Here is a 56972-nt window from a genome sequence, read left to right on the forward strand (position 1 = left end):
CCTCGACCGGCCCCAGCCGTCCCGAGGATCCCGTGGCAGATGATGTTGCCGGCTACCTTACTTTCTTTATCGGGATGATGACGAGCGCGCCCAGCAACCCGGCCGCGCCGGCGACCCACAGCACCAGAGTGAAGTTCGGGTAGGCGCCCACGTAGGCCAGGATGCCGGTGAGCACCGGCGCGAGGGTCTGCGGCAGCGCGTTCGCGATGTTGAACACGCCCAGGTCCTTGCCCGAATCGTCGGGGTTGGGGAGGACGTCGACGACGAGCGCGAGGTCGACACCGACGTAGATGCCGTATGCGATTCCCAGGAATGCCTCCAGGACGAAGAACGCACCCACCGAATCGACATAGCTCAGCAGCACCGTGCCCACCGCGAACATCAGCGTCGACCCCCACACGAACACCTTCCGGCGACCGAGCTTGTCCGACAACCAGCCCGCGACGTATCCGCTGAGCACGAGCGCGGCGGTGTAGATCAGCACGCTCGTCGAGATGATCGCCGCCACCTGATCCGTCGGGATCTCGAGATGGAGGTTGACGTAGAAGAACCGCAGCGTCGTGAACATGAAGCTCGCCAGTGTGATGAGGAACCGCGACCACCACGCCAGCGCGTAGTCCGGGAACTTCACCGGGCTCACCCAGAATGTCTCCCACCAGTCCCGGAAATCCATCCGCTCCGGCTTCGTCGGCAGCACCTGGTCGGGCAGCACGAACGCGAACACCACCATCGCCCCGATCGCGAGGATCGACGGGCCCACGAACATGACGACCGGCGCGCCCTGGAACCACTGCGCCACATACACGCCGCCGAGGATGCCGAGGTTCTGCGCAATGCCGAGGGAAGCGGTGATCTTGCCGCGCTGGAACTTCGGCACCTGGTCGGCGACCGTCGCGATGAACGGCGCCAGCGTCATGTTCGCACCGAGCTGCGCGAGCGCCCAGCCCACCGTCGCCCACAGCAGGCTCGGAGCCAGCGCCATGATCACGAACGCGAACGTCATGATCACCGTGCCCAGCACGATCCAGATCCGCCTGCGACCCCACTTGGACGTGGTGCGGTCCGACAAGCGCCCGAACACGACATTCGCGACCGTGGCGAACAGCGCACCGACACCGCCGAGGACCGCAGCCGCTCCGATCGCGCCGTTCTCCGGCAGCGCCCCGTCGTCCACGAGCTGCGTGATCTTCAAGCCGATGCCGACGATCGCCGGCCCCAGCAGTGCCACGAAGAACACGAACTGGGCGATGAGCAGCCACGCCACATAGCTCTTCTTCGCAGGCTCTGTCGGTTCCTTGAACCAGTGATGCTCGTGATGACCGACCGTCTGGCTTGCCGAGGTCATACCCGACGGCATACCGGCTGCGGAACCACTGACTGACGACATACCTGCCTCCTTTGGCGAGGACCTATCGAGGTGGAGGCGACGTCGGCGTCAGCCGAGGAGGTTCACCACCCTTGTCGATGAAAACTTTGCCGGATAAAGTTTCCAGACACAAGATCCTGCGCCACTTCGATCGAACGACGCAGGCCATCGGTCCGACAGAGGAGTCGCCGCCATGACCGAAGGTGTTCCCGCAGACGCGAGCGTCGCGGATCTCTCGCTCGAAGAGAAGGCGTCGCTCACCAGCGGCGCCGACTTCTGGACGACCAAGCCCATCGACCGTCTCGGCATCCCGTCGATCATGATGACGGATGGCCCGCACGGGCTGCGCAAGCAGGGAGGAGACACCGATCACCTCGGCCTCGCCGGCAGCGTGCCGGCCACGTGCTTCCCTCCCGCCGTGGGCCTGAGCGCCTCCTTCGACCCCGAGCTCGCGGAGCGCGTCGGGGTGGCACTCGGCGTCGAGTCGGCGATCGAGGACGTGGCCGTCATTCTCGGACCCGGCATCAACATCAAGCGTTCGCCGCTGTGCGGACGCAACTTCGAGTACATGTCGGAAGACCCGATCGTGTCGGGCGCGCTCGGGGCCGGCCTGGTGCGCGGCATCGAGTCGCAAGGCGTGGGCTCGTCGCTGAAGCACTTCGCCGCGAACAACCAGGAGACCGATCGCCTCCGAGTATCCGCCGATGTCGACCCCCGGCCGTTGCGCGAGATCTACCTCCGGGGCTTCCAGCGTGTCGTCGAAGACACCCAGCCGTGGACCGTCATGTGCTCCTACAACCGGCTGAACGGCATCCACACCTCAGAAGACCCGTGGCTTCTGACGAAGGTGCTCCGCGACGAGTGGGGGTTTCAGGGGATCGTGGTCTCCGACTGGGGAGCGGTGAACAACCGGGTCGCCGGGATCGCCGCCGGCCTGGATCTGGAGATGCCTTCAAGCAGCGGACGCACGGATGCCGAAGTCGTCGCGGCCGTGCGCGAGGGACGCCTCGAGGAGGGCGCACTCGATGTCGTCGTCGAGCGCCTGCTCGCACTCATCCGGAAGGCCGGCGCGCGGCCGGCGGCCATCGGACCGCTCGACGTCGACGCGCACCACGAGCTCGCGCGCGAAGTCGCCGGTCGGTCGATCGTTCTTCTGAAGAACGACGACGCGACACTGCCGCTTGCAAGCGCGCAGTCTGTCGCGGTCATCGGTGCCTTCGCGCAGGAGCCTCGTTTCCAGGGAGCCGGCTCGTCGCAGATCAACCCGACGCGGCTCGACAACGCGCTCGATCAGATCGTCGGGCACGGCGGACAGGACAACGTCTTCTTCGCCCAGGGCTTCACCGTCGATGCGTCCGGTGAGGCCGACGCCCTCCGCGCCGCCGCGGTCGCGCTCGCCGCCTCCACGGACGTCGCGCTTCTCTTCCTCGGCGTGCCCGCTGCCGAGGAGTCCGAGGGTTTCGATCGGGAGCACATCGATCTGCCGGCAGTGCAGCTGGAACTGCTCGACGCGGTGCTCGCCGTGAATCCGAACGTCGTCGTCGTGCTCTCCAACGGCGGGGTGGTCGCCCTCCCGTTCACGGACCGTGTTCCGGCGATCCTCGAGACATGGCTGCTCGGCCAAGCGGGCGGAAGCGCGGTGGCCGACGTGCTCTACGGCGCTGTCAACCCCTCGGGCAAGCTCGCAGAGACCATTCCGCTCCGTCTGGAGGACACCCCGGCGTTCGGCAACTTCCCCGGCGAGTTCGGACACGTCCGCTACGGCGAGGGCCTGCTGGTCGGATACCGCTGGTACGATGCGAAAGGCCTCGACGTGCGCTACCCGTTCGGCCACGGGCTCTCATACACGACGTTCGAGATCGGGGATGCCGCGGCATCCGTGGATTCGGGCGGCGATGTCATCGTGACGGTGCCCGTGACCAACACGGGAGGCGTCGCGGGACGTGAGGTCGTGCAGGTGTACACGTCGCTGCCTGGATCGACCGTGCAGCGGCCGCCACGTGAGTTGAAGGCGTTCGAGAGCGTTCTGCTGGAACCCGGACAGACGACGGACGTGTCGCTGACCGTCCGTCGAAGGGATCTGGCGTACTGGGATGTGCGCGTGGACGGTTGGGTGGTCGAAGGCGGGAGCTATCTTGTGGAGGTCGGCGCATCCAGCCGGGATATTCGGTCGTCGACGACCGTCGACGTCGATGGCGACGCGGTATCGCTGCCGATCTCGATGGACTCGTCGTTCGAAGAGGTGCTGGCCGACCCGACAGTGGGCCCAGAACTCCAGGCAGCCATCGCCGCTCAGTTCGGTGACCAGGACGATCTCGTCAAGATGCTCGCGAACTTCCCCGTAGGCCGATTGGACGGGTTCCCCCTTCCTCGTGCCGAGATCATCGCATTGGTGGAAAAGGCCGGCGCGGCGCAGAGGAGACCCTAGACGGGCAGCGGATCTGCCGCGCAGATGGGCTCTGCGCCGTCTCCTTGGCTCGGATCAGCCAAGCACTCGCTCTCGTCTGCCCCGCCGGCCGTGATGGTCAGTCGTCGATCGGGGTCGAGCTTGCCCAAAATCGCGTAGGTCAAGGTTGCGAGCTGGTCGATGCCGCTTTCATCCAGACCGTCGAGGATCATTCGCTGAACGGCCTCCGCGTATAGTCCAGCGCTGCCGAGGAAGACCTGCTCCCCCGCATCGGTGAGCACGGCGTTGGTCGCCCGCCCGTCTTCTTCGCACGGTGCACGCAGCACCAACTCCTTGCGCTCCAGACTCGTGACCACTCGCGACAGGCGCGCCAGGGTCGCGTTCGTGCGCGCCGCCAACGCGCTCAATCGCAGCCGATGACCGCCTGCTTCATGAAGCGCTTCCAGCAGCGTGAACTCGAATGATGTGATGCCGGCGGGCGCCAACTCCTTGTCCAGCGCGGTCGGCAGCAGTTCGAGCAGCGCATGGAGTCGCGCGACGGCGACGCGTTCGTCATAGGTCAAGGTCGGCGTGCTCATGACTCATGATACCGATTATTTGTACCTACAACAAAGATCTGTTACTGTTTTACTTGTAGGTACAACTAATAGGGAGACATCTCATGACTCAGGTCACCATCATCGGCACCGGCAACATGGCGAACGCGATCGGCGGCCTTCTCGCCGACGGCGGCACTGACGTTGCCTACATCTCTCAGGCAGACACCGGGACCGCAGCGCTCGAGGGTGAGATCGTCGTCCTCGCCGTGCCGTACCCGGCCGTGGACAGCATCCTCGCCGCCTATGGCGACCAGTTGGACGGCAAGATCGTCGTCGACATCACCAACCCCCTGAACTTCGAGACGTTCGACTCCCTGACGGTACCCGCGGGCAGCTCGGCCGCCGCTGAAATCCAGTCGAAGCTGCCCAAAGCGCGCGTGCTGAAGGCGTTCAACACGACCTTCGCGGGCACCCTCGTGAGCAAGAGGATCGGCGACACGGCGACCACCGTGCTCATCGCAGGCGACGACGCGACCGCGAAGAAGTCTCTTGCCGCCGCCGTCGAGGCCGGCGGGGTGTCGGCGATCGACGCCGGATCGCTTTCGCGGGCGCACGAGCTCGAGGCGTTCGGGTTCCTGCAGCTGACCCTCGCCGCCGCGGAGAAGATCACCTGGACCGGCGGCTTCGCCGTCATCAACTGACCGTTCACCTCTCAGATCCGGAGCTCGTCATGGACTCGATGAATCCCGCTGCATCAATGGATGCCGTGACCCTCCGGGTCGGTGACCTCGAGGGGATGTCCTCCTACTACGCCGGGGCGCTCGCGCTTTCGCCGCTCGAAGAGCGTGTGCACGGCCGCGAGGTGCATCGCGTGCTCGGGCGGGGGGCCACCCCGATGGTGCGCCTGGTCCACACCCCGGATCTGCCGGGGGTGGACCCGCGACAGGCTGGGCTCTACCACACGGCGTTCCTGTTCGATGATCCGGCAAGTCTGGCCGCGACCGTCTACCGCTCCGCACAGAACCCGCGCAGTCGGTTCGTCGGCTCGAGCGACCACCTGGTCAGCGAGGCGTTCTACTTCACCGACCCCGAAGGCAACGGCATCGAGCTGTACACCGACCGACCCCGTGCCGAATGGGGGTACGTGAACGGGGAGATCCAGATGGCGACGAAGTACCTCGACGCGAACGCCTACCTTCAGCGTCACCTGACGCAGGAGGTGCTGGATGCCGGCCCGGACCTTTCCGGTCGAGTCGGCCACGTCCACCTTCAGGTGGGAGACGTTCAGGTCGCGCGAGCTTTCTATGTGGATGCCTTGGGGTTCGAATCCACTGCCACCGGCTACCCCGGAGCTCTGTTCGCCTCTGCCGGGGGGTACCACCATCACATCGCGATGAACGTGTGGCATTCCGCCGGCGCCGGCCCCCGGGCCGCGAGCCTCGGGCTGGGTGACGTGGCAGTCTCGGTGCCCGCTCGTGAAGACCTCGACGCTCTCATCGCGCGGCTGAGCACCCACCACCTGCCGTTCGCGGATGACGGGCGAGCCGTGCGCGTCGACGATCCGTGGGGCACCCAGGTGACGGTCGCTGTTGCCGGCACCACGGTCGATGAACTGCTCGCATGAGCGGGTTGCAGGCGGTGAGCGAAGCCGTCGAGGCACGCGGCAACGGAACTCACGTGTCTGCGAGGGCTCCCGTTCCACCGCGGATGGTCACGAAGCCGGAGTGCTTGGGATCTCGACCATCGCCCGCTGTGCGACCTCCGAGCCGGCGAACCGCCCACGGCAGCGCGTGGTCGCGCAGCCACTCGGCTCTCGAGAGCCGAGTCGGGACGTCCTCGAGTTCATCCACGTGGAGCGCCTGCTCGAGACGTCCGAGCGCGCCGGCATCGGGCACGCCCAGACGTTCCGCGGCCTCGTAGGCCAGGAACCGGTGCCCGCGGGAATTCAGATGGACGGCATCGTTCGCCCACAATGACAGATCGGCGATGGCCGGCGCAGCCTCGAGGTCGAGCAGCAGCGCACCGCTTTCGCGCGCGAGAGAGCGCAGCTCGGAGTTGAACGTCGCGAACCGCCTGGCGAGCACGGCGGAGGCTCTTCGTCGCGGCAGGAACGGCGTCACCAGAAGCACCTCCGACTCGGACTCGCGCAGCAGACGCACACCCTCGCCCAATCGCACGGCGAGCGCGCGCGGATCCGCTCCCAGCCTCGCCAGATCGTTGCCGCCCACCAATATCGAGACAAGGTCCGCCCGGAGCTCGATCGCGCGCGGGATCTGATCGGAGACGACATCTTCGATCAGTCGGCTTCGGACGGCGAGATTGGCGTACCGCAATCCGGGTCGGACCGGCTGAGCGTGGGCGATGAGCTGCGCGAGCCGGTCGGCCCAGCCACGATATTCGCCGGCCGGCATCCGTGAACCGTCACTCAGGCCCTCGGTCACGGAATCGCCTACCGCGACGTACCGACGGCGGGTGCTACGGGGTGCGCGGGTCGAAAGATCCGGTCGTTCGCCCACCCGACTCATGCGTCGTCCGTCGATCCGCTCGAGCGCTACGGCTTCGGAATAGTGCTCGACGAGCTGCTCGCCGACGGCAGCCCAGGAACGGCGCTGGACTCCGACGCGCCCAGCGGCTCCGAACGCGCGCGCTTTCGCGGGATCCCCGACGAGGTCTGCGACCGCGGCACGCATCCCGCGAAGGTCGCCGGGCTCATACAGCCACCCGTTGATGCTGTTGTGCACCAAGTCCAGCGGTCCGCCTCGGCCCGTCGCGACCACGGGGACGCCGCTGGCGAGAGCTTCCTGCACGCCCTGGCAGAACGTCTCGCTCTCACCGGGATGCACGAACACGTCCAGACCGGCGAGCGCCTCGGCAAGCTCCGTACCACCCAAGAACCCCGTGAACACGGCGTCCGGCAGCACCTGTTCGAGCCGTACACGGGCCGGACCTTCTCCGATGACCAGCACCTGCACGCCCGGCATGTCGCACAGGGCCTTGAGGTCTTCGACCTGCTTCTCCGCCGCGAGCCGGCCGACGTATCCGACCAGAGTTCTGCCGGGCGCGATCCGCGCTCGCCACGATTCGTCGCGCCGGATCGGGTCGAATCGTTCGAGGTCTACTCCCCTGCCCCAGACCCGGACCCGATCGACACCCAGGTCGCGAAGCTGCGTCGCCGCGGGTGTCGACGGTGCGAGCGTCAGGGTCGCGCGCCGGTGCAGACGACGGATATGGGATGCGACGAGGGGCGCGGCACCAGGAACGCCATACTTCGCGGCATAGGCGATGACGTTCGTCTGGTAGACCGCCACCGAGGGGATCCGCGCAAGGTTCGCCGCCACCACACCGTGCCATCCGAGCAGCATCGGCGACGCGAGATGCACCACGTCGGGAGCGAACCCGGCGAGCAGCCGACTCACCTGTGGGGTGCTCGCGAGCGTCACTCGCACCTGCGGATACGACGGCAGTGGCAGCGACAGCAGCCGCTCCGTCCTCCCGCCCGACTCCTCGCCGGCACCCTGGGGCGAACCGGGTGCGATGACGAGAGCCTCATGGCCCTTGCGCTCCAGATGCATGAGCACCTGCAGCACGGAGTTCGTGACTCCGTTCATGTGGGGAAGGAAGGATTCGGCCAGCAGCGCGACTCTCACACTCCTAGAGTGGCGGGCGGACAGCCTCGCGACAGGACCCTGACGCCGCCTGGACGAAGAGTTCATCGGCCGCTCCGACAGCCGTAACCGCCCAGCGCCGTTTGGCAACCATTCACCCTCGGCTGGTACTCAGAAGCAGTGATCGACGATCTGCTCGCCGAACTCGCCACGGGGATTTGGGCGCTGCCGCTGTTGTTCGCGCTGGTGTTCGGCGACGCCTTCCTGATCGTCGTTCCCGGCGAGGCTGCCGTCACGGCGTTTGCGGCGCTGTCGGTCGTCCACGGCGAGCCGCCCATCGTCGCGGTCGTCGCGGTTGCGGGCGTGGCCGCGTTCGCCGGCGACGCCGCGTGCTACGCGATCGGTCGCACGATCGGCGTGGACCGCTGGCGCTGGTCGCGGCAGCCACGACTTGTCGCGCTACGGGGATGGGCGCGGCGGCGGCTGACGCGCAGCACCGCCGCAATCGTGTTCACGGCCCGATTCATACCGTTCGCAAGAATCGCGGTGAACCTCACCGCCGGAGCCGAACGAGTGCCCGCGCCGCGCTATCTGGGGCTGTGTGCACTCGCCGCCTTCGCGTGGGCGATCTACCAATCGTTCATCGGTGCGGCGATCGCGCATTTCCTCCCCGACGCGCCTGTTGCAGCCGTCGCCCTATCCATCGCGGTCGCTCTGCTGGTGGGCTGGGGACTGGATGTGGCGCTCAGTCGACGGGTGGGCCCGGATGCCTAGTGCCCATACGCCACCTGTACGGCAGTGCCGAACGCGGCAGTGCGTTGGTACAGCGGTCAGGCGGACCTGAGCCGGAGGCGGTAGTAAGGGCGGAGCACGATGCGGAGCGGTACGCCGACCGCTATTGCCGCCGCGCCGGCGAGGGAGCGATCCTTCCGGCCCATGGCGAGCCTTCGCTCCCACACATCGCGGAAACGCCCACCGCGACGCACGCGCGCCGGCTTCGCAGCCAGCGCCCCCGCCCGCCGGAGCGTGACGAGTTCGTTCGTCTGCGAGATCCAGTCATCCTTGTCGGCGTCATGGAAGTAATTGCGTGTCAGCCAATCCCTGGGGGGAAGGCGGAAGTCTCGCTGGATGACATTCTCCTCCGGACCGAGGACGCCGCTGCCGATGAAGACGGGATTGATGAGCTTGTCGTCGACTCCGAAGGAGTCCAGTGCGATGACGGGTATTCCGCGAGCAATGGCTTCGATCGCCGCGGTCGAGCTGACGGTGACGAGTCCTTCCGCGGTGTCCAGAGCATGCGACATCGACTCGGTGGACACGACCAGGTTCGATGGCAGCGGTGCGAGCTTGGCGAGCAGATCCGGGTAGCTGTGACGCTGCGCATGGGTCTGATGTTCGCCTTCCGCGGCGCGCTCCTTCACGACCACGCGCTTGTCGGGGTCTGCGAGTGCGGCCATGACGAGGAGCTGGGCGACCTGCATCCGCTCGGCGCGCTCGCGCGGAACGATCGCTTGAGACGCGAACACCAGATCGGTGCCACTGCCGGCTCCGCAGGAGATCTCGGACGATCTCGCGGCGAACGGCAGCCGTGCGAGCGCGAATCGCTGCACGAGATCGCGTCGTCGTGCCAGCGCGTCGAAAGCGTTGACCTCGCGCGTGGAATGCAGCACGAACAGGTCGCTCTGCATCCGGTTCACGATGGCCGCGGTGGTGGCGGGTATGGAGATGCCCGGCAGCCCGGACACGATCACCGGCCGCGGCTCGAGGTCGGCCACGAGCCGGATGAGTACCCGCACGACCGGTCCGCGTGCGGCGACGAGCACGGCATCGGGTGCCAATTCGGCGAGCACCCGCGACACATCCGCGAATGCAACCCGTTCCACCCGCGACGAGTCGAGCCCGCTGCGGGCGAGAGCCGCCCGTTGCTGCGCAGGACTCACTGCCACCGCGGTCTCGACGATCAGGAGCTGTGGATCGGAGCCTTCCGGCAGGGTGCCGAGCAGTGCTGCCGCCCACTTGACGTACGAGTCCGTGTCGGCGAGAGCGACGACCCGCAGGGCGGTCTCGGTCATGTGAGCACACGACGGAGTTTGGCCATCGGCGCCCGCTCGCCGGGAAACACCCGCTTCACGCCGTCGCCGAGAGCCTCCTCGACGATCCGGATGTCGCGAATGAGGTGCTGCAGTCCCGTCGGTTCGAGCGAGGCCGCGTGGTCGGACCCCCACATCGTGCGATCGAGCGTGATGTGGCGTTCCACGGCGACGGCGCCGAGCGCGACAGCGGCCAGAGAGATCTGCAGACCGCGCTCGTGTCCGGAGTATCCGACCGGAACACCGGGAAAGCGGTCGCGGAGCGCCGGAATCATCCGCAGGTTCGCTTCGCCGGGTTCCATCGGATAGGTCGAGGTGGCGTGCATCAGAACGAGTCGGTCCGTGCCGAGCACCTCGATCGCCGCGTCGATCTGTTCCATGGTCGACATGCCCGTGGACAGGATGACCGGCTTGCCGGTGTCGCGGACCGCCTCCAACAGCGGGATGTCGGTGAGGCAGGCGGATGCGATCTTGTGCGCGACCACGTTCAGCGTCTCCAGGAAGGCCACGCTTGGGGCGTCCCATGGCGAGGCGAACCACTCCAACCCCCGCAGCAGGGCATGGTCGGAGACCTCGATGTACTGGTCCCGATCGAACTCGACCCGGTGGCGATAGTCGAGGTACGTCATCGTCCCCCAGGGCGTCTCCCGCAGCGTGTCGCGCATGCTCACGGGGGTGGAGATGTCAGGGGTGCGCTTCTGGAACTTCACGGCGTCGGCGCCGGCATCCGCCGCCACATCGATCAGCTCCTTGGCGAGGTCGACGTCGCCGTTGTGGTTCAAGCCGATCTCGGCGATCAGGTAGGCGGGTCGACCGCCGCCGATCACTCGCGATCCGATGGTTACCGTCATGAGCCGTGCCTTTCGGTGCGCGAGGGGATGTCATGCCGTGCGGTTGTCGGGTCGGGGTCACGGATGCTGCGAAGCACAAGGTCGGCGAGTTCTCGGACCGCACCGCGTCCGCCAGGCCGGCTGAGGGTGACGCGCGCCGCGGCGAGAACGAGCGGGTCCGAGCCGGGGACCGCGATGGGCCAGCCCACCAGCTCGAGACATCCGAGGTCGTTGATGTCGTTGCCGACGTATGCGATCCGGGTGAGGGCGATGGCGTGATCAGCGGCCCACTCGCGGAGCGCGGTCGCCTTGTCGTCCACCCCTTGCCGCACGTCCACCCGCAGCTTCCGAGCCCGTGCGGTGACGACCGGGTTGGTCTCGGTGGACAGGATGAGCACGGGTATCCCCGCATCACGAAGCCTCGCGATTCCCATGCCGTCTGATCGGCTCACCCGGACGAGTTCCCGCCCATCGGCCCCCAGCAATGCGGTGTCATCGGTGTGGACGCCATCGAAGTCCGTGACAACCGCAGCGGCGTCGACCGATTCCGCGCTGTGGTCGCGCTGCACGGCGATCGCCTGCGCCATCGCCAGCTGCTCTTCGGAGTCGATCTCGATCGCCGTGTGCTCGGCGACTTCGACGAGCCCGACGCGGCCGAAGAACCGGTGGCGTGCGGAGCGGAACCGGTGGGCGTCCATCACGTAGAACGCGCCGGTTTCAAGGTAATGGGGCTCGCGATCCTGGCGCCTCGGCCGAACGCTGGAGTCGTGGTTGACTCCGCGAGCTGTACCGACATCGTCGACCGCCCAGAGGAAACCGTACGACTCGACCGCGGAGAACACGCAATCATGGGCACCGCGCGTGACCAGGTCGATCGCCGCGTCCAGGTCTCGGCTGTCGATGAAGGGCGATGTCGGCTGCAGGAAGACCAGGATCCCCGCATCGACCCCCACCCCATCCAGGACTTCGAGCGCATGCAGCACGGCGCTCTCGCTGCTGGCCGTGTCGCCGGCGAGCGCAGCGGGCCGCGTCACGACGTCCGCGCCCCACTCCTTCGCGATCGCCGCGATCTGTTCGTCATCGGTGGAGACGACGACCAGGTCGATCGATGCTGACGACTGCGCGGCGGCGATCGCCCGGGCCACGAGAGGGATGCCGCCGACCCGACGCACGTTCTTGCGCGGGACCCCTTTCGAACCGCCTCGGGCGGGAATGACGGCGACCACCTCAGTCATTTCGCGAGGCGCCCTTCGTCGGCCGGCGACGCTGTGCGGCCGTGGCGGACGATACTGCCGGTTCCTTCCAGGACCAGCGGGATCGTTGTCGTCGTCGACGATGGGAGCGTGAGGATCTCGAGCGGCTCTGTCGTGCCGGCCAGTAACAGCTCGGCGGGAATCGCCGCACTCGAAACAGCAACGCCTGGCAGCGAGGCGACGGCGGCCAGGTGGGCGGCAGGTTCTCGCCGGTGCGGCAGATAGGTGACCGGGCCGATGGTCGATTCGGCTCGAACCCACTCGAGGTAGTCCGCGAACGGCATCCGCCCGTCGCCCGGTATTGCGCTTCCGAGCATCACTCGGCCACGCGTCGCGGTGGAGAAGGCACGCGCTGTGCTGCGGGTCCAGCTGAATCGATGATGCCGGATCCGCACGCCGAGCCGACTGAGGGCCTGCACGCGGCCCTCGCCGAGCTCGAAGGCGGTGAACAGCTCGACCGCGCCGTCCCGCGCCCGGCCGAGAATGTGCCCGAGGGCGAACGGCACGACCGCGGTCGTCAGCCCACGCTCGGTCACACCAGGACGGGCGTATGGCCGGTTGCCGATCAACGTGTCAGCGTATGGGACCGTGTTCGCTCCATCGTCGAGGAAGGTGATTCGCCGCGGCCGCAGGATCGAAGCGGCAAGTCGGAACTGTCCCGAGAACCCATCCCCGATGAGCCAATGCGGATGCTGGGACAGGAGCCGCCACGGAATTCCCAGGTACGGCTCCGTCACGCCGAACAGCGCACCGCGACGGATGAGTTCATCCGCGGTCTCGGACATCTGAGCGGTCAGCCTGCCCGCGACCGGGACGGGGCGACGATGGCGGGCGGCCCACTCGGCGGCGCCGATGAGCTGGAGAGGCGACTCGACCCAGGCGACGACGGGCACTCCGGTCGAGTTCACGGTGCCTCCCGGTCAGATATCGGCTGAGATCCTCACGCTGATCCCTCCCCGTGAATAGCCGCTCCCTCGTGGGTGACGTCCGCACATCCGTCACGTGAACGGTGGATGACCCGGGTCGAGCGGGTCCCGGATGCGATCCGCACGAAGTGAAGCGGCTCTCGGACCGGAAGCGTCACGGGCGGTTCTCCCACCGGCCACCTCGCGTGCGTACCTTGGAGAGACCATTGCAACGACGCATCGAAGGAGCACCCATGCCATCGCCACATCGACTTTCGAAGCTTGCCACGACCACCGTGATCGGAGTCCTGGCTGCGGGTGCCCTGGCCGCTTCTCCGGCATCCGCCGCGACGCACGCAGACCTGGGCGACGTGCTCTTCCAGCCGCAGCCGTTGCGCGTCGCGACCTATAACCTCTCTCTGAACCGCGGGGCCGCGGGGCAGCTCGTGACCGACCTCTCGACCGGCGGCAACGCTCAAGCCCAGACCGTCGCCGAGGTCATTCAGCGGACCGACCCCGACGTCATCCTCCTGAACGAGTTCGACTATGTCGCCGACGGTCGGGCGGTAGACCTGTTCCGATCGAATTATCTGCAGGTGTCACAGCATGGGGCGACGCCGGTGACCTACCCGTACGCGTTCGTTGCTCCGTCCAACACCGGCGTTCCGAGCGGTTTCGACCTCAACAATGACGGCACCGTCGGCGGCGGCGATGATGCGCTCGGATTCGGACTGTTCGAAGGCCAGTACGGAATGGTGGTGCTCTCCAAGTATCCGATCCGGACCGACCACGTTCGCACGTTCCAGAAGTTCCTGTGGAAGAACATGCCGGGCGCCCTGCTCCCCGATGACCCGAGTACGGCGGCACCCGCCGACTGGTTCACGCCTGCCGAGCTCGACGTCGTGCGCCTGTCGAGCAAGTCCCACTGGGACGTCCCGATCCGTGTAGGCAAGCACACCATTCACGTTCTCGCGGCACATCCGACACCTCCCACGTTCGATGGGCCGGAAGATCGCAACGGGCGGCGGAATCACGATGAGATCCGGTTCTGGGCTGATTACATCGCCCCGTCGAAGTCGCGCTACATCGTCGACGATGCCGGTAGGCGCGGGGGACTGAGGCTCACCGATTCGTTCGTGATCCTCGGCGATCAGAACGCGGACCCGGTGGACGGCGATTCGGTGGACGCGGCGATCGATCAGCTGCTCGACAGCCGTCGCCTGCAGGACCCGCGTCCCACGTCGGCCGGTGCGCCGGAGGCTGCTGGGCTGCAGGGCGGGGCGAATGCAACGCACCTCGGCAACCCGAAATACGACACGGCAGACTTCGCCGACACAGCCCCAGGCAATCTTCGAGCCGACTATGTGCTGCCCTCGCTCGCGCTTCGCGTGGTGCGGTCGGGCGTGTTCTGGCCGACTCAGTCCGACCCGTTGTCTCGATTGACCGGAGTGTTCCCGTTCCCGAGCAGCGATCACCGGCTCGTCTGGGTCGACGTTCGCGTACCCCGATTCGGGCAGTAGCGCGAGTCTCACCTCTCGACGCGGCTGTTCGTCGGCGCACTACACCGAGGTGTTCAGCCATTCTCGAAGCATCGACTCTCGCGCGACGCCGTCGAGGCCCGGGAACAGCTCGTCGTGCGAGATTCGCATCTCCTGGAGGTCGCGCAGTGCCACCGTCACCTCGCGAACGGGCAAGTCGAACCGATAGAGCGGCGTACGGGTGAGCTCGTCGGCGAAGCGATCGCCGAAGCTCTGAATGTACCCTTCGATATCGGTGAAGTTGGTCCGGTTCACAGTGAACAAGCCCCGCTGTCGTCGAACCCGCTCGTTTTGGGTCCCACTCGCCCGCACGACGGTGAGGCTCTCCTTGCTCATGACCGGACTCTGCAGATCCAAGGCGAATACCGATACACAGTGATCGCGGGGAGCGCCCTCGGCCTCGAGGCTGGAGACATACCGGCTCGTGAGCGCCGCATAGGCGAAGAAGGCGGCAACGTATCTGCTCTCGCTCCAGTCGAGCATCCGTGTCGCGAGGCCATGATGCTGGCCAAGCATCACCGCTCCATCCCGCCTCGACTTCCCGATGCGAAGGTCGAGCTCCGCTCGATCAGCGAGGTCGAGAAACGACTTGGAAAGCATCTCTACGACCGCCTTTCGACGGGCCGGAGAAAGGTTGGGATATCGACGGTCGAGTGAGGCCGTCAGTTGCCACGTAGAGTCACCCTGGCCACGGAACACAAAGTCACCAGAGTGAATCTCACCGATCTTCGAGTTGATCGCCCGAGCGAACTTCCGCCAGGAGTCGACGTGCACTACTTCGAATCCCGGGACGCGGACCGGCGGGTCTGTCTCGGTGAAATCAGTCATCGAGTGCGCCGCCCGGAAAGACCGGCACGCTGCTGTTCAGCGGCACCGCGGGAAGAGCGTCGAGAAACAGCGAGTGGAGAACGTAGAAATCAGCTGTGGGAACAGCGACTTCATCCGTCAACGCTCCACCATAGAATCTCGCCGCCCCGTGATCGGATACGCCCATGATTCGGTTCTGCCACAAGACGTCGATGAAGTGGCACCGCGCCCCGAAACGGGATTCAGCTTCAGCCTCGAGCGCGAGTCTTTGATCGTGGGTGATCCGCTCGCCCGGCAGCGTGAGCAGTACACTGCTGACTTCTCGCACCATGGCATCCGCCGTGTATTCGTCGGTCCCGAGGTAGTAATCCGAGAAGCTGTGGCGGGAGGCATTCCACGGCATGACATTCGCAAGAACCTGGTTGCCCGCCTGGGCGAGTGCGGCTCGTGCGAAAGTCTTCGAGGCGGCGGCGACTTCATTCCGGATGTCGGCCTGGTCCAGTTCCCAGAGCGGCTTCCCCTTCTGCTTGGCCATCACCACAAGAGCGTTCCCGAGGGAGATTATGTCCCGGGGCGATTGACGAGTGTGCCGGAGAAGATACTGCTCCACGGACTCCTCCATTCCCCTGGTCTCATTGAGAATAGTGGCTGTGCCAAGGAACGCCGCCAGCGTCTTCTCATTCGATTGACGGAAGTGCGACGGATCCAGATGCGTCAGTTTTTGCGCGAAGAACTCTTTGCATGCGGACCAACTCCACGTCAGGGCGATGATCGAGTCGTTGTTGAAATACCGCGGCGCATGCTCGCTTTGTGCCACGGAGGAAAGAGTGAGGTCACGAATCGAGATGACGACGTGAAGCTTGCTCGCCTCGACTTCCGTCCGCTGGGTGTCCATTACCGCATGGAACAAACCTCGCTGGCATTGTTGCCAATACGTGGGGGCATATCGATAGTTGTCGTCTATCGCATCGACGAAAAGGTACAGTTCCCGCGAGTGGCGAAGCGCACGACGGACCGCATCCGCGAGATCGGTCCACGATTCGTTGAAGATCCGCTTCTCGAAATCCTCGGGTGAACTGATGCTCCTCACCAACTGTCCGGCGACCGATATCGGGTCATGAGGTGACTTGACTTTGCGAAACCCGCTACCGAGGAGTTCCTCGAGCTCGTCGCGAAGATCGGGATCGACGTCGCCGAAATGCTCAGCATCGTGAAGCAGATGCGTCGTCGCCGACGCGTGAATCGCGCGATCCCAGAGCAGAGTCCACTTCTCGGCGTTCGTGGTCCTGGGGAAGAGCTGCGAGAACTTGACGACGGAATCGGTATCGAGCTCTCGTCCCTTGAAGGTTGCGACCGAGTAGACCGATGGTTGATTGCGATAGTGCTCGTTGAGTCTTCTCAGCAGAAGTGTCTTGCCGGCGCCCTGCGCGCCTGCGATGACCCGTGTGCGCGAACTCTCCACTGCGGGGCGTGCAGCCGCACCATACTTCCGATCGAGCAAGACGAAGTCGGCATCATGCTCGAACGGGCCGACAACGCCGTCCGGGTTGCCGAAGGGTGATACGTCGGAGGGTTCCACATCGCGACAATAGCGCTCTTTGGCCGCATTATAGTTGGAGTTCAGTGGACCTCGCGCACTTTCCGCGGATCTGGACCTCTCGAGATGTCACCGGCCGTCCCACCCGCAGGTGGAAGGCGTCGGGGGGCAAGAGCGACGATGCAGTCGTCTTTGCATAGTCAGTACCCCAACTAAATCCAGGTCACCCACCCGTCGCTGGCGGATCATGGAGAGCTCGATCCGGCGTGCGCGGCTGGAGCAGGGTCTTCGAGGAGAGCGCTGGCGAGCGTAGCCCCGAGCCATTCGCGGTACTGGCGGTGTGTCCAGCCGCGCGCGGTGACGAGCGATTCGAAGGTCGATTGAGCGCACAGTGTCCAGATCACGTCAGCGGCACGATCGATGGTGAGGTCCGAGCGGAGGGCCCCCCGCTCGGCAAGGAGAGATGCGAACCGCCGCAGACCGGTGTAGCGCTGCTCGGCGTGGGCGAGTCTGAGGTTTGCGAGTTCTTCGTCTCCCGCGGCCGCCTCGTCGAGAACGCGCAGCAGGGGACCCACTCGCGACCAGACGCCGGGCTGCGTGGCCGCGTACGCGAGGAGTTGACGGCGTGGGTCGTCTTGATCGATCACTCGTCGGATGCCTTCCCTCTCCTCGACGGGAACCGCCGCCCGTTCAGGGCCGCCGGCCAGCGCGGACTGCACGGCGGCCGCGAGCAGACCAGCCTTGCCGTTTGCGGCCCGATAGACGGTCTCGACCGCGACGCCGGCGCGCTCTGCGATCGCGGGGACAGTGGATCCGGTGTACCCCCGCTCGAGGAAGAGCTCGGCGGCCGCAGCGATGATGCGCGCGTGGTTCTCCGCGGCTCGTGTGCGTCGGCCCGACGCGTCGTACCGACGCCGGGGTCTTGCGCTATCAGACATTAGAGAGAATGATACTGGCATCAATATGAATGGGCGACCGCGACACGGCCGTTCCCCCGACAACGAGAGACGATCATGACCACCACCATCGACACCACCGAGGTCAAGCGCGCTGCACGCCGGGTATTGGAGGACATCTTTCCGACCGACGACGAGGCCGCCCTGATCGAAGCCTGCACGGCCGACTTCGTCAATCACGAGTCACCGGCAGGAACGCCTCCCGGCCCCGGGGGCGCCATCTTCTACATGCACGCCCTCGCCCGGGCGTTCTCAGATCAGCGCTGGACGATCCACCAGGTGGTCGCCGAACGCGACACCGCGGTGGTGTACTGCACGCACAGCGGCAGGCACACCGGAGACTTCTTCGGGCTGCCCGCGACGGGGCGGCACTTCGCGTATAGGCAGATGCACATCATCCGCATCGTCGACGGCAAGGGCGCCGAGCACTGGGCGGTCCGAGACGACGCAGCGCTGATGCAGCAGCTCACCGGCGCGACGTCGCCGCAGCGGGACTGACCCCAAGGAACGTGAGGATGTGAGCAGCACGAGCATGCTCCGAGAGCATCGCGTGGGGACAGTCGGAGTCGGCGCGGCCGCGTGCGTCGCACTTCTCGTCGGCTGCGCTCCGAGCGCTGAGCGTGCGGGTTCCGAGCCGTCGACATCCGCGTCTCCCACCTCCTCAGCTGTCATCGAGATTCCCACTCCCGGTGCTGATTGGCAGACCATCGTGTATGAGCCGTTCGATGATCCGGTCGCGGCAGCGCCGTGGATCTTCAAGGGCCCGCCCGACCCGGTGATCGAGGACGGGGCGATGAGCTATCCGGGTGTCGCAGGCTGGGCGGGGTACACCGACATCCCCCGCAGTCTTGGGCTCGGTGACCTCGAGTCGGTGCGCATCACAGTTAACGTCACGCTGGTGGGGATGTCAGGATACGGGGCCAGCTGCCACGACCGGTTCGACCACGGTGCCTATCGGTCTCCGGACCTGTACCGCCTCGCGGCGACGACGTCGGGCTCGACCATCGAGAAGATCACGGATGACGAGTCGCCCGTCGAACTCGCACACGGCGTCGGCAGCATCCCGGATCCGTTCACGGGCGAGATCAGACTGACCTGCCTCGCCACCGACGAGGGCTACTACCTGGAGGTGGCAGTCGACGGCAAGACGACCGTTCAGGCGATCGACACTGAACTGCCCGCAATCGGGACCCACGCGCGCCTTTATGAGGCGACCACCGCGGACCGCAAGGCCGATCACGGCGTGGCGATCCTCGACGTGCGCGTCGAGTCGCCGGCGCCCTGATCATCGCGATCGGCTCGTCGTTTCCGGCGGACCCGGAGCCTATTCACGTGCTGCTGCCTGTGCGGTGGGAAGGCGGACGATGAAGCGGGCTCCCACGGAGCAGTTCTCGTCGAGCATCAACGAGCCGCCGTGCATTTCGACGAGCTCGTGGACGATCGCGAGACCGAGACCGGCGCCCCCGGTATCCGTCGCTCGCGCATCATCCGCCCGGGCGAAGCGTTCGAACATGTGCTCGCGGAAGTCCGCGGGCACCCCGGCACCGTCGTCGCAGACAGTCAGTACGGCTTCGCCGGACGACTCTTCGAGTTCGATGTCGATGCGCGTCGAGCCGTACCGTGCGGCGTTGTCGAGCAGATTTCGCACCACCCTGGTCAGCTGAGTGTCGTCGCCCAGCACCTGCGCCGCCGACACGCGCGACACGTCGAGCGTCAGCCCGGTCTCACCCAACCTGCGCACTTCACTGAGGACGATGTCATCGAGATCGACGGGCGTTCGGCGACCGGCAGCGGCGGGTTCATCGCTGCGGGCCAGCACGAGGAGGTCGTCGATGAGCCCCTCCAAGTGCCGAGCGTCGCGCAGCACACTCCGATGAGTTGCTGTCGGGTCTGCGGTCTGGGGGTGCGCGAGGTCGACTTCGAGCGCGGTGCGGATGCGGGTCAGCGGACTGCGGAGTTCATGGGAGGCGTCCGATACGAACCGGCGCTGGCGGTCGGCGGTCAGCTCGAGTCGCGCGAGCATCGAGTTCATGGTGCGCGCCAGCCGAGCGATCTCATCATTCGTGCGCGGCTCCGGCACCCGCTCATCGAGATTGGATGCCCCGATCCGGGCCACCCGAACTCGGATCCGCTCCACCGGACTCAGCACCCGGCCCACCAGAATCCAAGTGGCCACGGCGAGCAGCGCGGTCGCGATCGGTACGGCGATGAAGAGGCTGCGAGTGAGGGCGGCCACACTTTCATCGACGTCGTCCAGCGGCGTCCCGACGATGACCGTCGACCCGTCGTGGGTCTGCGTCCGCACACGGAATCGGCCGCCATCCGAAGGGCTGTCGATCGTGTGGTTGGAGGCACCGGTAGAGGCCGTCGAGACATCGACGCTCGGGGCTCCGGCTGTCGCCGCGATGATGTCTCCTGACGAATCGATGACGATCGCGAACGACTCCTCATCACCGCGTCCCGGGATGACGGCGCTCAACGTTCCGGCATCGAGTGCATCGGTGATCGTTCCCGCCGTGCGCTGCAGACTCTCGTCGACGCTGTCCGTCAGGACCGCGCGCTGAGTGCTCACGAGCGCAAACCCCGCGAGTGTCAGCACGAGCAGCACGATGAGCGATGCCATCGCCGAGACGCTCGCGCGGACGCTCATCAGCTCAGACGGTATCCGGCGCCGCGGATCGTGCCGATCACCGCGGTCGGCGTCAGCGCCGCGATCTTGCGGCGCAGCCTCGCGACGTAGACCTCGACGATGTTCGGCTCGCCCTCGAAGTCGTCCTGCCACACACCGGCCAGGATCTCGGACTTGGACAGCACCTGACCCGCACGATGAAGAAAGAAGGCGAGCACATCGAACTCGCGCGCGGTGAGCGCGAGTTCGGCGTCGTCGACCCATGCCCGCCGGGCGCGGAAGTCGACCCGCAGCGGTCCGGCGGCCATAGGGGGTGGCGCGCCGAGTGCTGCCCGCCTGATCAGCGCGTGCAGTCGTGCGACAAGCACCGGAAAGCTGAACGGCTTGACGAGATAGTCGTCAGCGCCGGTATCCAGACCCTCAGCCTCGTCGAGTTCGCCATCCTTCGCCGTCAGCATGAGCACCGGCGTCCAGTTCTCGGCGGCACGGAGGCCGGCGCAGACTCGGTAACCGCTGATTCCGGGCAGCATGATGTCGAGGACGATCGCGTCGTAACTGCCCTCGCGGGCTTTCCACAGTCCATCGACCCCGTTGTGCGCGACCTCGACCGTGAAACCCTCGGCGCCCAGTCCGCGCTCGATGTCCGCAGTCAGCCGTGCGTCGTCGTCCACCACGAGAACCTTCACGGCACCCCCTCGGGATCTCTGCGCAGGCAAACGGCCCGCGGGTTCCGACGGATCCGCCGCTGCCAGCGTACGACGGTGTCGGGCCCCGTGGGCGCGCTCGGGAGCGGAGCTATTCGTCGTTCTCTGTGTCGGCTTTCGAGCCGACGACGGCGAAGCTCTCGTCGAGTTGCACATCGACCTGCGTGCCATCGCCCCGAGTGACCTCGACTTCGTAGAGGCTCTCCTCGTCACCGACCTCGGTGCCCGTGACTTCGCCCTCTCCGACGAAGTCGAGGGCCACTGCGCTGGCGCGATCGAGGGCGGCTCCGGTGATCGACTGCTCTGACGATTGGTCGTCAGCCGTGGTAGCCATCGCGGCCCCGACACCGCCTCCGACGAGGGCGACGGATGCCGCGGCGGCGGCCGCTGACACCGCGATACGTGACTTGCGTTCCATGGTGATCCTCCTTGACATCTGCACCGTACTCGTCGGGTGCTGACCCCTGCCTGAACGGCCGAAGTCCGGTTCAGGTGCGCGTCAGCGCTGCAGAGGCACGATGGCGGCGATCCGGCAGAAGCGCCGGGAGACGAGGAGCGCATGATCATGTGGAATCCACGCACGGGATTGCTTACCATCGGCGGATTGGTGGCGTGTGCGGCTGCCGTCGCGGGCTGTGCTGCGACATCCGATCCATCGACCGCGAGCGCGGCACACCGTTCGACGGACCTGCCGGTGGGCAACGACCCCGTCGAGTTGGCTGCGGCGGAGTTCACCACCACGATCGACAACCCTTACTGGCCGATGGAGCCGGGCACCCGATGGACCTACCGCGAGGTCGAGGGCGGCGACGAGCTGAAGGTGGTTGTCGTCGTGACATCGGCAACGCGAGAGATCGCGAACGGGATCACCGCGCGGGTGGTGCGCGATACGGTCTTCCGCGGTGACGAGATCATCGAGGACACTTTCGACTGGTACGCCCAGGATGCCGCGGGCGCCATCTGGTATCTCGGGGAAGAGACCGCCGAATTCGAGAACGGCAAGGTCACCTCGCGCGCCGGATCATTCGAAGCCGGCGTCGATGGTGCATTGCCCGGCATCGCGGTCCCGGGAGATCCCGAGGCGGGAATGCAGTACCGCCAGGAGTATCTCGCCGGCGAAGCCGAAGACAACGGAGAGGTCTTCAGCACCCACGCAATGGCCGATACCCCACTCGGGCACTACACCGACGTCCTGTTGACCTGGGACACGATCTCGCTGGAACCCGACGTCGCAGAGCTGAAGTTCTACGCACCGGGGGTGGGACCGGTCCTCGCCCTCGGGGTGGCGGGAGGCCCGGGTGCTCGCGAGGAGCTCATCGCCATCGACACCGTGCCCGCCGGGACGGGCACCCAGCCACTCGGCCAGCCTGGCTGAGGTAATGAGGCCGACCGGGCGCGAGCCGAGCGGGCGATCTCGGGATGGCGGCCCGCCGTGGACATCGAGGACGGACCGCCCGGCGTCATCCCGAGTCCCGCACGCCACGGGAGAGGCCGCTCCGGGCGCGAGCGCGAGCACGACGACTTAGCCACACGGCGGTGAGGCCGATGAGCGGCAGCTGCGTCGCGGCGTACAGGCCATGGAATGCATAGTGCTCGACCGTCTGTTCGGGATCGAATGGCAGGAACGGCAACGGCAGCACGCTGATCGCGCCCCCGACCAGATTGATCACGGCCCATGCGAGCAGCATCCAGGCCCCTGCCGTGCGCGTCGTGGGAACGAGCCACAGAGCCAGTGCTGCCATCCAGACCAAGGTCGGAAACAGCGAATCGGGAGTCGGGATCGTCTGTCCGGGGAACTCCGCCATGTTGTGGACGAAGAACCCACACCACGCCAGTGCAGTGGCGGCGACCACCGCCACGACCGGCACCGCATTGCGCTTGGTCACGTGATGCTCCGCCAGAAGTCTTCGACGAGCTCCACGGTTCGCCCTGGCTGCTCGAGCGGGATGAGGTACGCGGCATCGGCGACGACCTCGACCCGCCCATCCCGAACCTGGCTGATCGCCGCGCGAGCCTCGTCGGGCGTGAAGCCCGCGTGATCGGAGCCGGTCACGAAGAGCGTAGGAATGTCGATACCTGGGAGACGAGATTCGAGATCTTCTCGGCCGAGCGAGATGGATCGGATGGCGTTGTACAGCCGTCGCCGGTCGGCGGTTCGCAGGAAGTCCGTCGTGAGCGCGACTGCCTCATGGTCGTGCTCGCGAGTGGCGGCTGAAAGCTGCACCTCCGCGACGCCGTCGGTGAGAAACTTCGCGGGCCCCAGGACGCGGTATGCCAGCGAGAGGAGCCGGACCCGGCGCCGTTCGGCCGAGCGATACGCACGCACCGGCGTCCCGAGGGCGATGAGACTGCGCAGCCGGCCGGGCTGATTCGTCGCGGCGACGATTCCGACATGGCCGCCCCACGCGTTTCCCACCCAGTCCACCTTGTCCGTCACGGCGAGCGCGTCGAGCACCTCGAACGCGGCCGCCGCGCAATCGCCCATGTTGTAGCGATGGCCGGGATCGCCGCTCTGTCCGTGGCCGGGTCCGTCGATCAGAATGAGCCGGCGATGTTCGGCGAGCTCAGGCTCCACTCGCTGCCAGCTGGTGCTGTCGATGAACAGGCTGTGCCACAGGAGCGCGACGGACCCATGCCCGACCTGACGCACATCCAGCGGTCCTACCCGGGTGGTGATGCGAAGCCTGTCGACTCGGGTGTCCATGCTGTCCTCCATCGAGCTTGACACTGTCAAGCGATAGGGTAGTCCCGTGCAGTTGACAGTGTCAAGCGATGAAGCCGGCGCCCCCGATGGTGCCGATTGGGGGCCAGGAACTCTCGAAGCCCGGCTTGTGAACGCCGCGCTCGCGCGCCTCGAGACGGTGTCCGCCGAGCAGCTCAGTATGCGCAAGCTCGCTGCGGAGATCGGCGTGAGCCATCAGGCTCCGTACACGCACTTTCGCAGCCGCACTCGGTTTCTTGCCGCGGTGGCCGGTGCCGGGCTCGCGACCGTCGCGGCCGAGGCGCGTGAGGCGGTCGCGCAGGCTGGAGCGGATCCGCTCGAGCAGATGCTCGCACTGGCCGATCACTACGTGACTTTCATCGAACGCCAACCCCACCTCTTCGACCTCGCATACGGTCCCTCAATACAGATGCGGGACCACCGGGCATTGCAGACGGCCGCGATCGCCTACTGGAGGCTGCTGCGCGAGGTAGTGGGCGCTTGCCAACCCGTCGACGTCAGCGACGGTGAGATTCAGAACCGGTGCGAGATCGCCGCGAGCACCGTCTACGGCATAGCGCGCATGGGCGCACACCACAAGATCCCGCGTCTCGTGCAGGCAACCCCGCGTGAACTCGTCGCCGCGGCACTGAGAACGCTGAATGTCGGATGGAATCCGCCGAACCAGCCCGTGCACAGCGACGACGCGGACGACTAGCTCGCGGCAGGTGTCCGGCAAGAGTTGCGCCGGCCTCTGGCCCACGCTCAGGCACTCAGGACATCCAGTACGTGGTAGATGAGGTACGCCGGCCAGACCGTGGCCTGCAGCAGGCCGAGCACGACCGCCCAGAACCTGCCGTCCGACTGCGAGATGAAGTAGACCGCCGCACCGATGTAGGCAAGCAGGAAGAAGAATCCCCACGGAGCGGCCGATTCCACCACCCGTGTCCGCCGCTCGCTCATCGTCGCCCGCCGATTGCTGCGGAGTGAAGGTCCGACATCCGGATGTCGCTGGTTCGAAGCACGTTGCCCACGGCAGCCTCCTTGGGTGTTGCGACCAGCGTTGCGGTGCGGGCCGGTGATGCACAGGGGCGAAGGTCCCGCCGGACCACCACGCCGTCGCCCGCCTCGCCCGAGTGTCGCCGGGTCTCCACAGAACGGCCGGGTGGAGCCGGACGAGGGCTTCACCTGTGCGGTTCGACTCGGAGGGCGGCATCCAGGAAACCGATCACATGCTCCCGCCAGTCAGCGGGGTCCGTGCGAAGGGCTGCCACGTGGCCGGCACCGGACACGACCCACACCTGTACACGCGAGGGGTCGAGCGCGGCGAGCCGCACGGCGACCGACTCCTCGTCGGGGCGGTCTCCGGCCGCGATAAGAAGCATCGCCGTCGGCGAGGAATGGTGGACCGACGCCTCGAGCGTCGGCGGCGGATCGGCGGGCGTGAGCAAGTCCACGAGACCGTACGTGCCCGCGTCGAGCACTCCTTGCACGAGCCCGAGCACACCGTATTCATCGGCCAGCCACGCCTTATCCGCCGCGGTACGGCCCGTCGCACCCTCGGCCACCACCGCTCGGATCCGCCGGTCGACTCCGGCCGCACCGATGCCCTCCTCGGCGCCCATCGAGAGCCCGACCACCCCGATACGCCCCGCATCGACGTCCCGTCGATCCGCCAGAAGATCGACGGCCGCCTGGGTGTCGAGCTCGCCGTACCAGCCGAGATCCATGGCCTGCCCACCGCTCTCCCCGTGACCGCGAGCGTCCGTGGCCAGCACCCCGTACCCGGCGTCGTTGAGCACGCGCGCGTGCTGCATGACATCCGCGGTCGTGGATCCGGCTCCGTGGCGCAGCACGACCGCAGCGCCGTTGTGTGATGGGAGGTACCAGCCCGCCAAGCGTTCGCCGTCGGCCGAGATCATCTCGACCCGTGTCGCGTCGGCCGGGAGCGAGGCGTCGGACGATGCATGCGGCGGATAGACCGCGGCCAGTGCAAGCGACAGACAGTACAGTCCGACGAGGACCGCCAGACTCCACGGAGCCAAGATCAGGCGGGCCCAGCTGCGAACGGCGTGGAACAGCAGTGTTCCGGCGATGGCTACGAGCGTCATCCCGACGACCAGGGGAACGAGCGTGAGCGTCGTGCCTGCCACGCCGTCACCCGCGCGTGGTAGACCGACCCCGAGACCCACCGACACCACGATCCAGCCCAGGAGCGTGGCGACGATCGCGAGAAGCAGCCGAGGTCCGGAGGTATGCGCCAGCGGGCGGCCCGGCGTCTCAAGTGCGGGTCGCTCCCTTGGTCCTGAAGACACGATCATGGCGTAGGCCCACGACGACCGGCCGGTTCTGCGGCCGGTCTGTGACCGGCGTGGTCGTCTGGGGTGTGGTGAATGGTGTCGATTCGTGTACTCCTCGCAGAAGGGCGCGCAAGAAGCGGATGGAGTGATCAGGCCGTGAGGATGACCTTGAGTGCCTTCGTCTCGACCGCGCGGCCGAAGGTGTCGTAGGCATTCATGATGTCGTCGAGCGCGAAGCGGTGGCTGATGAAGCCGCTCACGCCGAGTCTTCCCTGCGCGAGCAGCTTGATGAGCATGCGCGACGTGTTGGTGTTGACGAGTCCGGTCGTGATCGTGAGGTTCTGGATCCACGCCGTCTCGAGCGGGAAGCTCACGGGCTTGCCGTGCACCCCGACGTTGGCGACGTGGCCGCCCGGCCGGACGATGGCCAGCGACATGTCCCACGTCGCGGGAATCCCGACAGCCTCGATGGCGACATCCACCCCGAGACCGTCCGTGAGGGAGAGCACCTGCTCCTTCCAGTCCGGAGCCGACGAGACGACGCCGTCGCTCGCGCCGAAACGCCTCGCCTGCTCGACCCGGTTGGCGTCTACGTCGATCGCGATGACGCGACTGGGTCCGTAGAGGGCCGCTGTCGTCATCGCGGCGAGGCCAACCGGGCCCGCGCCGATCACGGCGACGATATCGCCCGGTTTGACCGCGCCGTATCTGATGCCGATCTCGTGCCCCGTGGGCAGAATGTCGCTGATCATCGCAGCGTCCTCGGCGACGACCCCCGCAGGCACCTTGTGCAGCGAGGTCTCGGCGAAGGGCACCCGGACATATTCGGCCTGGGTCCCGTCGATGAGGTGCCCCAGGATCCAGCCGATCCCTGATGCTCCTTCGTCGGCGAGGCAGTGGGAGTACATCCCCTCGAGACAGTAGCCGCACTTCCCACAGGCCGAGATGCACGAGACGATCACGCGATCGCCGACGGCGACCTCGGTCACAGCCCCACCGACCTCGGTGACGACGCCAACACCCTCATGACCGAGGATGCGCCCGGGTTGCACGGTAGGAACGTCCCCCTTGAGGATGTGCAGATCCGTCCCGCAGATCGTCGTCGTCTCCATCTTGACGATCGCATCGGTCGGCTTCTGGATTCGAGGATCGGGCATCTCCTGCCAGGCAATCGAACCGGGGCCTTCGTACACCAACGCTCTCATGTTGCCTCCTTGGCATTCCCCGCCAGTTCGGGATACCCATCGTCCGCCGCGCGCTGCGGGAACAGCCAGGACCTTCGTCCCGCCCCCTGCGGATCAGCCGGTTCACAGCACGACTGCGGCGATGCCAACGGGACCTATGGCCTAGCGGAGTCCGTCCGCACCCCGCACAGTGGACGCGTGGTCATCCTGCTGTGTGTCGATTCGATAGGGGCGTCCCGATGAAAGCTCTACGGCGTGTTCACGGTTCTGTGGCCCTCGTCCTCGCGGCCGCCATCCTCACACTCGGCACCGGGGCCGCGGCGGTCGCCGCCTCCCCCGCCCCGTATCCCGCCCCCACCGCGGCCTCGGAGGTGGACGGTCGTGAAGGCCCGCAGTTCTACGCCGGTGCGTTCATCGATGTCTCGGGTGCGATCGACGGCGACGTATACGCCGCCGGCCAGAGCGTCACCATCAGCGGCGATGTCACGGGTGACGTGATCGCCGCAGCCCAGACGATAACGATCACCGGCACGGTGGACGGCGACGTGCGCCTTGCCGGGCAGGATGTTTCGATCACCGGCGAGGTCTCCCGAAGCGGAACTGTCTTCGCCTCGAACTTCACGGTCGACGACAGCGGATCGTTCGGCGATGATGTGGTCGCGGCTGCGGGCAGAGTCACCATCGCCGGCGACGTCGGCCGCGACGTTGCGGTCAGCGTGGGACGGCTCGTCATCGACGGGTCCGTCGGCGGCAGCGTGACGTACATGAGCAGGGACGATGCTCAGATCGCAGACGGCGCGGTCGACGGCACGGTGGAGCGTGTCGAGCCTCCGCAGACACCCCGGGTCGAAGTCTCACCCTGGGCGGTGTTCATCGGTTGGATCCTGGGCGTGTTCTACTCGCTCGTCGCGCTCAGCCTCATCACCCTCCTCGCGGGTCTCCTGTTCCCGCGCTGGCTGCACCGCGTCACCGACCACCTCATCCCGTCGCCGTGGAAGGCACTGCTCGTGGGGTTCGTCGCATCCATCGCTGTTCCCCTCGCCTTGTTGTTCCTGGCGGTCACGATCATCGGCGCACCTCTCGCGCTGGCCGGCGCGCTGGTGTGGACCTTGATGGTCTTCGCGACGTTCGTATACGGCGCGTACTACATCGGGCGCCTCCTGTTCCGCGGCACCCAGCACCCCGTCGTCAAGGCGCTCGTCGGTGGCGTGATCCTCATCGTCGCGCTGCAGATCCCGTGGCTCAACGTCGTGGTCTGGCTCGCGATGGTGTTCTTCGGTCTCGGCGCCCAGCTGCTGGAGATCAATGGCCAACGGCCCTGGCATCTGACACCGGCGGCGACCCTCGGACCGCCGGCGCCCGCGCACACGACCTCGGAGGCGCACTATTCCGCGGGTGGGGCCGTCGCATCGCAGCAGCCGGGCGGTGCGACCCCGCCGCCACCTGCTGGTGCGATCCCGCCACCGCCGCCACCGCCACCGGGTCCCGCCGTTTGATAGACGGGTCCCGTCAGCGCGGGTCGATGCGCAAGGTTGTCTCCTTCGAGAGCTCGTTGGTGATGGCACGGGTCGCGGACCCGTTGCCGTACTTCGCCGCATAAGCGGCGTCGATCGCCGCGTCACGAGCGCTGTCGAGCGTGTAGGTCACGGCCCGGGTCTGCCCGCTCCAGCTGAGGAATCCCTCGAAGTGCCGGGCGACGCCCCTGTACCACTCACCCTGCGGACCCTTGACGGAGCGCAGGTACAGTGAGCCGTCGACCACGACGTGCCACACGATCACCGGGGTTCGGGATGATCCGTCGGCGCGACGCCCTGCGACACGCACCTCGGATGCCCGATCGAGTTCGCGGAGTTCAGCAGCCGTCCACCCGCTCATCGGTTGCCTCCCACGGCGCCGGCTGTCGTCAACGAGCCGTTGAATTCGTCATCCGTGATGTGCTCTTTCCACGTCGTCGTCGCCGCACGGTCGTCCGCGAACTGCTCAGGCGGGTTCTCGGCGGTCGGATGCTGGGGCTCGATGTTCACGTGTGAATCTCCTTCCGCGACGATCGGGTCGCATTCAGATGCGGGCATCGTCAGTCCGCAGGCATGTTCCGGGGTGCGGCCGCCGGCGGTGCATGAGAGGCCGCCCAGCTGCCGAGCACCCGGAGGGCGTCGGCGGACGGCGACCCCGGTTCGGCGGTGTAGGTCTGCAGCGTGAGTCCGGGGTCGGCCGGGAGTTCGAAAGCCTCGTAGGTGAGCTCCAGATCGCCGACGACCGGGTGGTGAAGGCGTTTGATGCCACTGCGGTGGTAACGGACGTTGTGCGCCGCCCAAAGCGTCCGGAACCGCTCCGACCGGGTCGACAGCTCGCCGACGAGATCGGTGAGGCGCTTGTCGTAGGGGTTTCGGCCAGCCTCGCCGCGCAGAGTCGCGACGAGCTCCTGAGTGTTCTTCTCCCAGTCGACGTAGAAGTCTGGCGCTGCGGGGTTGAGGAACGCGAACTTGGCGCTGTTGGGCAGGGGCTCGTCGAAGATGGGCGCGTAAAGCGCTCGACCGAGCGGGTTGGTCGCGACGTAGTCGAAGTAGTTGTTGCGCACCAGTGCGGGCGCGTCGGTGATCGCGTCGAGCAGGCGCTGGATGCTGGGACGGATGGCGTCAACACGTTTCCGCGGCTTCCGGGCCGTCGGAGACGCGTTGGCGGTGCGCGCAAGGTCGAACAGGTGCGCCGTCTCGGCGTCATCCAGTTGCAGGGCGCGGGCCAGGGAGTCGAGGACGCTGTCGGATGCTCCCGAGAGGTCACCGCGCTCGAGCCGGGTGTAATAGTCCACGCTGACTCCGGCGAGCATGGCGACTTCTTCACGGCGCAGCCCGGGCACCCGCCGGTTGCCGCCGTACGCGGGAAGGCCGGCTTGGTCTGGTGTGATGCGGTCCCGGCGGCTGGCCAGGAACTCCCGCACCTCGCTGCGATGGTCCATGATTCTCGACGGTACGCGCCTGCGGTCACGCCCGGGAGGGTCTGGCAGTACCGGGGACGGCCGTCACTGCCACAAGAGTTCGGCGCGGGGTCAACTGGATCCATCCACTGATGATCCCGAGGAGTCTTCTCGCATGCTCGCGACTTACATGAACGGCGCCGCCGACGTGCGCCTCGAAACAGTTCCGATGGTCACGGTCTGATGGCCGGGAACGCGTCGACCCTCACATCGGATGCGGTCCGCACCACGCCGCTCCACAAGGGTGCCCTCCTGACGATCGTCCTGGTCAGCTACTTCATGATCCTGCTCGACAACTCTGTGATCTTCACCGCTCTGCCCAGCCTGCAAGCCGACCTGCAACTGACCGGCACGGAGTTGGCGTGGGTGCAGAACGCGTACACGCTCGTCTTCGGCGGATTTCTTCTGCTGGGCGCTCGCGCCGGCGAAATCCTCGGACGCAAGCCCGTGTTCATCTTCGGCCTCATCGTCTTCTCCGTCGCATCTCTGCTGATCGCCCTCTCGCCGGCGGGATGGTGGATCATCACAGCCCGCGCCATCCAGGGCATCGGTGCGGCTATCGTCGCCCCCTCGGCGTTGTCGCTCATCACCGCCACCTTCGAGGGCAGGGAACGCTCCCGCGCGGTCGCGTGGTACTCGGCCACCGCCGGCATCGGTGCGAGCCTCGGCCTGGTTGTCGGTGGCGCGATGGCGTCCTGGTTCTCGTGGCGCGCCGGGTTCTTCATCAACGTGCCCATCGGCCTCGCGATGCTCCTTCTGGCGCCGCGATTCCTGCCGGGCACCCCCGCCCTGCCCGGCCGCTTCGACCTCGTCGGCGCGATCACCTCCACCCTCGGCGTCGGTGCACTCGTGTTCGCGATCCTCAACGCCGCCGAATCGGGGTGGACGAATCCGCCGACCGTGATCGGGTTCGCCGTCGCCGTTGTGGTTCTCATCGCGTTCATCGTCACCGAGGCACGAGCCACGCAGCCCATCATGCCGCTGCGCCTCTTCGCCAGCCGTACCCGAACGGGCGCCTACCTGACCCGACTGCTGTATCTCGGCGCGATGATCGGGTTCTTCTTCTTCACCAGCCAGTACCTGCAGGAGGCACTCGGCTTCACTCCCATCCAGGCCGGAGTCGCGTTCTTGCCGATGACCCTGGTCAACTTCGCTGTCGCGATGGCGATCCCGCAGCTCACCGCCCGGTTCGGCAACACCCTCCCGCTGATCACGGGGGTCGCGCTCACGCTCGGCGGCATGTTCTGGCTCAGCCGCATCACGACAACGAGCGACTACGTCACCGCCGTCGCGCTTCCGATGCTGCTGATCGGAGCCGGCCAGGGCCTCGCGTTCGCACCCATGACCACGTTCGGGATCGCCGGAGCGACCGCATCCGACGCCGGTGCGGCATCCGGAGTCGTCAACACCTTCCACCAGATCGGGTCATCGCTGGGTCTGGGCATCCTCGTCGCCGTCGCGGGCGCCGCCGCCGCGGGAACCACGGGCGGGGCTGCGGCGATCACGGCAGAAGCGGTCGGCGCGCTGACGGGAGCGAGCATCTTTCTGGGCATCAGCCTGCTCATCGTCCTCATCCTCATCGCGCCGGGAGATCTGGCAGCTCAGCGACGCACCGCCGCCGATGGGGATTCCGCCACCCACTCCCTGGCCTTCCGGCCATCGCCCGGCATCCGCTGAGCGCGAGTTCGTCCTGCTCGGTAGGTGAGGAACTCACACGTCGGCGTGTGACAGCGAAGCGGCCGGCCGTCGAGCCCGCCGGATGTATCAGGATCGCGTTGCGCGGCGGCGGGTGAACAGGACGTAGAGGCCGAGCACGATGATCGCGCCGATGATGGATCCGATGATGCCGGCGGGCTGGAGGAAGCCGCCATTCGGGTCACTCCTGAAGATGAGGAATCCGAGGAAGCCTCCGACGAACGAGCCGACGATCCCGAGAACGATCGTCAGCAGGATGCCGATGCTCTGCTTGCCGGGAATGACGGCGCGGGCGATGAGGCCTGCGATCAGGCCGATGACGATGAGGCCGAGAATGGTCCACAGCATGGTCTCTCCTTCGAGTTATGGGCGCCATCCGGAGTGGCGGCACGCCAGTTGAGACGCGCATCAGGCTAGCAGGACGCCGCCTGGTCGTTCACGACCGACGTCGCATCGCCGCTCAATAGCCAACGGGCGAGACCGTAGCGGGCCCCCGGTAGTACACGAGGAGTTTGTCGGCATCGTCTTCCGACAGTTCGCCGTCGGTCGCCGTGCGAGGGGAATCCCTCACGGCGTCCTTCGTGAACGGCAGGTGCAGGTCGCCGCCGACCTCGTCTGCGCGCTCGAGCGGAACGAAGGATTGTGAGGTGCCGAACAGGCCACTCTTGACCGTGGCCCACGTCGGCGTGCCGGTCGTGGGATTCACGAAGATCTGCCCAACCGAGCCGATGTTCTTGCCGTCGACGTCGGTGACGTCGGCTCCGATGAGGCTGGCGCTGTTCTGGATGTTGATCATTTTCACTCGTCTCGCTGAGATCCGTCGGTGACGGCCGGCTATCTGCCGAGGCCGACCCGGTCGACTTTGCGGTGGTAGCGCATTCCTGTCATGCCGCCGAGGATTGCGCCGATGAGAGTGACCACAGCGGCGCCGAGTGCGGTCAGGATGCCGGTTGTCGTCGCGGTCTCCGGTGTCACGGGGATGCGAGGGAAGCTGTCGAGGTTGGCGAGGATGTCCCACTGGCTGCCCGCGACGGCCGTGATTATGGCGACGATGATGGCCATCCCTACTGCCCATATCCAGACTGCGATGCCCTGCTTCACCCCGCTGAAACGGGCCATACGTCCAGCCACATATCCCCCAGCGAAGTATGCGACGAAGAGCACGAGTCCCAAGACCACGGCGCTCACGATTCCGACCATCATCGCGTTATCGGCAGCGGTGTCCACGGCCTCATCGACGGTACCCTCAGAGCCCAGTCCGAGGGCAGCGCCGATGGTCGCGACCAGTGCTGTCAGGATGACGACGGTACCGGTCGCGGTCAGCCAGCCGAAGAACGCGGTCCCGAACTTGAAACCACCGAACTCTTCCTTCTCTCGGGCGAGTACATCCCGATGAAGCGTGTGCTCCGGGTCCACCGGAACGGCGGCACTGGTCGACGTCGCGTCGTAGACGGGTGCACCGGGCTGCCGTGGCTGTGAGATATCCGAGGTCATGAGGAGCAAGCTAAGCGGGCGAACCGTGAGATCGGCCCGGGTTGCCAGACTGACGTCCGGCGCGTAACCTTCCACGCCCATCACCACATCCCACCCGAGAAGGACAACGTCGCCATGGCTGAGAGTCGGAGGCAGCTCAGGCACCCCCTCGCGGTCGCTCACTCCTGGTGGTAGGACGGGTGACAGCCGTCCGTCGATGCTGTTCACGATCGAGCCCGACTGCCGCCCGCCCCGCAGTGCCGCGCAGCAACAGTCCCCGAAAGGCGTTTCCATGTCGTCGGTCTTCGCTCTCTCCTTCACCCCCACGGGCTACACGATCGCGGCAGCATGGCCGCTCTCGACGACTCCGGCGGCGCTGACCACCATCCCGCTCGCGACCCCCTTCACCGTGCCCGGGCTGGTCACGGGCGCTCTCCACGCGTGGAGTCCCGCCCGCGGGAAGCCGTTGACCGTCGACACGACGAAGAACGCGGCGGTCTTCGGGGAGTTCGCGCTGGACCTCTGGATCCGCGACGCGCGCATCATCGAACCCGTGAGCCTCGTCCGAGGCGTCGGCTCGCCGGTCGAATTGACTTTGAATCCGGGTGGGTCGCCCACCGCTTTCTGGGTCGCGGCGACCATCCGTACGAGTGGCGTCGCAGTCGTCTTGCGCAGCGCCATCCTCGACCCGGGTGACGGTGCAATCGTTCACCTCGGGGTCTGGGCCACGGGGAGCCAAGCGGTGTGGGTCGTGCAGAACGGTGTTGCGGGCAGGGTAGAGCTCGCGGCATCCGTCCCCGACGCACGAGGCAAGGTCACGATCGGCCTCGTGCCCCAAGGCGGCTCATCGAGCGTCACAATACTCGGGGCGAGGCTGCGCGATCAGCTCGACGCGGCCCAGGAGTCGGCGATCGCGGATGCCGTCAGCGCAGGAATCGGCGCGATCGACGCTTTCATCGCCTCCGGTGCGGCACCATACCTCGGCCCGGCGCAGGGACCGGAATCGATGTTCGGCGCGCTCCGGATGCGCAAGCACCTATTCGGCAACGTGTACTGGTCGCCGACCACCGGCGCGCACGACGTGAGCGGGCGGGTGCTGCGAGCGTACGAGGCCGAGGGTGGCCATCTCGGCCCTCTCGGTCTGCCGACGAGCCAGGAGATGGCCCTCGACGCGGTGCTCGACTACATCAACGCGCCGCGCGGGACGGGGGCGAGCGGCATCACCCTCGGTGACATCCTCAAGCAGACCGGCAGGCTGAAGGCCTCCGATTTCGTCGTCGAAGGTAAGGCACGGTCCAAGGCCGAACGAGTCGCAAGGAGTCGCGGATGGGAGGCGTTCGCGACAGCCGAGCACCGCGACGATTCGGCCCACCGCGCTGCGGCGCCTCCCATCGATGCCGCATGGGTCGCAACGGCTTTGGGACATACCGAGGACAGCCCCGAGGTAGGCGGGATCCTCCGAGGTGGCGTACGGCGCAGAGAGGAAGGCAACGCCGGTCGCGTTGTCTGGATGCGCGGCGGTGGCGTGGACGACGACGGTGCAGCGATCGAGAACGCCGGAAGAGGCAACGCCGCGCGGGTTGTGAACGCCGTCCGGGAGGCCTTGCATGGCGGCGAGAATGCGCGAGGGGCGGTCTGGAAGCTCGCGATCCGAGAGGACACCCCCGAGCTGCCTGCGGAGGCGGCGGCTCGAGTGCTGCGCTTGCCGCGGGTGGGGGTGAGGGGGCTGAAGCTCGAACTGCCCGCCGTCAGTCCGGTGGCGGCCCAGGCCGAGGCGCCGGCCGACACGGTGACAGTGCCGAGCGACGCGGTACCGAGGCTGCTCGGCGAGTTGGGCGCTCAGCTCGCGTCGGGCACCATCTCGGCCTCGCAGGCGATGGGCCTCTCTCCGCATCTCTTCCTGCGCGACCCACTGGCGGGCCAGCTCGTCCAGTCGTTCGGGGCGAACGCCGAAGCCCTCGCTCTCACCGGGATAGCGAAGCAGAAGAAGGAGGTCGGCGCACTCATCGAGGCCGCGGCTGCATCTCGCGATGGCGTCCGCATCGAGTTCGAGGGCATCGGGTGGAACCTCGTCGGTCCTCGTGCTCAGCTGTTCGAGCACGGCATCATCGTCTCCACCGCGCAGGAGGCGTTCACCATTTACGAGCAGATCCTCGCGCTGTGGCTCATCCACGGTGGGTCCCGGGGCTTCTTGGGTCTGCCGGAGGGGCGTGAAGCCGCTCCTGCCACCAAGTACGACGGGCCGCCCGACAGTCGCAGCGTCGTCTTCGGAGGTGGCCGCATCTACTGGTCGCCACGCACCGGCGCGCACGAAGTGCACGGCGCGATCCTGACCCACTATCTTGCGAAGTCGAGCGACGCCGTCGCGCTCTTCGTGCCGCCCAACAGCGCGCACCTGGGACTCCCGACATCCGATGAGCACGACATCGAGGGAGTGCGCGGCGCGAGGCTCTCGACGTTCGAGCGCGGCTCGATCTACTGGACCGCTGGACTCGGGCCCGTCATCGTCACCCAGCCGATCCTCGACGGATTCCTCATCAGCGGCGGAGTGGCGCACTGGGGAATGCCGACCGGGCCGGCGCAGGTCGCCGTCGAGGACGACACCACCGTGACATGGCAGACGTTCGAGCGTGGCGTGCTCGCGCACACCGACAAGGTCGGATGGTTCGACGCGCTGCGTGTGCGGATCGCCCGCGTCGACACGGGCCTCATCGACGACGACGGTGCCTTCGAGCCCGAAGACAAGCGGGGCGAAGTCTTCGTCAAGGCATGGGTGTCCGTGAACGGCGTCGAGGTGCTGCACCGCGAGAGTCCGGCAGGGAACAACCCCAGCTTCGCGGTGCTCGACGGCTGGGAGACGGCCGGCATCCCGTTGCGGGAGGACACGCGCATCGACGTCCGGATCGAAGCATGGGACTGGGATGAGGCGAGCGATGACGATCATCTCGCGACGCACTCGGCGACGTTCACCTTCGGCGACGCACTGTTCGGCTACGCCGACACGCTGGGCGACTATCCGAAGCGCAAGTCGACGTGGAACAACAGCAATGAGGCGTCGGCGACGGCCGTCGTCTTCTCCTATTCGATCGCGCCGCATGTGGCCGCGACGCTGGGTGGGCTGCGGCAGAACAACTTCTATCGATTCCGCAACCGCGGGCGCAAGGCGCTGCCCTGGGACATCTACCACGAGACATTCGCCGACATCCTGGCGCCAGACCGCGACCGCGCGGGCAAGGCAGAGCGCGAGTTCTTCGACTCCATCTACGTGTCGACGGCCGACGGCGGCAACTGCTACGGCTTTTCGACGTCAGCGCTCGACGCATTCGAGGGGCGGAACGAACTCGAGCAGCCGCTCAGTGACGACACGACGACCTTCGCCGAGACCGGCGACGATGTGTGGCGGATCATCAACAGAGGTCAGGGCTCCTTCCAGTCGGCCAGCGTGTGGCAATGGATCGCGGACTGCCAGGCGTCGATCGACATGTACGATCCGCGAAAGGTGTGGGCGCGCGTCAGCGCGGCTCTCGCTGCGACGGGCAAGCCGGTCGTGCTGAACCTCACCGGCTCGACGAGCGGGCATGCGGTCCTCGTCTACCGGACCGACATCAGCCCCGCCGGCGAGCGTCGCATGTTCCACGCGGACTCGAACGCGCCGTGGCCGGCTGCGGACGCCGACTCCGTCATCACGGTGAGAGCGAACGGCTCCTACACGTTCAATGGCTACCCGACGTACATGGGTCCCGCGTGGGTCAGCGGCGTGCTCCCGCCGGTACGAATGATCGACATGCCCGAAAGCGTCATCGCTGAGCCGCGGGTGACTCCGTACTGGTTCCTCAAGTCCGGGCTCATCGGCTTCTTCACCGGCATCTTCGGGTCGGTCGGGGCGACCGTCGAACAGGTGGAGGCGGGTGGGCGCAAGCTCTACGGCGATCAACGTCGCGATCTGCTCGACTCGCTCTCCGCGCACGGCCGGAAGGCCGGGCTTCTCGCCGAGGCGCTCGGCACTTCGGTCACCAGGGTGCAGAGCTCTGACGAGGCAGGCATCTCGCTCCGGGGAACGTATGCGGCGGCGTCGGAAATGACGGATCGCATCGCGCCGGACCTGCGCGGAGCGAAGTTCGCCGCGCAGATCGCCGGGGCTCTTGCCGACGCGCCGGCCGGGGACGCAGTGGCCGCCGCGTGGGGAGACCTGCACGTCGCCGGCCCGAGCATCGTGACGGGGATCAGGAAGGATCTCGATGTCGACCTGGGAGGCCTGATCGGCGCACTCACACCCGGGGCGTGGCCGGAAGCGGCCGTGATCGATGTGCCCGACGACAGCGAGGAGGGCCCCCGGGTCATCGCCCTGCGGGGTCGATTGCACCCGGACATCGTGGTCACGCTGCGGGGGCGCGGCGGCGAGTACGAGCACGTCATGCTGAGCCGGTCGGGGGTCGTGGCCATCACCGCGAAGCTGTCTTCTGGCGGCCGTGACACGGTTCACGGACTCTCGCTGGGCACCAGTCGGCCGGGGGTGCGCATCACGTCGGATGCGGGCGATCGCGTCGCGACCGTGCGTCTGTCGACGGATGCCGCGCCCGGACGCGCCGGGGTGACCTGGTCCGTGCCCCTCGGAATCGGCGCCGCGGACGCGTCTGTCCGTTGGATGGCCGGGCGTCCCGGGCTCACGGTGCTCAACGCCTCGCCTGTGCCGGAGACACGGATCGAGTGGTCGGCGGGACCGGCCGGGATGCAGGGTTACCGATCGCCCGCGGTAGGGGGAGGTGAGAGCATCCGTGTGATCCCCCACGACCCCGCCTCACCGATGGGTGCCATCCGGCTGCAGCGACTGTCGAGCCTGGGAGACGTCGTCTCGACGGAGATCATAGATCCGAGCGCCTGAGGAAGCCGGCGCAATCGAACGCAGACCGCGAACCCTTCCACGCGGTCACGCTGAATCAGGGAGCTCCTCCAGACGGGCCCGCGCTTGAGCGAGCAACGGACTGTCCGGAACGTGATCGAGCAGACTCATCGCCTGATTCAGTGCGTGGCGGGCCTCATCCGTGTCGCCGAGTTGCCTGCGGATGAGTGCGATGTTCATGAAGCACGCTGCGGCGTCCTCGGGAAAGCCGTCCTGCTGATTCCACTCCGCGAGGGCAGCGAACAACCAGAGTCCACGGTTGACTTCGCCGCCTACGAGGAGTTGTTCGGCGAATTGCCCCATCCGATTCATCGAATCCGCACGCTCTTCAAGGCCCTCGGTGCGCGCCAGGATCTCCCGGAATATGTGGCCGCCGTCATCCAGTCGTCCAAGCACCAGATAGATTTGGCCTGCCGTCATTGAGACTTCGTCTGCGTCGGTGCGGTCGCCGCCCTTGAGAAGCGCAGCCGCGGATTGCTCGAAGACCGACGCCGCCTCTGCGAGCTGCTGTTGCTGCGCATAAGTGTTCGCTATGTTTCGCAGTGTCTGGCCCTCGTTCCACGGCGATCCGAGCTTCCTCCACCTTTCCAAGGCTTCGAAGAAGAGAGGTAGGGCCGCCGCAAAGTCCCCTTCCTGCTGAACCTCAAGTCCCTTCTTGTTCATTGCATCGGCAAGATGCTCGGTAACCCATTGGAGATTGTCGAGGCTGTGATCCTCGGTCAGAAGGACCGCTTTCCGTAGTTCTGCTATCGCGTCCTCCAACTCCCCGACATCCTTGAACGCGATGCCCAGGCCAGCTCGAGCGTCGCGCTCCACGCGGGCGTCGAGGATCGAGGCGGTCAGGTCGAGCAGTTCCTTGAACGTGTCGACAGAGGCCCGGGGCTCGCCCTCCTTCTGCTGTATTTCACCGAGTATCTGCAGGGCCTGAGCCCGGAGCGAAGGAGCGGACCTGGCAACAGGATCGGCGAGCACCTCGTTCAACAGGTTGGTTGCCTCATCGCGCTGACCGGTGTTCTCTTTGATCCGTGCGATATTCGACAATGTGCGCAGCGCCAGACTTCGGTTGCCGAATCGCTCGAACACGAGGAGGTTCTGCTGGTACAGCTCAAGGGCGGCCTCGTAGGAACCCTCGAAGAGATCAATGTTCGCCAGGTTCCCACGCGACTGGGCGGCGCCCAGGTCATCACCGATCCGGTCGCGGATCGCGAGAGCTTGTCCCAGGTATCCCCTCGCAGATTCGAAACGACGCCTCGACACTTCGAGGTCCCCCAGATTGTTCAACGCGTGCGCGCGAGCCGGCTCATCCCCGAGTGCCTGGACGATTTCAAGCTCCTGTTTGTACAGACGCTCAGCCTCGTCGTACTCGCCTAGGAGAGTTCGCACCATGCCAAGGTTGTGAAGGGCCACCCCCCGCACATCCTGTCGGTCGTGCTCCTCAGCGAACGCGAGAACCTGTTCGTAGACATGCAGCGCATCCTTGGTGCGCCCCTGCTTCTGGTAGACGAGTGCGAGGTTGTTGAGGGCACCGAGGTGCTGTTCTTCCTCGGCAAGCGGAGCGAAGATCGCAATCACGTCCTGGAAGAGGGCGATCGCCTCGTCGAGTCGGTCTGCGTCACTGTAGGCGTTGGCGAGTGAGTCGACGACGACCCCGAAGTACGGTGATTTCCGCTCGAGGGGCGGCTGTGCCTCGTACAGTCTCTCGAGGACTTCAAGTCCGGCGGCGGGCTCGCCGACGGCGGTCAGGAGATCTGCGAAGACGAGCGCGATCCTGTCGAATCGCTCGGATGCCGCCCATTCGCGTGCCTTCTCGGCCACTCGCGCGTTCGCCTGCTTGACAACTCTTGCGGCTTCTTCAGCCGTCAGTGTGGCGCCAGCGGGCACAGTGTGCCGGAGTAGCGGCGCTGAAAATCCAGCCAGCCACCCGGGTAGCTCGCCGTGGACGATCTCCGCTCGTCCGCCGTATAGGGCTCGGGTTGCCGAAACAGCGGAGACAGGCGCTTCCTCGCCTCGTACCAGCCAGGTGAATCCCTGGGCTACCGCAGCATCGGGCTTCAAGAACAGATAGTTCTCGTCTGCCATCAGATCGCCACCTGAGTAGCCCAGGAACAGCCAGTGGTCCAAGCGAAGCAAATCCCGTATGCAGGCCGAAACGTCAGGCGTGAAGCCACGCTTGCGTTGAGACAGAGTGTCCACGAGAGTGTTCGGGCTCTCGACTGACCCATGGAGCTTGATGATCGGGCATGGCCTGCCAGCGCTACCCTCCTCGCGCCACCGACTGCCGACGCTGCCGAACTCGGCCGCATTCGCCCATACTTCGTAAGGCGCGTCGAGCTGCCGGAACGCGGCTTCCAGCGCCCGGTCGAAGTTGGTTGTCACGACGGCAGGAACGCATCCCGACTTCGCCAGGGCTGCGATCCTCAGATGGACGTCGTTGGGTGTCTCACTGTCGAGTGACTGCAGGACCGTGAAGTAGGACTCTCGTAACCGAGCGACAATGACCTCGGCTTGGTATTCCGGGGGGAACCGGCTGGCTTCCTGCCGCGCGGTAATCGCGTGCGCCAGGTCTTGCGCTTGCGCAGCTCCGATCAAGTCCTTGGCCCGATCGGCGAGCGCCACGATGACGGAGCGGTTCATACCCCACCACGAAGGCAGGCTCGTCGGGGGTATGGATGAAACTCCGGACCCGACGAAAATGACAAGCCGTGCATTCGCTGCAAACCGCTCAGCCAAGCTGGTCATGTCCGGATCCTAAGCTCAGATTTCCTCGCGGGATAGGCCGGCGAAATCAGGCACCGGGAATCGGCACCGGAGCGAACTCACTGAATCTGCCGCGCGTAGCCTTTGCGGGGCGGGTCGCTCAACTTTCCGCATCCGCTTCGACGGGTCGCTGTCTGCGTGTGAACCTCACCCGCAGTGCGGGGAAGGTGAGGACTGCGACGATTGCCGCAGCGGCAGCCGCGGTGGCCGCCCCCAGGAAGGCAGCCTGAAGGCCCGCTTCGGCCGCCGCGAGCGCCGTGCCGCCGGCCCCGAACACGGCCGCGCGGCGGGCGGCGTCGAGCGCACCGAAGACGGCGATCCCGATTGCCCCGCCGATCTGGGCCGTCGAGGAGGCGAGACCCGAGCTGACGCCCGAGTTTCGGGCGGCTATGCCCTCGGATATGACGAGTGTCGTGGGCGTGAAGCTGAATGCGACGCCGGCCGCGGCGATGACGAGTGCCGGCAGGACCCGCAGCAGGTACGAGTCGCCATTGTCGACCGTGGCAAGAATGAGGTGCGCAACCACCAGCAGCAAGAGCCCGATGACCGCCACCCGCTGAGGTCCGAGCCCGTTGAGCGCCCTCGGAAGAACGAGGATGCTGACCGCGAACCCCGCGAGCGATGTCGGCAGCATCGCGAGACCGGCGAGAGCCGGGCCATAGTCGAGGACCTGCTGCAGCAGCAGGGCGACGAGCACGAAACACGCGACGCGGGCACCGCCGCCCAGAAGATTCACCGCCACCCCACCGGCCACGCGAGCGTCACGAAGCACGCGCGCGGGCAGGATGGGGTCGGCCGCCCGCTTCTCGACGAGACCGAACCCGACCAGGCATGCGACAGCGACAGCGGCCGCACCGATGACCTCTGCCGAGACGAGCCCGCTGTGCGGTGCTGACAGCACTCCGAACACGACGGCGACCGCCGCTCCGGTGACGAGGGTTGCGCCGGCGGCGTCGAACGAGCGCCGCGCGGCCTCCTTCCCTGCTGGGAGGAGCGCCCAGCCTGCCACCCCGATGGCGGCCGCGACCCCGCCAGTGACGAAGAGCACGCTCTGCCACCCGAGCGCTGCGGTGAGGAGTCCGCCGACGGTTACGCCGGCTGCTCCCCCGACGGTGGATGCGGCACCCCACCCGCTCATCGCCCGTACTCGGTCCCGACCGGTGAAGCTGGCCAGGATGACCGACATGGCGGCCGGGCTCAGCATCGCCGCGCCCGCACCCTGGACAAACCTCGCACCGATAAGCAGCGTGTCGGTTGTCGCAAACCCGCCGAGCAGCGAGCCGGCGACGAGCACGCCGGCGCCGAAGAGAAACATCCGGCGCCGCCCGAAGACGTCCGCGGCGCGACCGGAGATCAGCAACAGACCCCCGAAGGTGAGGAAGTAGGCGTTCAGGACCCAGGCGGTTCCGACGGGCGTCAAGCCGAGATCAGTCGCGATCGACGGCAGCGCGACGTTGAGGATGCTGGAGTCGAGCATCACCACGAACTGCGCAGAAACGAGGGTGAGAACGAGCGGCAGAGTCGGGGGGTTCCGCATGTGCAATCACCTCCAGCACCGAGAGCCTAACCGCGCGGTTGACGAGGGGGAACTCGCATGAGGTGTGAGTGTCGCCGCTTCGAATCTGGGCGGGCCGCTGCCGCCGTCGAGTTCGATCGATTCATTGTGGCCCAGAGTCTGAGCCCGCGTCTCGCGCAACGTCCGCAATCCGGCCTGACAGTCGACAGCAGGGACATTCGCACTGGGTGCATGATGTCTTTCACTGGGACTCGATGGCTGCGATGCGTCAGTCAGGCATGAGAGCGCCGACCCGGAGGGCGTTAGCGATGACCGTGAGTGCAGGATTGAACCCGCCGTTGGTCACATGCAGCGATGCGTCTGCGACGTAGACGTTTCGGGTTCCCCACACCCGCCCCTGCGGATCGCATGCCCCGTGCGCGGGATCGCTGGACAGCCGTGCAGTGCCCGCCGAGTGCTCCTGACCCTGCGGCGCGACCGACATCTCGCGAGTGATGATCTGCTCACCGCCGGCTGCGCTCAGCCAATCGGAGCAATGCTGCGCCATCGCGGCCACGTTCGCCCGCGTCGCATCGTGAGCGGTTCCGCGCAGACGTGCAGCAGGCATCCCGCGTCGGTCCTTGACGACCGGATCCACCGTGACACGGGTCCACTCGTGGGGAATCTCCTGCACCATCGACATCGTCCCCGCCAGGTTCGGCGTCTCGCGCATCCATGCCTTGTGTTCGGCGCCGAACGGCGCCGGCGCGAACTCCCGGCCTGCTTGTGCCTTGTCGTACGGGAATTGCAAGGGCGCGTCGAAGATCACTCCACCTCCCCAGCCGTTCCGGTCGCGGTGAACGAAGTCGACGGTGGCGACCGAGTGACCGGGGCCGACTGTCTCTTTGATGTCGGGGCCCGAGCCGGCGATCGCGAGTGCGACGCCGTGGGTCATGTGGTTGCGGCCGACCCAGTCGTTGCCCAATCCGGAGGCCAGCAGCAGTCGCGCGGTCTCGATGGCTCCGGCCGCGACGACGATCCGGTCCGCGCGCGCCCGGAACCGCCGTTCCCCGTTGCGATCCTCGACGACTCCGCTGACACCTGTAGCCGTCCCATCACCGCTGTGTTCGATGGATGTGACCTGGGCGCCGAGCAGCAGGTCGGTGCGGTCGGTGGCGAGAGCGCGGGGGATGAACGTGTTCTGCGCTCCGTTCTTCGCATCCACCGGGCACGCATGCCCGATGCATTGCGCGCAGTGCACGCACGCCGCTCGGCTGTCTCGATCGACGGAGTTGATGGCGAAGGGAATGGGGGACGTCGTGATCCCGAGCCGCCGACCGGCGATGGTGAGTGCCTCCCGCGTGCGGTCGCTGCGGAGCGCCGGCATGGGATAGCCGCGTCGTCGCGGAGTCGCCCGCCCCACAGCGCTGTCCGCGTCCCCCGCGACTCCGAGTTCCCACTCGGCGCGCTCGTAATAGGGCTCCAGCTCGGAGTACCCGAACGGCCAGTCGGCGAGCGTGCTTCCTGCCGGGGTGCCGTAGGTGGAGGCCATGCGGAAGTCCTGCTCCCAGAATCGCCACGACATCCCCTGCCAGACGCGGGTTCCGCCGCCCAGCGCCATCGCATTCAATCCATAGGCCAGCGAATCCCCTTCGGCCTGCAGAACTTCGGTCGTCCCGTCGGGGTGCTCGAGGACTCGGGGGTTGCCTGCGTGCGGACCGACTCGCACGTCGTACAGCCCGGTTCGCTTGCCTTGGAGGTGGTTCCCCCGAAGCTCGCTGCTCCGCATCGGCTGGGCGCGCTCGATCAGAAGAACGTGCTTGCCGCGCTCGGCGAGCTCCGCGGCGACGGCGCCACCGCCCGCGCCCGCACCGATCACGATCACGTCATAGGTGTCCGCGAGCGAGTCGGCGTCGATTCCGGGAGGGTCGGCGACATCGAGCGGTTCGACGCCGTCGGGCACCGCTGAATATCCGACCATTCCCCACCCGGCCGGTTGGCGCGTGCCGCCGTAGTACGCCTGGTATGCGATGGTGATCAACGCACTCAGGGGACCGGCACTGTGCTCTGCTTCCAAAAGTGAGGCGAACACGGCCGACTGCTCCGCGGGCGCGAGCGCGGCGAAGGGTCTTGCATGGCGGAGGATCGCGGCCCGGTCCGCGACCTGCGCCGCGGTTGCGAGTGGAGTCGTGGTCCACGCCATGAAGTCGGAGCCGTGCTCGCGGAGCAGACGCTCGACGCCACCGTCCCAGCCCGCTGGCCAGTGATCCGCGGGCACAACGGTGTCGAAGAGAGCACGCAGCGTCCGCTCTTCGGCGTGAGGTGACTGCTCGTCGTCAACCAATGTCAATGCCTTTCCCGACTCCTGTGCGGAGAGTCTCTACCTGTTCAGCGCAGACGATGCCGGGCGCCGCATCCCCAGACTGCGACTCTCGTGGCCCCGCCGATCATCCGCGAAAGCACATCGGACCGGCCCGTGCACACCACCTTCGCGGGTGCGGCCCCTCATCGGTCTTCGGCGACAGCAAACGCCGTCACATCCTTGAAATCACGCACTCCACGCGCTTCAGACTCGCCGAGAATCGGCACCTCAGGATACTCGCGGTCGCCCAGCCCGTCCCCCAGAGAGCGGTCCGCCAGTGGCTTAGATGCGGCGACCGGTCGGGCCTCCTGCGTTCAGAGTGCGAAGGCTTCTCCGGGAGCGAGGATTTGGATCCGATCGGGGTTGACCACGACGTCGAAGAGATCCTCGGGGTTGCCGTTGAAGGGTGAGAAGTCCGGCGAATCGACCGATCCCCAGTGGTGAAGGAGCAACCGAGCGTCGGGGTAGGCATTGGCCATCTCGACCGCGCCGTCCAAGCCGAAGTGCCAGTCGCTATCCGAGAAGTCGAACAGCAACGCCGTCGGGGACGGCATGGTGAGATGGTGATCCCGAATGAGACGAGAGTCGCCTGGCGCCCAGATCGTGCCTTCGGGCGTGGTGATCCAGAAGCCGCATGAGTCCTCGTCGAGGAATGTCCGGGTTCCGGGTTCTGGATCGTCGTTCTGCCATGCGTGATCAGCCGGCAGCACCTCGATCGACAGCGGGCCTACAGAGAATCGGTCGCCGATGTGGTGACCGGTGCCTGGGATGCCGTGCTCGCGCATCACCTCGGCGACGTAGTTCGTGGAGTGGAACTCGCCGGTGACCGGAACGACGTCGATGCAGGTCGGGATGCTGAAGTGATCGTTGTCGGCGTGGGTGACCAGCACCGCGTCCAGGCGGGAAATGTCAGAGGTTTGCGCAGGCAACTCGATGAGCAGCGGCATGTCGAAACCGCCGAGGACGGGGTCCACCATCAGGAGGGTTCCCCGTGAGTTGATGAGGAAGCCGGCCATCCCGAGCCAGTACAGCGCCGTGCCGTCAGTGGAGTCGTCGAATGCGGCGCCGCCGAGCGGCTCCGTCGGCGGCGCCACCGCCTGCCCATCTTCTGAGACGCGAATCGATTGTCTGTTCGCCATGCTCTGCCACCTGCCTCTCCGGGCCCAGTCTGCCCTGACGACTGCACCGGTGAATAGAGCCCGCCGGGCCACGAAGAACTCGCCCTTAGACGTTCCCCGCTCGTCGACGACGCCCCCGGGCGAGTCATGCCACGGGGACGCGGTCCACGCGCCGCCGAGTCAATCGAGATGGATGCCGGTGCGTCGGGCGAGCGCGGCGAGGAGGCGGGTCTGAAAGTCGACGTCGGTTGCCGCGGAGTGCGGGGACTGCGTGCGCCGATGGTGCCAGTACCCGCCGGTGGCGGGTCTGACATCGGGATCGGTCGCCAGCCACGTCTGAGTCCGGTGGCCTTCGACGAGATCGTCCGGCGCAGCCGACCCGCCCATCCGGGTGGGAACCCAGCCCGGGTCGACTGCGTGACTGGTCGTGTCCGGCCATCGATGAGCGCCGGCCCGGCTGAGTGTCGTCACCCACAGCTTCGTGTCACTGTAGGTCGCCGTTGCGGATGCCAGCCGATCGAGGTCGACGGAGCCGCCGCGGTGCATCGAGCTGCTCAGATATATCAGGCGTCCCGGCTTATGCAACAGCGCAGTCAGTACATAAGGCGCGACGATGTTCACCGGTACCGTGGCGGGTGAGCGCATCGTCCCCGCGTTGTGGATCACGGCGTCGAACCGGCCGAACTCGTTCGCCTGGCGGGCGACATCTCGGGTCGCTTCCAGATCGGAGAGGTCGCCGATCACGGCGCCTGCCCAGCGAGCTGTGTCGGCGCCCGGCACCCGATCGGGGGTGCGGGCATGCACGACGAGGTCGTGACCGTCGTCGGCGAGCTCGATCGCTGCGGCAAGCCCCAGCCCGGTCGAGGCTCCCGTGACGAGGATCAGGGCCACGCCGGTGCTCCCGGAGCCGCTTGGTCCACGGGTCAGCTCTCCTTGCCTGACGTACCGAAGGCGTCCCTGGCGACCGCGAACAGGACCTTGTCCGTGTCGTGAGCGAGAGCGGGTGCGATATCGCCGACAGCCGTCTGTTCGCCCGTCCAGCCTGCCCCTGCAGTGTCGGTCATCATGATCCTTCCCTCAGACCCATGCAACACCGATCTGCTCGCGCGCGGGAGGTACTGCGGGAAGGTGTACTGACAGAGCATTCCTCGACACCGGTCCCCGGCGTATTGTCCGTCGTGGGCCAGCCGCAGAGCCGTGTCCGCCAGAAGGAGAAGCACCCATGAACATCGAACCCGTCGTCCCGACGATCAAGAACCCACCTGAGCGGTTCACCGGTGATGTGTGGCTCGACCCGATCGCGGCGCCCCGCAATACAGACCAGCGGATGACGGTCGCCACAGTCCGCTTCGCACCAGGCGCTCGCACCGCCTGGCACTCACACGCCCGCGGCCAATATCTGAGGGTGACCCAGGGCACGGCGCTCTGCGGCACCCGCGACGGGCACGTCGTCGCCGCCCACCAGGGGCAGACGATCTACACCCCACCCGGTGAGGAGCATTGGCACGGCGCAACCCCGGAACGCTGGATGGAGCACCTGGCAATGCTCGAAGGCGGCGACGACCCCGCCACCTCGACGACGTGGCTCGAGCACATTGCCGACCAGGAATACGCCCGCGCAGCCCAGGCATCAGGATCAGCGGAGGCACAGAATGACTGACACCAAGGTGTGGCTCGTCACCGGCGCAGGCCGCGGCATGGGCGTGGACATCGCGCAGGCGGCACTCGCGGCCGGATATCGCCTCGTCGCCACCGCACGTGACGCCGCGAACGTCGTTGCCGCGGTGGGCGACCACGCCGACCTGTTGGCCGTGTCGCTCGACATCACCGACACCGCCTCGATCGACGCGGCCGTGCATGAGGCGATCGACCGGTTCGGTCGCATCGACGTGCTCGTCAACAACGCCGGGAACTTCCAGGCCGGATACTTCGAGGAGATCACTCCGGAGCAGTTCCGCGCGCAGATCGAGACGAACTTCTTCGGCCCGCTGAACGTCACCAGGGCGGTGCTGCCGGTCATGCGCCGACAGCGCTCCGGCCAGATCGTCACGATCACCTCGACAGCGGGAATCGTCTCGGGTGCGTTCGGCAGTGCGTACGGCGCCTCGAAGTTCGCACTGGAGGGCTGGACCGAATCGCTGCGCGAAGAGGTCGAGCAGTTCGGCATCCAGGTCACCGCCGTCGAACCCGGCTTCTTCCGCACCGAACTGCTCGTCGAGGGATCGTCCACCCTCTGGTCCGATCTGTCGATCGACGACTACTCAGACACCGCGAGCACGATCGAAGCGTGGAAGTCGATGAACGGAAAGCAGAGCGGCGACCCCGCGAAGCTCGCTGCCAGCCTCGTCAAGGTCATCGAGCTGGACGAAGCGCCCGCCCGCTGGGTGGCTGGCGCTGACGCGGTCGAAGCCGTGAAGCAGAAGGGCCAGGCTCTCATCGAACAAGCCGATGCGCACCTCGACCTCTCAACCGGTCTCGACCACCCCGACCACGCTTCCTGAGACGTCGTCATGTCGCCGGAACTCCATGCCGGTGGGTGATCCTTCAGCGACCTCTCAGCTGTGGGATCCCCGGCGAATCAAAGGTGTTCACGCGGTACACGGTGCACCACCCCACGAGGTGAAACACGTGACGTCCCGGGCGTACATGCTCCTCTGCGCTGTCGGGCGGACAGCGGCCGAGTGAGCTCGGTGACGGCGAGCGTCGCGCATCCAGCCCCGGAAATCCGCCCGCGTCGGGCTTCGACGACGACCGCTCCCCCACGTGTCAAGCATCAGCCCCGGCCTCTCCGGACGACGCCGGCCGCCCTTCGGCCAGGGGCCGCGGACACCCCGGGGTCACCGGCGCCAGGTGTCGATCGGCAGGTAGGCCACGTCCACGTGGCCGAAGGTCGCCTGCCCCGTGGTGAATCCGACCACCGTCAACTCCGCGTCGGTCCGGTCCAGGTGAATCGGCCTCGGGCAAGGCGCAGTTCGCGCAGCGCAAGAAGCATGAAGACTTTGCGGATCGGGGTCTCCAACTTCGCGGGGTGAAATCGACGCTTAGTTCCCCGGTCGCGGTACACGCGTGTGGGGTGGTCCACCAGACCACTGTTCAACTCGCCCTTCCCCGACAACGCGCCGACGGCTTGACTCGAGGAGGAAGTGAGAGGACTGGCATGAGCGACAAGACGATCATCCTGAACAATGCTGTCGAGATTCCCGCCTTGGGACTGGGGGTGCTGCTGAGTGACGGCGAAGAGGCGACGGCCGCTGTGTCCACCGCGCTGCAGGCCGGTTACCGGTTGATCGACACCGCGGCGGCGTACTTCAACGAACGTGAAGTCGGGCAGGGCATCCGTGACTCCGGGGTCGATCGCGGGGACGTGTTCCTCACAACGAAACTGTGGATGACCGACTACGGGTTCGACAGCGCTCTGCGCGCGTTCGATACCAGCAGCGCCAAGCTCGGCGTCGACTACCTCGACCTCTATCTGCTGCACTGGCCGTGGCCGGCGAACTGGAATGACACCGTCGCCGCTTACAAGGCGGCCGAGCGCCTCCTCGCGGACGGGCGTGTCCGCGCGATCGGAGTGGCCAACTTCAAGACAGAGCACCTGCGGGCGCTTCTGAGAGAGACGGACGTGGTGCCCGCCGTGAACCAGATCGAGCTGCACCCCAACTTCCAGCAGCGCGACCAGCTCGCCCTGCACCGAGAGCTCGGTGTCCTGACCCAGGCGTGGTCGCCGATCGGCGGAGTCTACGGGTGGGCCGGCGAGAACGGCGCGGTGCCGCCGTTGCAGAACAAGACGATTCAGGGCATCGCCGCCGCACGTGGGAAGACCCCCGCGCAGGTGATCCTGCGCTGGCACCTGCAGGAGAGGCGCAGCACGATCCCCAAGTCGGTCAACCCCCAGCGGATCGCGGAGAACCTCGACGTCTTCGACTTCGAGCTGACAGCCGACGACCTGGAGGCGATCGCAGCGCTCGATACCGGCCGACGCGGCGCCATCGACCCCGACGAGGCCACCCCCGACGTCATCGACCTCACGATCGACGCGGCGTGACATGTCCACTCCCGAAGAGATCCGCAGCTTCCTCACCTCGCGGCGCGCCAGGATCACCCCCGAGGAGGCCGGCGTACCCGTCTTCGGCGGTGCCCGGCGAGTCCCGGGCCTCCGACGGGAGGAAGTCGCCCACCTGGCAGGAGTCAGCACGGACTACTACGCGAAGCTGGAGCGCGGACGCACCCGCGGCGCATCCCGCGAAGTGCTCGACGCGATCGCGCACGCTCTGCAGTTGGATGACACCGAGCGGGAACACCTGCTGAACCTGGTGGACGTCACCGCGGCGCCCCACCGGCGAAAGCCGCGCCCGAAGACGCCCATGGCAGTCACGGCCGGCACTCAGGCCGTGCTCGACGCGATCACCGTGCCCGCGATCGTACAGAACGCCCGACTCGACGTCGTGGCCGCCAATGCGCTCGGCTCGGCGCTGTACCCCCTGCCGCCGAAGGGCGGCGAGCTGTTCAACGCCGCGGTATTCCAGTTCCTCGATCCCCGCGCGGAGGACTTCTTCATCGACTTCGCCCGGGCCAAGAGGAACGCCGTGGCACTGCTGCACCAAGCCGCCGGGAGAGACCCTTTCGACGACGCGCTCATCCGGCTCATCGGCCAGCTGTCCATGCAGAGCGACGAATTCCGGTCGCTGTGGGCCTCGCACGACGTCATCCGATACCAGCGCGGGACGAAAAGGTACCGGCATCCGGACGTCGGAGACCTCGAATTCGGATACGAATCCTTCGACCTCACCACGGAACCGGGGCTGACCATGCTCGTCTATACGGTCGAGCCCCACTCGCCCACCGCGGAGCGGATCGCGCTCCTGGCCTCGTGGGTGAAGACCCAGGTGGGGTCACCCGATCGAGCGGAGACATCATGAACGAGACCATCACCCTCAACAGCGGGGCGCGCATCCCCGCGATCGGCTTCGGCGTTTTCCAGAGCGCCCCCGAAGAGACCGCGGTGGCGGTAGAGACCGCCCTCAAAGCCGGCTACCGGCATATCGACACCGCTGCCGGCTACGGCAACGAGCGTGAGGTCGGCGACGGCATCCGTCGGTCGGGCATCGACCCGGCTGAGGTGTTCGTCGAGACGAAGGTCTGGGTCAGCGACTATGGCTACGAGCAGACGTTGCACGCGTTCGAGAAGAGCGCGACCAAGCTGGGGGTGTCTCAGATCGACCTGCTGATCCTGCACCAGCCGATGCCGCAGCACTTCGAACGAACCGTCGGGGCTTACCGGGCCCTCGAGCGGCTCCTGGATGACGGGCAGGTGCGGTCCATCGGGGTCAGCAATTTCATGCCCCACCATCTCGCGGCGTTGCGCGAACAGACGACCGTCGTACCGGCAGTCAACCAGGTGGAACTGCACCCCTACTTCACCCAGCCTGACGTCCAGCGCGTGGACGCAGAGAGCGGGATCCTCACTCAAGCCTGGTCGCCGATCGGGGGCATCACCTTCTACCCCGGCTGGGGTGAGAATCGTGCCAGCGTTCTCGAGGACGGCACCATCCGTCGCATCGCCGAGACGCACGGAAAGACTCCCGCACAGGTCATGCTCAGATGGCACCTGCAGCAGGGACGCTCGGCCATTCCCAAATCGACCAACCCGGGACGAATCGCGCAGAACATCGACGTGTTCGACTTCGAGCTCGACACCGACGAACTCACCGAGATCGATGCGCTCGATCGTGGAATGCGCGGCGGCCCCGATCCCGACGAGGTCGACCCCTCCACCTGGGACGTCGAAATCCCCGAGCCCTGACCCACACGCCCGCTACAACAGAAGGACAGCATCGTGCACACACGCACCCTCGGTCACAGCCTCGAAGTGTCCGCGGTCGGACTCGGCTGCATGGCTGCATGGGCATGTCTGCCGGCTACGGGCCAAACCCCGGAGACCGTACAGAGATGAGTCGCCGGCGGTGCCGATCGAGGATGTCGCGGGGACCGTCGGGGAACTCATTCGCGAAGGCAAGGTCAAGCACCTCGGCCTTTCCGAAGCGTCTACGGCGACGATCGGCCGCGTACACGCCGCGTACCCCCGTCACCCCGGTGCAGAGCGCCACGCCGGGCGACCGATTCGGATCGGCTGACGGGCGATCGAGGAGTGGGACGGCGAGATGTCTTTGTCGGACCTGGTGCGGGTGGTTCGGCTCGGGTGGAGCGATCGCGGTGTGCCGCTCGGTCCGGTCGAGATGAGTGCCGCGGTGGGCGCGCAAGCCTCACCGCGGCGCTCGTCTCACGCCTCCGGAATGGTGAAGGCGAAGGTTTTGCGGGTGATGACCTCGACTGGGGGTCCACCGCGCACGCCGGTGTCGAGCGCATCGATCACGGCGAGCTCCTCGTTGCTGAGTTCGAAGTCGAAGACGTCGAAGTTCTCCGCGATGCGGGCGGCTTTGGTTGATTTGGGGATTGCGGAGCGGCCCTGCTGGATGTGCCAGCGGACCGTGACTTGGGCGGGGGTCTTCCCGTGTGCCTCACCAATCGCTTTCAGCGTGGCGTCGTCAAGGGCGCTCTGCGCGGCGGGCCTGTAGATGGTGATGCCGCCGATCGGTGACCACGCTTGGGTCAGGATGCCGTGCTCGGCGTGGAGGGTCTGCACGTCCTTCTGCGAGAAGTAGGGGTGCAGTTCGATCTGGTTCACGGCGGGAACGACGGTGGTCTCGGCGAGTAGCCGGTGAAGGTGTTCGGACAACGCGAAGCAGTTCTGGATCGTCGACCCGGACGGCAACCGGGTCGAGATCATGCAGTACACGCCTGCTTCTCTGCACGTACTCAACGGGGCGATCGAACTCGCATGAGCGAACACGACGCGCCCGCACCGATGAAGCTGACCCAGATCAGCATCGTCGTCCGAGACATCGCGGTCACTCGTGCCCGCTGGAGCGCACTGATCGGGAAGCCACTCGCCGATGGCGTCCTCTTCCTCGCGTTCTGGCAGCCCGGCGAGAACGACACCCCATGGCGGCGCCACCTCGACGCGCACGGTGAAGGGGTTATGGACCTCGAATTCGAAGCGCCCACACTGGACGCGGTGGTCGATGCGCTCGACCGGAAGGCGTACCACGTGGGGAACTTCTCTTCGTCGAGCTACAACCTTTTCGCCGCGCGAGACCTTCTGGCCGTGGACCTCAACGTGACCGTACGAGACTGAAGACTCGAACGCGGACCGTTCGCGATCCCTTACGGGTCGTGCCCGCTTGAGGGATCCCTCAGGGCGACCGATTCGGATCTCTAATCGCGCACAGCCCGTTGAAGCGAGGTCGCGTGCGGGCCTCAGCGCGGACGATCATGATCCCCGGTCGAGCAATGCGCGGAAGTGGGCAGTGCGTGCACGCGGATCCCGGCGCCATGAGTGTTGTCCCGTGCGCTGCGCGCCGCAGGTCGCGTGTCCGGTCCACTTGATCACGAGCACCTTGGTGCCCCATCGGGCCACGGATGATTGGATCGGAGGATGTTCACCGATCTGGTCTTCTCGGCTGATCCTGATGCCATGGATGTCGAACGAGTGCATCGATGGCTGGCGGAGGAATCATATTGGGCGCGCGACCGGACGCGCGAGGCCCACGACGCCGCGATGGCCGGGTCACGCAACTACGGGGTGTTCGACGCGGACACCCGGCAGCAGCTAGGTTACGCGCGCGCGATCACGGACGGCGCGACCTTCGCCTGGATCGCGGACGTCTTCGTCGATCCGGCTGCCCGTGGTCGTGGCGTCGGCAAGTGCATCATGACTGGAATTATCGAAGACCTCGAGCCACTCGGACTGAAGCGAACTGCGCTGTTCACCGAGGACGCGCACGGACTGTACGAACAGTTCGGGTTCCGGCAGCTCACCGACCCGGAGTCCTGGATGCTGCGTTGGGGCATAGGATACGCGCCACCCGCCCACTAGCTCTGCCTGGCAGAAGGTGATCTCTCAGCCGGTCCATGCCCCGATGGGAGACGCTCGTGGATATTCGCTTCTGTCCGACAGACGGCACCGCGCGAAAGTGAGGGTAGACGCATCGCGTATTCGGGTCCCGAGGTGGTCCTCCCTGCCGGCTCTTGCGGTCGCGAAGGATCGGAATCAAATGCCTCGCGCGTCCGTGAGACATCAGGGCGCAGGATAGTCACATGGTTCGCATCGCCGTGCTGCATCCGGAATCGATGGGAGCGGCGATGGGTGCCGCGCTCGCTGAGGTCGGCCACGATGTGGGATGGTTGCCCGCGGGCCGAAGTGGCGCCACGTCCGCTCGAGCCGATGCTGTTCCGTTGCGGCGACTCGACGACCTGCGTGGCGTCGATGTCGTCATCTCGCTCGTGCCCCCGGTCGCGGCGGTTTCGACGGCGGGAGGGATGACGGGGTTCGCGGGGACGTTCGTGGACGCGAACGCGATCAGCCCGGCGCGCGCGGCGCAGGTGGCGATGACGATCGACGCCGCAGGCGGGACGTATGTCGACGGCGGAGTCGTCGGACCTCCACCGCGCGTGGCGGGAACGACCCGGCTCTTCCTCTCCGGAGCGGGCGCGTCAGCGGTGGCGGAACTGTTCGATTCCAGCCGCGTCGACGCGATCGTCCTCGCAGCGTCGGAGTTCGCCGCGTCGGCGATGAAGATGAGCTACGCCACCATGACCAAGGTGAGCGCTGCGCTCCTTCTCGCGACGTTCGATGCCGCCCGTGCCTACGGTGTCGAGACCGCTCTGCTGGCGGAGTGGCGTCGATCGCAGCCGCAGATGGAAGCCGCACTTGCCCGCGCCCAAAGCGATGCCACGACGAAGGGCTGGCGATGGGCGGACGAAATGCGACAGATCGCCGCCACCTTCTCGGATGTCGGGAAGCCTGTGGGATTCGGCGAAGCCGCGGCGCTCGTCTTCGACGAGCACGACCGACCCGACTGACCGTGCCGACCAGTTGGAAGTGGCACCGGGCTGACAAGCAATGCGCCTGAAACCACCTGCGGAACGGATCGGATCCTTGACCGGGCAGTGCGCGCAAGGGCACCGTCGCGTGCAGGCACGGTCGCGCGCGAATCGCTGTACAACCCGGCGAGCTCGGATTGCGTGAACTCGCTTGTGTCGTGGAGCTGGAACAGCAACGCATGTTGAGCCTTTTGCCAACGGGCGAACTGCCTCGCGTATGCCGACGCGCTCACACGGATCCGACGCGAGCGGTGCTCGAGTCCAGTGATCAGATTCTCGGCGTAGGCGCGAGCGTCCTTCACGAGATCTTCTGCCAGGGCTCCGTGCTCCAGATGAAGACGTCACCGACGTCGTCAACCTGAAGCGGAGTGAGAGTGATCGCCCCCGAGGGGTCTACCGCATAGGACCAACTCAGCGACCTGGGACCCCACTGGAAGGTGATCGTCGATGCGTCGGCGGCGAATGATCCACCGGAGCGCCCGGGCTCGTCATCCTCTGCCATCGTCCACCCGCCGTCACGGAGTGTGGCGGTGAATGTGACGGGGAAGCGGGACAAGCCTTCGTCCGTCTTGTCCCCGGCAGTCCCGAAACGCTTGGCGTCGTCCGCAGTGATCACCCAGCGGTAGGTGCCATCGACATCCGCCGTCCCCACGGTCGGCTTCGCTGGTGCCTCGGTGCCGCAGTTCGCGGGCAACGAGAGGGGCGGTTCTGGCGTGACCGCGCCCTTGAGGGCCTCGATCCGCTTCAGAGTGGTGGCTGCGGGGCCAGTGCGAATCGCCTCTACTACTGGTTCAAGCGCCGCACGCAACCCATCGAGGTCGGCGTCGGTCGCCGAGACGGGCTGCGCCCCTTGTGCGCACAGTGCCTCGAGATCGGATTGATCGTCGAACAGCTTCGATGACTCAGCCGCAGTCTGGCGCGCGGCCTCAGCAAGCCAGCCGCGCTGAGTGTCGGTGAGGCGTGCGAGCGCTGCGGGATTCGCGAACACGATCGAAGGCTCCGGCCACAGGTTCACATTGGTCGTGATGAACGGCGCGATGTGCTGCTGCGCGTTCATGAGAACGATGTGGAGGTTCTTCTCGAATCCGCGGACCTCGCCGGCCGCGACGCTCGCGTCGAGCTCGCCCCACAGCACGTTGGACGGCGTCGCACCGAGTGCGGTGATGGCGGCTGCCTGCCCGGCGGACGGGAAGGACTGGAATGTCACTCCCTTCCAGTCGTCGACCGAAAGCAGCGGAGACTCGGCGGCGATGGGTTTGCGCAACCCGCCTCCGAGCAGAGCCAGTCCCGTGATGCCGAGTTCATCGACCGACGAGAGCAACTCGGGTGCCAACTCGCTCGTGATGACGGCGTCCTCGAGCGCGTAGCTGTCGATGACCAGCGGCGCGGTCAGGGGCGTCAAGGCATCGACGCCGAGGAGGTCGAATACCCGCGTTCCCGCCCAGCCGAGATCCGCTTGACCCGCCGCGACATCGCGCACCACCGTCTGCTCGGGGTCAGCCGGCGTGCCACCCCACTCATTCACAACCTCGATGATGAGCTCTCCGCCGGAGACCTCGGCGACGGCATCGACGAACGCGCTGACGGCGGGTTCGTAGTCGATGCGGCCGTTGGCATCGGCCATCCGAAGCGAGACCGGACCGGAGCCGCCCGCCTTGTCTGCGACGACATCGACGTTCGAACAACCCGACAAGGCGGGCACGAGAGCCATAGTGAAGGCGATCGCTGTGGCGACTGCCGCGCGAACGGCGGCAGCGCGCCGGGTGGTTCGCGGTGCACGGGCGTGGTAGGACATGGCGTCTCCTTGGTCGATTCTGCACCGAAACCTACGCGCGGCAGCGCGTCGCCACATTCGTGGGGGCTCTCTCTCGGATGCCGTGCTAGCACGGCATCCGAGAGCCGAG

The 56972-nt window shown here is 66.6% G+C and carries 52 protein-coding genes and 1 pseudogene; 21 read left to right on the forward strand and 32 right to left on the reverse strand.

Annotated elements, in window-relative coordinates; translation table 11 throughout:
• Nucleotides 1–52 precede the first annotated feature (52 nt).
• Nucleotides 53–1387: an MFS transporter gene (locus tag ABD188_RS01575; RefSeq protein WP_344057875.1), complete on the reverse strand. Its 1335-nt coding sequence runs from the start codon at nucleotides 1385–1387 to the stop codon at nucleotides 53–55.
• Nucleotides 1388–1559: 172 nt separating this feature from the next.
• Here ABD188_RS01575 and ABD188_RS01580 point away from each other — a divergent pair, with 172 nt between their 5' ends.
• Complete coding sequence (locus ABD188_RS01580; RefSeq protein ID WP_344057877.1) at nucleotides 1560–3794, forward strand: glycoside hydrolase family 3 C-terminal domain-containing protein; 2235 nt, start codon at nucleotides 1560–1562, stop codon at nucleotides 3792–3794.
• Here the strand turns inward: ABD188_RS01580 and ABD188_RS01585 are convergent.
• Nucleotides 3791–4351 (reverse strand): MarR family winged helix-turn-helix transcriptional regulator, encoded by a 561-nt coding sequence (locus ABD188_RS01585; RefSeq protein ID WP_344057879.1) that lies wholly within the window; start codon nucleotides 4349–4351, stop codon nucleotides 3791–3793. The genes ABD188_RS01580 and ABD188_RS01585 overlap by 4 nt on opposite strands.
• Before the next feature lie 83 nt (nucleotides 4352–4434).
• Between ABD188_RS01585 and ABD188_RS01590 the strand changes: the two genes are divergently transcribed.
• Nucleotides 4435–5013 carry an NADPH-dependent F420 reductase gene (locus ABD188_RS01590; protein ID WP_344057881.1) on the forward strand — a complete coding sequence of 193 codons (579 nt, stop codon included), beginning with the start codon at nucleotides 4435–4437 and terminating at the stop codon, nucleotides 5011–5013.
• Between the two features lie 29 nt (nucleotides 5014–5042).
• On the forward strand, nucleotides 5043–5936 hold the full coding sequence (locus ABD188_RS01595) for a VOC family protein (RefSeq protein ID WP_344057883.1): 894 nt from the start codon (nucleotides 5043–5045) through the stop codon (nucleotides 5934–5936).
• A 49-nt stretch (nucleotides 5937–5985) separates the two neighbouring features.
• On the opposite strand, the gene ABD188_RS01600 is transcribed toward ABD188_RS01595, so the two are convergent.
• Complete coding sequence (locus tag ABD188_RS01600; protein ID WP_344057885.1) at nucleotides 5986–7959, reverse strand: glycosyltransferase; 1974 nt, start codon at nucleotides 7957–7959, stop codon at nucleotides 5986–5988.
• Between the two features lie 138 nt (nucleotides 7960–8097).
• On the opposite strand from ABD188_RS01600, the gene ABD188_RS01605 reads away from it, so the two are divergent.
• Complete coding sequence (locus ABD188_RS01605; RefSeq protein WP_344057887.1) at nucleotides 8098–8691, forward strand: DedA family protein; 594 nt, start codon at nucleotides 8098–8100, stop codon at nucleotides 8689–8691.
• Nucleotides 8692–8747: 56 nt separating this feature from the next.
• Here ABD188_RS01605 and ABD188_RS01610 read toward each other — a convergent pair whose 3' ends face one another.
• The 4 genes from ABD188_RS01610 to ABD188_RS01625 are packed head-to-tail and all read right to left on the reverse strand — an operon-like array spanning nucleotide 8748 to nucleotide 12998.
• Entirely contained in the window at nucleotides 8748–9989 is a 1242-nt protein-coding gene (locus tag ABD188_RS01610; RefSeq protein ID WP_344057889.1) for a DUF6716 putative glycosyltransferase, read from the reverse strand.
• Nucleotides 9986–10858, reverse strand: a complete 873-nt coding sequence (locus ABD188_RS01615; protein ID WP_344057891.1) for an N-acetylneuraminate synthase family protein — start codon at nucleotides 10856–10858, stop codon at nucleotides 9986–9988. The genes ABD188_RS01610 and ABD188_RS01615 overlap by 4 nt, the downstream gene beginning before the upstream one ends.
• On the reverse strand, nucleotides 10855–12072 hold the full coding sequence (locus ABD188_RS01620) for a cytidylyltransferase domain-containing protein (RefSeq protein WP_344057893.1): 1218 nt from the start codon (nucleotides 12070–12072) through the stop codon (nucleotides 10855–10857). The genes ABD188_RS01615 and ABD188_RS01620 overlap by 4 nt, the downstream gene beginning before the upstream one ends.
• On the reverse strand, nucleotides 12069–12998 hold the full coding sequence (locus tag ABD188_RS01625) for a hypothetical protein (protein ID WP_344057895.1): 930 nt from the start codon (nucleotides 12996–12998) through the stop codon (nucleotides 12069–12071). The genes ABD188_RS01620 and ABD188_RS01625 overlap by 4 nt, the downstream gene beginning before the upstream one ends.
• Before the next feature lie 251 nt (nucleotides 12999–13249).
• Here ABD188_RS01625 and ABD188_RS01630 point away from each other — a divergent pair, with 251 nt between their 5' ends.
• Entirely contained in the window at nucleotides 13250–14515 is a 1266-nt protein-coding gene (locus tag ABD188_RS01630) for an endonuclease/exonuclease/phosphatase family protein (RefSeq protein ID WP_344057897.1), read from the forward strand.
• Between the two features lie 39 nt (nucleotides 14516–14554).
• Here the strand turns inward: ABD188_RS01630 and ABD188_RS01635 are convergent, their stop codons facing one another.
• The 3 genes from ABD188_RS01635 to ABD188_RS01645 form a co-directional block, all read right to left on the reverse strand.
• A complete protein-coding gene (locus ABD188_RS01635; RefSeq protein ID WP_344057899.1) occupies nucleotides 14555–15307 on the reverse strand; it encodes an FRG domain-containing protein in 753 nt (250 codons plus the stop codon).
• Nucleotides 15308–15353: 46 nt separating this feature from the next.
• The gene (locus ABD188_RS01640) at nucleotides 15354–16919 is read right to left on the reverse strand and encodes a P-loop ATPase, Sll1717 family (protein WP_344057901.1); all 1566 of its coding nucleotides are present in this window, start codon (nucleotides 16917–16919) and stop codon (nucleotides 15354–15356) included.
• A gap of 203 nt (nucleotides 16920–17122) precedes the next feature.
• Nucleotides 17123–17815, reverse strand: a complete 693-nt coding sequence (locus ABD188_RS01645) for a TetR/AcrR family transcriptional regulator (RefSeq protein ID WP_344057903.1) — start codon at nucleotides 17813–17815, stop codon at nucleotides 17123–17125.
• 75 nt (nucleotides 17816–17890) lie between these two features.
• Between ABD188_RS01645 and ABD188_RS01650 the strand changes: the two genes are divergently transcribed.
• Both ABD188_RS01650 and ABD188_RS01655 read left to right on the forward strand, forming a co-directional pair.
• The gene (locus tag ABD188_RS01650) at nucleotides 17891–18331 is read left to right on the forward strand and encodes an ester cyclase (RefSeq protein ID WP_344057905.1); all 441 of its coding nucleotides are present in this window, start codon (nucleotides 17891–17893) and stop codon (nucleotides 18329–18331) included.
• Nucleotides 18332–18350: 19 nt separating this feature from the next.
• A complete protein-coding gene (locus ABD188_RS01655; protein WP_344057907.1) occupies nucleotides 18351–19118 on the forward strand; it encodes a hypothetical protein in 768 nt (255 codons plus the stop codon).
• 39 nt (nucleotides 19119–19157) lie between these two features.
• Here ABD188_RS01655 and ABD188_RS01660 read toward each other — a convergent pair whose 3' ends face one another.
• From ABD188_RS01660 to ABD188_RS01670, 3 genes are all read right to left on the reverse strand, one after another.
• The gene (locus ABD188_RS01660) at nucleotides 19158–20483 is read right to left on the reverse strand and encodes a sensor histidine kinase (RefSeq protein WP_344057908.1); all 1326 of its coding nucleotides are present in this window, start codon (nucleotides 20481–20483) and stop codon (nucleotides 19158–19160) included.
• Nucleotides 20483–21148, reverse strand: coding sequence for a response regulator transcription factor (locus ABD188_RS01665; protein WP_344057910.1), 666 nt, complete (start codon nucleotides 21146–21148; stop codon nucleotides 20483–20485). The genes ABD188_RS01660 and ABD188_RS01665 overlap by 1 nt, the downstream gene beginning before the upstream one ends.
• 109 nt (nucleotides 21149–21257) lie before the next feature.
• Complete coding sequence (locus ABD188_RS01670; RefSeq protein ID WP_344057912.1) at nucleotides 21258–21584, reverse strand: PepSY domain-containing protein; 327 nt, start codon at nucleotides 21582–21584, stop codon at nucleotides 21258–21260.
• Between the two features lie 147 nt (nucleotides 21585–21731).
• Here ABD188_RS01670 and ABD188_RS01675 point away from each other — a divergent pair, with 147 nt between their 5' ends.
• Nucleotides 21732–22541: a hypothetical protein gene (locus ABD188_RS01675; RefSeq protein ID WP_344057914.1), complete on the forward strand. Its 810-nt coding sequence runs from the start codon at nucleotides 21732–21734 to the stop codon at nucleotides 22539–22541.
• 85 nt (nucleotides 22542–22626) lie between these two features.
• Here the strand turns inward: ABD188_RS01675 and ABD188_RS01680 are convergent, their stop codons facing one another.
• Nucleotides 22627–23052, reverse strand: coding sequence for a hypothetical protein (locus ABD188_RS01680; RefSeq protein WP_344057916.1), 426 nt, complete (start codon nucleotides 23050–23052; stop codon nucleotides 22627–22629).
• Nucleotides 23049–23870, reverse strand: coding sequence for an alpha/beta fold hydrolase (locus ABD188_RS01685; protein ID WP_344057918.1), 822 nt, complete (start codon nucleotides 23868–23870; stop codon nucleotides 23049–23051). The genes ABD188_RS01680 and ABD188_RS01685 overlap by 4 nt, the downstream gene beginning before the upstream one ends.
• Nucleotides 23871–23916: 46 nt before the next feature.
• Between ABD188_RS01685 and ABD188_RS01690 the strand changes: the two genes are divergently transcribed.
• Nucleotides 23917–24585, forward strand: a complete 669-nt coding sequence (locus ABD188_RS01690) for a TetR/AcrR family transcriptional regulator (protein ID WP_344057920.1) — start codon at nucleotides 23917–23919, stop codon at nucleotides 24583–24585.
• Between the two features lie 47 nt (nucleotides 24586–24632).
• On the opposite strand, the gene ABD188_RS01695 is transcribed toward ABD188_RS01690, so the two are convergent.
• The 3 genes from ABD188_RS01695 to ABD188_RS01705 all read right to left on the reverse strand — a co-directional run bounded on the left by ABD188_RS01695 (nucleotide 24633) and on the right by ABD188_RS01705 (nucleotide 27372).
• Entirely contained in the window at nucleotides 24633–24830 is a 198-nt protein-coding gene (locus ABD188_RS01695; protein ID WP_344057922.1) for a hypothetical protein, read from the reverse strand.
• A 221-nt stretch (nucleotides 24831–25051) separates the two neighbouring features.
• The gene (locus tag ABD188_RS01700; protein WP_344057924.1) at nucleotides 25052–26182 is read right to left on the reverse strand and encodes an alpha/beta hydrolase; all 1131 of its coding nucleotides are present in this window, start codon (nucleotides 26180–26182) and stop codon (nucleotides 25052–25054) included.
• 134 nt (nucleotides 26183–26316) lie between these two features.
• Nucleotides 26317–27372, reverse strand: coding sequence for a zinc-dependent alcohol dehydrogenase family protein (locus tag ABD188_RS01705; RefSeq protein WP_344057926.1), 1056 nt, complete (start codon nucleotides 27370–27372; stop codon nucleotides 26317–26319).
• Nucleotides 27373–27620: 248 nt separating this feature from the next.
• Between ABD188_RS01705 and ABD188_RS01710 the strand changes: the two genes are divergently transcribed.
• A complete protein-coding gene (locus ABD188_RS01710; protein WP_344057928.1) occupies nucleotides 27621–28847 on the forward strand; it encodes a DUF8173 domain-containing protein in 1227 nt (408 codons plus the stop codon).
• Between the two features lie 13 nt (nucleotides 28848–28860).
• Here ABD188_RS01710 and ABD188_RS01715 read toward each other — a convergent pair whose 3' ends face one another.
• Genes ABD188_RS01715 through ABD188_RS01725 form a run of 3 tightly spaced genes read right to left on the reverse strand, consistent with a single transcriptional unit; the run spans nucleotide 28861 to nucleotide 30307 of the window.
• Nucleotides 28861–29226 carry a DUF2255 family protein gene (locus ABD188_RS01715; RefSeq protein ID WP_344057930.1) on the reverse strand — a complete coding sequence of 122 codons (366 nt, stop codon included), beginning with the start codon at nucleotides 29224–29226 and terminating at the stop codon, nucleotides 28861–28863.
• A complete protein-coding gene (locus ABD188_RS01720) occupies nucleotides 29223–29375 on the reverse strand; it encodes a hypothetical protein (RefSeq protein WP_344057932.1) in 153 nt (50 codons plus the stop codon). The genes ABD188_RS01715 and ABD188_RS01720 overlap by 4 nt, the downstream gene beginning before the upstream one ends.
• Nucleotides 29376–29425: 50 nt before the next feature.
• Nucleotides 29426–30307 carry a helix-turn-helix transcriptional regulator gene (locus tag ABD188_RS01725; protein ID WP_344057934.1) on the reverse strand — a complete coding sequence of 294 codons (882 nt, stop codon included), beginning with the start codon at nucleotides 30305–30307 and terminating at the stop codon, nucleotides 29426–29428.
• Between the two features lie 201 nt (nucleotides 30308–30508).
• On the opposite strand from ABD188_RS01725, the gene ABD188_RS01730 reads away from it, so the two are divergent.
• Nucleotides 30509–32002 (forward strand): MFS transporter, encoded by a 1494-nt coding sequence (locus tag ABD188_RS01730; RefSeq protein ID WP_344057936.1) that lies wholly within the window; start codon nucleotides 30509–30511, stop codon nucleotides 32000–32002.
• 87 nt (nucleotides 32003–32089) lie between these two features.
• Here the strand turns inward: ABD188_RS01730 and ABD188_RS01735 are convergent, their stop codons facing one another.
• From ABD188_RS01735 to ABD188_RS01745, 3 genes are all read right to left on the reverse strand, one after another.
• Nucleotides 32090–32368, reverse strand: a complete 279-nt coding sequence (locus ABD188_RS01735) for a GlsB/YeaQ/YmgE family stress response membrane protein (protein WP_344057938.1) — start codon at nucleotides 32366–32368, stop codon at nucleotides 32090–32092.
• A gap of 112 nt (nucleotides 32369–32480) precedes the next feature.
• A complete protein-coding gene (locus ABD188_RS01740; RefSeq protein ID WP_344057940.1) occupies nucleotides 32481–32816 on the reverse strand; it encodes a PRC-barrel domain-containing protein in 336 nt (111 codons plus the stop codon).
• 38 nt (nucleotides 32817–32854) lie between these two features.
• Nucleotides 32855–33514, reverse strand: coding sequence for a hypothetical protein (locus ABD188_RS01745; protein WP_344057942.1), 660 nt, complete (start codon nucleotides 33512–33514; stop codon nucleotides 32855–32857).
• A 271-nt stretch (nucleotides 33515–33785) separates the two neighbouring features.
• Here ABD188_RS01745 and ABD188_RS01750 point away from each other — a divergent pair, with 271 nt between their 5' ends.
• Complete coding sequence (locus tag ABD188_RS01750; RefSeq protein WP_344057943.1) at nucleotides 33786–38375, forward strand: hypothetical protein; 4590 nt, start codon at nucleotides 33786–33788, stop codon at nucleotides 38373–38375.
• Between the two features lie 45 nt (nucleotides 38376–38420).
• Here ABD188_RS01750 and ABD188_RS01755 read toward each other — a convergent pair whose 3' ends face one another.
• The 6 genes from ABD188_RS01755 to ABD188_RS01780 form a co-directional block, all read right to left on the reverse strand.
• Nucleotides 38421–41132: a tetratricopeptide repeat protein gene (locus ABD188_RS01755; RefSeq protein ID WP_344057944.1), complete on the reverse strand. Its 2712-nt coding sequence runs from the start codon at nucleotides 41130–41132 to the stop codon at nucleotides 38421–38423.
• A 118-nt stretch (nucleotides 41133–41250) separates the two neighbouring features.
• A complete protein-coding gene (locus ABD188_RS01760) occupies nucleotides 41251–42687 on the reverse strand; it encodes an MFS transporter (protein WP_344057945.1) in 1437 nt (478 codons plus the stop codon).
• Nucleotides 42688–42934: 247 nt separating this feature from the next.
• Nucleotides 42935–44995, reverse strand: coding sequence for a GMC oxidoreductase (locus tag ABD188_RS01765; protein ID WP_344057946.1), 2061 nt, complete (start codon nucleotides 44993–44995; stop codon nucleotides 42935–42937).
• Between the two features lie 326 nt (nucleotides 44996–45321).
• Nucleotides 45322–46146: an MBL fold metallo-hydrolase gene (locus ABD188_RS01770; protein ID WP_344057948.1), complete on the reverse strand. Its 825-nt coding sequence runs from the start codon at nucleotides 46144–46146 to the stop codon at nucleotides 45322–45324.
• Between the two features lie 159 nt (nucleotides 46147–46305).
• Nucleotides 46306–47016: an SDR family NAD(P)-dependent oxidoreductase gene (locus tag ABD188_RS01775; RefSeq protein ID WP_344057950.1), complete on the reverse strand. Its 711-nt coding sequence runs from the start codon at nucleotides 47014–47016 to the stop codon at nucleotides 46306–46308.
• A 32-nt stretch (nucleotides 47017–47048) separates the two neighbouring features.
• Entirely contained in the window at nucleotides 47049–47189 is a 141-nt protein-coding gene (locus ABD188_RS01780; RefSeq protein WP_344057952.1) for a hypothetical protein, read from the reverse strand.
• A 158-nt stretch (nucleotides 47190–47347) separates the two neighbouring features.
• Here ABD188_RS01780 and ABD188_RS01785 point away from each other — a divergent pair, with 158 nt between their 5' ends.
• From ABD188_RS01785 to ABD188_RS20175, 6 genes and pseudogenes are all read left to right on the forward strand, one after another.
• Nucleotides 47348–47785, forward strand: coding sequence for a (R)-mandelonitrile lyase (locus tag ABD188_RS01785; RefSeq protein ID WP_344057954.1), 438 nt, complete (start codon nucleotides 47348–47350; stop codon nucleotides 47783–47785).
• Nucleotides 47778–48626: an SDR family NAD(P)-dependent oxidoreductase gene (locus tag ABD188_RS01790; RefSeq protein WP_344057956.1), complete on the forward strand. Its 849-nt coding sequence runs from the start codon at nucleotides 47778–47780 to the stop codon at nucleotides 48624–48626. The genes ABD188_RS01785 and ABD188_RS01790 overlap by 8 nt, the downstream gene beginning before the upstream one ends.
• Nucleotides 48627–49282: 656 nt before the next feature.
• Nucleotides 49283–50170, forward strand: coding sequence for an aldo/keto reductase (locus ABD188_RS01795; RefSeq protein WP_344057958.1), 888 nt, complete (start codon nucleotides 49283–49285; stop codon nucleotides 50168–50170).
• A 1-nt stretch (nucleotide 50171) separates the two neighbouring features.
• Nucleotides 50172–51044, forward strand: a complete 873-nt coding sequence (locus ABD188_RS01800) for a helix-turn-helix transcriptional regulator (RefSeq protein WP_344057959.1) — start codon at nucleotides 50172–50174, stop codon at nucleotides 51042–51044.
• The gene (locus tag ABD188_RS01805) at nucleotides 51041–51928 is read left to right on the forward strand and encodes an aldo/keto reductase (protein ID WP_344057961.1); all 888 of its coding nucleotides are present in this window, start codon (nucleotides 51041–51043) and stop codon (nucleotides 51926–51928) included. The genes ABD188_RS01800 and ABD188_RS01805 overlap by 4 nt, the downstream gene beginning before the upstream one ends.
• A gap of 154 nt (nucleotides 51929–52082) precedes the next feature.
• Nucleotides 52083–52208 (forward strand): annotated as a pseudogene (locus ABD188_RS20175) (aldo/keto reductase); the annotation flags it as partial.
• 197 nt (nucleotides 52209–52405) lie between these two features.
• Here ABD188_RS20175 and ABD188_RS01815 read toward each other — a convergent pair.
• Nucleotides 52406–52912, reverse strand: coding sequence for an aldo/keto reductase (locus ABD188_RS01815; protein WP_425561315.1), 507 nt, complete (start codon nucleotides 52910–52912; stop codon nucleotides 52406–52408).
• Between the two features lie 51 nt (nucleotides 52913–52963).
• Here ABD188_RS01815 and ABD188_RS01820 point away from each other — a divergent pair, with 51 nt between their 5' ends.
• The 3 genes from ABD188_RS01820 (at nucleotide 52964) to ABD188_RS01830 (ending at nucleotide 55047) form a co-directional block, all read left to right on the forward strand.
• Nucleotides 52964–53320: a VOC family protein gene (locus ABD188_RS01820; protein ID WP_344057963.1), complete on the forward strand. Its 357-nt coding sequence runs from the start codon at nucleotides 52964–52966 to the stop codon at nucleotides 53318–53320.
• Nucleotides 53321–53620: 300 nt separating this feature from the next.
• Nucleotides 53621–54061, forward strand: coding sequence for a GNAT family N-acetyltransferase (locus tag ABD188_RS01825; RefSeq protein ID WP_344057965.1), 441 nt, complete (start codon nucleotides 53621–53623; stop codon nucleotides 54059–54061).
• Nucleotides 54062–54282: 221 nt separating this feature from the next.
• Nucleotides 54283–55047 carry an NAD(P)-dependent oxidoreductase gene (locus ABD188_RS01830; protein WP_344057967.1) on the forward strand — a complete coding sequence of 255 codons (765 nt, stop codon included), beginning with the start codon at nucleotides 54283–54285 and terminating at the stop codon, nucleotides 55045–55047.
• Nucleotides 55048–55366: 319 nt separating this feature from the next.
• Here the strand turns inward: ABD188_RS01830 and ABD188_RS01835 are convergent, their stop codons facing one another.
• Nucleotides 55367–56863 carry a TRAP transporter substrate-binding protein gene (locus tag ABD188_RS01835; protein ID WP_344057969.1) on the reverse strand — a complete coding sequence of 499 codons (1497 nt, stop codon included), beginning with the start codon at nucleotides 56861–56863 and terminating at the stop codon, nucleotides 55367–55369.
• Nucleotides 56864–56972 lie beyond the last annotated feature (109 nt).

The sequence above is a fragment of the Microbacterium pumilum genome, from assembly GCF_039530225.1.
Taxonomy (GTDB): domain Bacteria; phylum Actinomycetota; class Actinomycetes; order Actinomycetales; family Microbacteriaceae; genus Microbacterium; species Microbacterium pumilum.

Bases quoted from the DNA above. Each gene is read 5' to 3' on its own strand.
- ABD188_RS01760 (WP_344057945.1), bottom strand. From the start codon at position 42,687: ATGCGGAACCCCCCGACTCTGCCGCTCGTTCTCACCCTCGTTTCTGCG.
- ABD188_RS01630 (WP_344057897.1), top strand. From the start codon at position 13,250: ATGCCATCGCCACATCGACTTTCGAAGCTTGCCACGACCACCGTGATC.
- ABD188_RS01705 (WP_344057926.1), bottom strand. From the start codon at position 27,372: ATGAGAGCGTTGGTGTACGAAGGCCCCGGTTCGATTGCCTGGCAGGAG.
- ABD188_RS01615 (WP_344057891.1), bottom strand. From the start codon at position 10,858: ATGACGGTAACCATCGGATCGCGAGTGATCGGCGGCGGTCGACCCGCC.
- ABD188_RS01715 (WP_344057930.1), bottom strand. From the start codon at position 29,226: ATGAGCGGGTGGACGGCTGCTGAACTCCGCGAACTCGATCGGGCATCC.
- ABD188_RS01825 (WP_344057965.1), top strand. From the start codon at position 53,621: ATGTTCACCGATCTGGTCTTCTCGGCTGATCCTGATGCCATGGATGTC.
- ABD188_RS01750 (WP_344057943.1), top strand. From the start codon at position 33,786: ATGTCGTCGGTCTTCGCTCTCTCCTTCACCCCCACGGGCTACACGATC.
- ABD188_RS01620 (WP_344057893.1), bottom strand. From the start codon at position 12,072: ATGACTGAGGTGGTCGCCGTCATTCCCGCCCGAGGCGGTTCGAAAGGG.
- ABD188_RS01755 (WP_344057944.1), bottom strand. From the start codon at position 41,132: ATGACCAGCTTGGCTGAGCGGTTTGCAGCGAATGCACGGCTTGTCATT.
- ABD188_RS01780 (WP_344057952.1), bottom strand. From the start codon at position 47,189: ATGACCGACACTGCAGGGGCAGGCTGGACGGGCGAACAGACGGCTGTC.
- ABD188_RS01730 (WP_344057936.1), top strand. From the start codon at position 30,509: ATGGCCGGGAACGCGTCGACCCTCACATCGGATGCGGTCCGCACCACG.
- ABD188_RS01695 (WP_344057922.1), bottom strand. From the start codon at position 24,830: ATGAGCGAGCGGCGGACACGGGTGGTGGAATCGGCCGCTCCGTGGGGA.
- ABD188_RS01725 (WP_344057934.1), bottom strand. From the start codon at position 30,307: ATGGACCATCGCAGCGAGGTGCGGGAGTTCCTGGCCAGCCGCCGGGAC.
- ABD188_RS01800 (WP_344057959.1), top strand. From the start codon at position 50,172: ATGTCCACTCCCGAAGAGATCCGCAGCTTCCTCACCTCGCGGCGCGCC.
- ABD188_RS01835 (WP_344057969.1), bottom strand. From the start codon at position 56,863: ATGTCCTACCACGCCCGTGCACCGCGAACCACCCGGCGCGCTGCCGCC.
- ABD188_RS01575 (WP_344057875.1), bottom strand. From the start codon at position 1,387: ATGTCGTCAGTCAGTGGTTCCGCAGCCGGTATGCCGTCGGGTATGACC.
- ABD188_RS01790 (WP_344057956.1), top strand. From the start codon at position 47,778: ATGACTGACACCAAGGTGTGGCTCGTCACCGGCGCAGGCCGCGGCATG.
- ABD188_RS01785 (WP_344057954.1), top strand. From the start codon at position 47,348: ATGAACATCGAACCCGTCGTCCCGACGATCAAGAACCCACCTGAGCGG.
- ABD188_RS01650 (WP_344057905.1), top strand. From the start codon at position 17,891: ATGACCACCACCATCGACACCACCGAGGTCAAGCGCGCTGCACGCCGG.
- ABD188_RS01830 (WP_344057967.1), top strand. From the start codon at position 54,283: ATGGTTCGCATCGCCGTGCTGCATCCGGAATCGATGGGAGCGGCGATG.
- ABD188_RS01735 (WP_344057938.1), bottom strand. From the start codon at position 32,368: ATGCTGTGGACCATTCTCGGCCTCATCGTCATCGGCCTGATCGCAGGC.
- ABD188_RS01770 (WP_344057948.1), bottom strand. From the start codon at position 46,146: ATGGCGAACAGACAATCGATTCGCGTCTCAGAAGATGGGCAGGCGGTG.
- ABD188_RS01805 (WP_344057961.1), top strand. From the start codon at position 51,041: ATGAACGAGACCATCACCCTCAACAGCGGGGCGCGCATCCCCGCGATC.
- ABD188_RS01815 (WP_425561315.1), bottom strand. From the start codon at position 52,912: ATGATCTCGACCCGGTTGCCGTCCGGGTCGACGATCCAGAACTGCTTC.
- ABD188_RS01795 (WP_344057958.1), top strand. From the start codon at position 49,283: ATGAGCGACAAGACGATCATCCTGAACAATGCTGTCGAGATTCCCGCC.
- ABD188_RS01745 (WP_344057942.1), bottom strand. From the start codon at position 33,514: ATGACCTCGGATATCTCACAGCCACGGCAGCCCGGTGCACCCGTCTAC.
- ABD188_RS01675 (WP_344057914.1), top strand. From the start codon at position 21,732: ATGTGGAATCCACGCACGGGATTGCTTACCATCGGCGGATTGGTGGCG.
- ABD188_RS01585 (WP_344057879.1), bottom strand. From the start codon at position 4,351: ATGAGCACGCCGACCTTGACCTATGACGAACGCGTCGCCGTCGCGCGA.
- ABD188_RS01670 (WP_344057912.1), bottom strand. From the start codon at position 21,584: ATGGAACGCAAGTCACGTATCGCGGTGTCAGCGGCCGCCGCCGCGGCA.
- ABD188_RS01660 (WP_344057908.1), bottom strand. From the start codon at position 20,483: ATGAGCGTCCGCGCGAGCGTCTCGGCGATGGCATCGCTCATCGTGCTG.
- ABD188_RS01820 (WP_344057963.1), top strand. From the start codon at position 52,964: ATGAGCGAACACGACGCGCCCGCACCGATGAAGCTGACCCAGATCAGC.
- ABD188_RS01610 (WP_344057889.1), bottom strand. From the start codon at position 9,989: ATGACCGAGACCGCCCTGCGGGTCGTCGCTCTCGCCGACACGGACTCG.
- ABD188_RS01645 (WP_344057903.1), bottom strand. From the start codon at position 17,815: ATGTCTGATAGCGCAAGACCCCGGCGTCGGTACGACGCGTCGGGCCGA.
- ABD188_RS01740 (WP_344057940.1), bottom strand. From the start codon at position 32,816: ATGATCAACATCCAGAACAGCGCCAGCCTCATCGGAGCCGACGTCACC.
- ABD188_RS01595 (WP_344057883.1), top strand. From the start codon at position 5,043: ATGGACTCGATGAATCCCGCTGCATCAATGGATGCCGTGACCCTCCGG.
- ABD188_RS01685 (WP_344057918.1), bottom strand. From the start codon at position 23,870: ATGGACACCCGAGTCGACAGGCTTCGCATCACCACCCGGGTAGGACCG.
- ABD188_RS01580 (WP_344057877.1), top strand. From the start codon at position 1,560: ATGACCGAAGGTGTTCCCGCAGACGCGAGCGTCGCGGATCTCTCGCTC.
- ABD188_RS01590 (WP_344057881.1), top strand. From the start codon at position 4,435: ATGACTCAGGTCACCATCATCGGCACCGGCAACATGGCGAACGCGATC.